The organism is Streptomyces sp. NPDC005485 (genome assembly GCF_040606085.1).
Lineage (GTDB): Bacteria > Actinomycetota > Actinomycetes > Streptomycetales > Streptomycetaceae > Streptomyces.
This window is the reverse complement of sequence record NZ_JBEXDZ010000029.1, coordinates 1-57018: the sequence shown is the minus strand read 5'-3', so window position 1 is coordinate 57018 and position 57018 is coordinate 1. Positions and strand designations below refer to the sequence as shown.

The 57018-nt window shown below is 70.3% G+C and carries 48 protein-coding genes (1 of these 48 only partly in view); 25 read left to right on the top strand and 23 right to left on the bottom strand.

The window, feature by feature from the left end; genetic code table 11:
• From ABZS97_RS12940 to ABZS97_RS12925, 4 genes are all read left to right on the top strand, one after another.
• Positions 1-641 carry the 3' portion of an ABC transporter permease gene (locus tag ABZS97_RS12940; RefSeq protein WP_356136823.1) on the top strand. Its footprint begins 340 nt before the window's first position, so 641 of the gene's 981 nt are visible here — the last part of the coding sequence; its start codon lies beyond the left edge, outside the window; its stop codon occupies positions 639-641.
• Between the two features lie 11 nt (positions 642-652).
• Complete coding sequence (locus ABZS97_RS12935; RefSeq protein ID WP_356136821.1) at positions 653-1678, top strand: ABC transporter ATP-binding protein; 1026 nt, start codon at positions 653-655, stop codon at positions 1676-1678.
• Between the two features lie 25 nt (positions 1679-1703).
• Positions 1704-2750, top strand: a complete 1047-nt coding sequence (locus tag ABZS97_RS12930; RefSeq protein WP_356136819.1) for a dipeptide ABC transporter ATP-binding protein — start codon at positions 1704-1706, stop codon at positions 2748-2750.
• Positions 2751-2915: 165 nt separating this feature from the next.
• Positions 2916-3500 carry a Uma2 family endonuclease gene (locus ABZS97_RS12925; protein WP_356136818.1) on the top strand — a complete coding sequence of 195 codons (585 nt, stop codon included), beginning with the start codon at positions 2916-2918 and terminating at the stop codon, positions 3498-3500.
• On the opposite strand, the gene ABZS97_RS12920 is transcribed toward ABZS97_RS12925, so the two are convergent.
• From ABZS97_RS12920 to ABZS97_RS12890, 7 genes are all read right to left on the bottom strand, one after another.
• Positions 3497-4546, bottom strand: coding sequence for a dipeptide ABC transporter ATP-binding protein (locus ABZS97_RS12920; RefSeq protein ID WP_356136855.1), 1050 nt, complete (start codon positions 4544-4546; stop codon positions 3497-3499). The genes ABZS97_RS12925 and ABZS97_RS12920 overlap by 4 nt on opposite strands.
• 98 nt (positions 4547-4644) lie before the next feature.
• Positions 4645-5709, bottom strand: a complete 1065-nt coding sequence (locus ABZS97_RS12915) for an ABC transporter ATP-binding protein (protein ID WP_356136816.1) — start codon at positions 5707-5709, stop codon at positions 4645-4647.
• Between the two features lie 59 nt (positions 5710-5768).
• Entirely contained in the window at positions 5769-6746 is a 978-nt protein-coding gene (locus ABZS97_RS12910) for an ABC transporter permease (RefSeq protein WP_356136814.1), read from the bottom strand.
• Positions 6747-6835: 89 nt separating this feature from the next.
• Positions 6836-8632 carry an ABC transporter substrate-binding protein gene (locus ABZS97_RS12905; RefSeq protein ID WP_356136812.1) on the bottom strand — a complete coding sequence of 599 codons (1797 nt, stop codon included), beginning with the start codon at positions 8630-8632 and terminating at the stop codon, positions 6836-6838.
• Between the two features lie 57 nt (positions 8633-8689).
• Complete coding sequence (locus ABZS97_RS12900; RefSeq protein WP_356136810.1) at positions 8690-9718, bottom strand: ABC transporter permease; 1029 nt, start codon at positions 9716-9718, stop codon at positions 8690-8692.
• A 639-nt stretch (positions 9719-10357) separates the two neighbouring features.
• Positions 10358-12265 carry a translational GTPase TypA gene (gene typA / locus ABZS97_RS12895; RefSeq protein ID WP_356136808.1) on the bottom strand — a complete coding sequence of 636 codons (1908 nt, stop codon included), beginning with the start codon at positions 12263-12265 and terminating at the stop codon, positions 10358-10360.
• A 233-nt stretch (positions 12266-12498) separates the two neighbouring features.
• A complete protein-coding gene (locus ABZS97_RS12890) occupies positions 12499-14769 on the bottom strand; it encodes an ABC transporter family substrate-binding protein (RefSeq protein WP_356136806.1) in 2271 nt (756 codons plus the stop codon).
• A gap of 481 nt (positions 14770-15250) precedes the next feature.
• Here ABZS97_RS12890 and ABZS97_RS12885 point away from each other — a divergent pair, with 481 nt between their 5' ends.
• From ABZS97_RS12885 to ABZS97_RS12870, 4 genes are read left to right on the top strand one after another with little or no spacing between them, the layout of a single operon-like run.
• Positions 15251-15538, top strand: coding sequence for a hypothetical protein (locus ABZS97_RS12885; RefSeq protein WP_356136804.1), 288 nt, complete (start codon positions 15251-15253; stop codon positions 15536-15538).
• Between the two features lie 19 nt (positions 15539-15557).
• Positions 15558-16379: a hypothetical protein gene (locus ABZS97_RS12880; protein ID WP_356136802.1), complete on the top strand. Its 822-nt coding sequence runs from the start codon at positions 15558-15560 to the stop codon at positions 16377-16379.
• Complete coding sequence (locus tag ABZS97_RS12875) at positions 16379-18325, top strand: fumarate reductase/succinate dehydrogenase flavoprotein subunit (RefSeq protein ID WP_356136800.1); 1947 nt, start codon at positions 16379-16381, stop codon at positions 18323-18325. The genes ABZS97_RS12880 and ABZS97_RS12875 overlap by 1 nt, the downstream gene beginning before the upstream one ends.
• A complete protein-coding gene (locus tag ABZS97_RS12870) occupies positions 18322-19089 on the top strand; it encodes a succinate dehydrogenase/fumarate reductase iron-sulfur subunit (RefSeq protein WP_356136798.1) in 768 nt (255 codons plus the stop codon). Before ABZS97_RS12875 ends, ABZS97_RS12870 begins: the two co-directional genes overlap by 4 nt.
• On the opposite strand, the gene ABZS97_RS12865 is transcribed toward ABZS97_RS12870, so the two are convergent.
• The gene (locus ABZS97_RS12865; RefSeq protein ID WP_356136796.1) at positions 19073-19393 is read right to left on the bottom strand and encodes a hypothetical protein; all 321 of its coding nucleotides are present in this window, start codon (positions 19391-19393) and stop codon (positions 19073-19075) included. The genes ABZS97_RS12870 and ABZS97_RS12865 overlap by 17 nt on opposite strands.
• Positions 19394-19481: 88 nt before the next feature.
• Entirely contained in the window at positions 19482-20507 is a 1026-nt protein-coding gene (locus tag ABZS97_RS12860) for a hypothetical protein (RefSeq protein ID WP_356136853.1), read from the bottom strand.
• Between the two features lie 541 nt (positions 20508-21048).
• Here ABZS97_RS12860 and ABZS97_RS12855 point away from each other — a divergent pair.
• Entirely contained in the window at positions 21049-22797 is a 1749-nt protein-coding gene (locus tag ABZS97_RS12855) for a TPM domain-containing protein (RefSeq protein WP_356136851.1), read from the top strand.
• A 71-nt stretch (positions 22798-22868) separates the two neighbouring features.
• Here the strand turns inward: ABZS97_RS12855 and ABZS97_RS12850 are convergent, their stop codons facing one another.
• From ABZS97_RS12850 to ABZS97_RS12825, 6 genes are all read right to left on the bottom strand, one after another.
• Positions 22869-25463 (bottom strand): SpoIIE family protein phosphatase, encoded by a 2595-nt coding sequence (locus ABZS97_RS12850; protein ID WP_356136794.1) that lies wholly within the window; start codon positions 25461-25463, stop codon positions 22869-22871.
• A 304-nt stretch (positions 25464-25767) separates the two neighbouring features.
• Complete coding sequence (locus ABZS97_RS12845) at positions 25768-26211, bottom strand: ATP-binding protein (protein WP_356136792.1); 444 nt, start codon at positions 26209-26211, stop codon at positions 25768-25770.
• A gap of 235 nt (positions 26212-26446) precedes the next feature.
• On the bottom strand, positions 26447-26848 hold the full coding sequence (locus tag ABZS97_RS12840; protein WP_356136789.1) for a (deoxy)nucleoside triphosphate pyrophosphohydrolase: 402 nt from the start codon (positions 26846-26848) through the stop codon (positions 26447-26449).
• Positions 26849-26893: 45 nt separating this feature from the next.
• Positions 26894-27085, bottom strand: coding sequence for an SPOR domain-containing protein (locus tag ABZS97_RS12835; RefSeq protein ID WP_356136787.1), 192 nt, complete (start codon positions 27083-27085; stop codon positions 26894-26896).
• A 373-nt stretch (positions 27086-27458) separates the two neighbouring features.
• Positions 27459-28211, bottom strand: coding sequence for a GntR family transcriptional regulator (locus ABZS97_RS12830; protein WP_356136785.1), 753 nt, complete (start codon positions 28209-28211; stop codon positions 27459-27461).
• 146 nt (positions 28212-28357) lie between these two features.
• A complete protein-coding gene (locus tag ABZS97_RS12825; protein ID WP_356136783.1) occupies positions 28358-29599 on the bottom strand; it encodes a DUF4190 domain-containing protein in 1242 nt (413 codons plus the stop codon).
• Between the two features lie 178 nt (positions 29600-29777).
• On the opposite strand from ABZS97_RS12825, the gene ABZS97_RS12820 reads away from it, so the two are divergent.
• The gene (locus ABZS97_RS12820) at positions 29778-30884 is read left to right on the top strand and encodes a pyridoxal-phosphate dependent enzyme (RefSeq protein ID WP_356136781.1); all 1107 of its coding nucleotides are present in this window, start codon (positions 29778-29780) and stop codon (positions 30882-30884) included.
• Positions 30885-30937: 53 nt separating this feature from the next.
• Here the strand turns inward: ABZS97_RS12820 and ABZS97_RS12815 are convergent, their stop codons facing one another.
• Entirely contained in the window at positions 30938-31666 is a 729-nt protein-coding gene (locus ABZS97_RS12815; protein ID WP_356136779.1) for a carbon-nitrogen hydrolase family protein, read from the bottom strand.
• 122 nt (positions 31667-31788) lie between these two features.
• Entirely contained in the window at positions 31789-32877 is a 1089-nt protein-coding gene (ychF, locus tag ABZS97_RS12810; protein ID WP_356136777.1) for a redox-regulated ATPase YchF, read from the bottom strand.
• A 361-nt stretch (positions 32878-33238) separates the two neighbouring features.
• On the opposite strand from ychF, the gene ABZS97_RS12805 reads away from it, so the two are divergent.
• On the top strand, positions 33239-33661 hold the full coding sequence (locus tag ABZS97_RS12805; protein WP_356136774.1) for a DUF6542 domain-containing protein: 423 nt from the start codon (positions 33239-33241) through the stop codon (positions 33659-33661).
• Positions 33662-33691: 30 nt separating this feature from the next.
• Here ABZS97_RS12805 and ppgK read toward each other — a convergent pair whose 3' ends face one another.
• Positions 33692-34438, bottom strand: a complete 747-nt coding sequence (gene ppgK, locus ABZS97_RS12800; RefSeq protein WP_356136772.1) for a polyphosphate--glucose phosphotransferase — start codon at positions 34436-34438, stop codon at positions 33692-33694.
• A 29-nt stretch (positions 34439-34467) separates the two neighbouring features.
• Positions 34468-35484 (bottom strand): 4-hydroxy-3-methylbut-2-enyl diphosphate reductase, encoded by a 1017-nt coding sequence (locus ABZS97_RS12795; RefSeq protein WP_356136770.1) that lies wholly within the window; start codon positions 35482-35484, stop codon positions 34468-34470.
• Positions 35485-35580: 96 nt separating this feature from the next.
• Between ABZS97_RS12795 and ABZS97_RS12790 the strand changes: the two genes are divergently transcribed.
• The 4 genes from ABZS97_RS12790 to ABZS97_RS12775 all read left to right on the top strand — a co-directional run bounded on the left by ABZS97_RS12790 (position 35581) and on the right by ABZS97_RS12775 (position 39278).
• Positions 35581-36966, top strand: a complete 1386-nt coding sequence (locus tag ABZS97_RS12790) for an APC family permease (protein ID WP_356136768.1) — start codon at positions 35581-35583, stop codon at positions 36964-36966.
• 70 nt (positions 36967-37036) lie between these two features.
• Entirely contained in the window at positions 37037-38245 is a 1209-nt protein-coding gene (gene xseA / locus ABZS97_RS12785) for an exodeoxyribonuclease VII large subunit (protein ID WP_356136766.1), read from the top strand.
• Positions 38246-38254: 9 nt separating this feature from the next.
• Entirely contained in the window at positions 38255-38488 is a 234-nt protein-coding gene (locus ABZS97_RS12780) for an exodeoxyribonuclease VII small subunit (protein WP_356136764.1), read from the top strand.
• A gap of 199 nt (positions 38489-38687) precedes the next feature.
• On the top strand, positions 38688-39278 hold the full coding sequence (locus ABZS97_RS12775; protein ID WP_356136762.1) for a malonic semialdehyde reductase: 591 nt from the start codon (positions 38688-38690) through the stop codon (positions 39276-39278).
• A 74-nt stretch (positions 39279-39352) separates the two neighbouring features.
• Here the strand turns inward: ABZS97_RS12775 and ABZS97_RS12770 are convergent, their stop codons facing one another.
• Positions 39353-39889: a DUF4245 domain-containing protein gene (locus ABZS97_RS12770; protein ID WP_356136760.1), complete on the bottom strand. Its 537-nt coding sequence runs from the start codon at positions 39887-39889 to the stop codon at positions 39353-39355.
• A 127-nt stretch (positions 39890-40016) separates the two neighbouring features.
• Here ABZS97_RS12770 and glpX point away from each other — a divergent pair, with 127 nt between their 5' ends.
• Complete coding sequence (glpX, locus tag ABZS97_RS12765; RefSeq protein ID WP_356136758.1) at positions 40017-41051, top strand: class II fructose-bisphosphatase; 1035 nt, start codon at positions 40017-40019, stop codon at positions 41049-41051.
• Between the two features lie 85 nt (positions 41052-41136).
• Here glpX and ABZS97_RS12760 read toward each other — a convergent pair whose 3' ends face one another.
• Positions 41137-41511: a WhiB family transcriptional regulator gene (locus ABZS97_RS12760; RefSeq protein WP_356136756.1), complete on the bottom strand. Its 375-nt coding sequence runs from the start codon at positions 41509-41511 to the stop codon at positions 41137-41139.
• Positions 41512-41754: 243 nt separating this feature from the next.
• Positions 41755-42423, bottom strand: coding sequence for a DUF1707 domain-containing protein (locus tag ABZS97_RS12755; RefSeq protein ID WP_356136849.1), 669 nt, complete (start codon positions 42421-42423; stop codon positions 41755-41757).
• Between the two features lie 302 nt (positions 42424-42725).
• On the opposite strand from ABZS97_RS12755, the gene ABZS97_RS12750 reads away from it, so the two are divergent.
• The 4 genes from ABZS97_RS12750 to ABZS97_RS12735 all read left to right on the top strand — a co-directional run bounded on the left by ABZS97_RS12750 (position 42726) and on the right by ABZS97_RS12735 (position 49246).
• Complete coding sequence (locus ABZS97_RS12750) at positions 42726-44393, top strand: fumarate hydratase (protein ID WP_356136754.1); 1668 nt, start codon at positions 42726-42728, stop codon at positions 44391-44393.
• Between the two features lie 75 nt (positions 44394-44468).
• On the top strand, positions 44469-45854 hold the full coding sequence (locus ABZS97_RS12745; RefSeq protein WP_356136752.1) for a class II fumarate hydratase: 1386 nt from the start codon (positions 44469-44471) through the stop codon (positions 45852-45854).
• A gap of 73 nt (positions 45855-45927) precedes the next feature.
• On the top strand, positions 45928-46620 hold the full coding sequence (locus ABZS97_RS12740; protein WP_356136750.1) for a DUF402 domain-containing protein: 693 nt from the start codon (positions 45928-45930) through the stop codon (positions 46618-46620).
• Between the two features lie 451 nt (positions 46621-47071).
• On the top strand, positions 47072-49246 hold the full coding sequence (locus ABZS97_RS12735; protein ID WP_356136748.1) for a SpoIIE family protein phosphatase: 2175 nt from the start codon (positions 47072-47074) through the stop codon (positions 49244-49246).
• A gap of 91 nt (positions 49247-49337) precedes the next feature.
• Here ABZS97_RS12735 and ABZS97_RS12730 read toward each other — a convergent pair whose 3' ends face one another.
• The gene (locus ABZS97_RS12730; protein ID WP_356136746.1) at positions 49338-51743 is read right to left on the bottom strand and encodes a transglycosylase domain-containing protein; all 2406 of its coding nucleotides are present in this window, start codon (positions 51741-51743) and stop codon (positions 49338-49340) included.
• 279 nt (positions 51744-52022) lie between these two features.
• Here ABZS97_RS12730 and ABZS97_RS12725 point away from each other — a divergent pair, with 279 nt between their 5' ends.
• The 5 genes from ABZS97_RS12725 to ABZS97_RS12705 all read left to right on the top strand — a co-directional run bounded on the left by ABZS97_RS12725 (position 52023) and on the right by ABZS97_RS12705 (position 56982).
• Positions 52023-52958, top strand: coding sequence for an SPFH domain-containing protein (locus ABZS97_RS12725; RefSeq protein WP_356136744.1), 936 nt, complete (start codon positions 52023-52025; stop codon positions 52956-52958).
• Entirely contained in the window at positions 52955-53209 is a 255-nt protein-coding gene (locus ABZS97_RS12720) for a hypothetical protein (protein ID WP_356136742.1), read from the top strand. The genes ABZS97_RS12725 and ABZS97_RS12720 overlap by 4 nt, the downstream gene beginning before the upstream one ends.
• A 232-nt stretch (positions 53210-53441) precedes the next feature.
• The gene (locus tag ABZS97_RS12715; RefSeq protein WP_356136740.1) at positions 53442-53966 is read left to right on the top strand and encodes a PadR family transcriptional regulator; all 525 of its coding nucleotides are present in this window, start codon (positions 53442-53444) and stop codon (positions 53964-53966) included.
• Positions 53963-54655 (top strand): ABC transporter ATP-binding protein, encoded by a 693-nt coding sequence (locus tag ABZS97_RS12710; protein ID WP_356136738.1) that lies wholly within the window; start codon positions 53963-53965, stop codon positions 54653-54655. The genes ABZS97_RS12715 and ABZS97_RS12710 overlap by 4 nt, the downstream gene beginning before the upstream one ends.
• Positions 54652-56982 (top strand): FtsX-like permease family protein, encoded by a 2331-nt coding sequence (locus ABZS97_RS12705; protein ID WP_356136736.1) that lies wholly within the window; start codon positions 54652-54654, stop codon positions 56980-56982. Before ABZS97_RS12710 ends, ABZS97_RS12705 begins: the two co-directional genes overlap by 4 nt.
• Positions 56983-57018: the final 36 nt, after the last annotated feature.

Genomic DNA, 57018 nt, shown 5'->3' with positions numbered 1-57018 from the left:
CGCTCGGCAGCTCGGCCATCTACCTGGTCTTCGGCATCGGCGCGGGCATGCTCGCCGCGGTCAAGCAGGGCAAGGCCGTGGACAAGATCGCCAGCTCCGCCTCGCTGATCGCGTCCTCGATGCAGATCTACGTCGTCGGTGTCCTCGCGACCTGGCTCCTGGTCGACCAGTGGCACCTGCTCGACCGTGCCAGCTACACCCCCTTCACGGAGAACCCTGCGGCCTGGGCCAAGGGCCTGCTGGTGCCGTGGATCGTGCTCTCCCTGATCTGGACGGCCAACTACACGCGTATGACGCGCTCCCAGATGGTCGAGGTCCTCAGCGAGGACTACGTCCGCACGGCGCGCGCCAAGGGCATGTCCCGCCGTACGGTCTTCTTCCGCTTCGCCTGGCGCGGCGCGATGGGTCCGATCGTCACGATCTTCGGTCTCGACCTCGGTGTGCTGCTCGGCGGCGCCATCATCACCGAGTCGACCTTCAGCCTCCAGGGCTTGGGCATGCTCTCGGTGAAGGCGGTCAGCACCAACGACCTGCCGATCCTGCTCGGTGTCGTCCTGGTCGCCGCGGGCGCGATCGTCGTCTTCAACATCATCGTCGACGCCTTGTACGCCCTCATCGACCCGCGCGTGCGCCTCGCTTAAGGAGAGACCTCATGAGCACCCCCTTCCTCTCCGTACGCGACCTGCGCGTCCACTTCTCCACCGAGGACGGTGTCGTCAAGGCCGTCGACGGGCTCTCCTTCGACGTGGAGAAGGGCAAGACCCTCGGCATCGTGGGCGAGTCCGGCTCCGGCAAGTCCGTCACCAACATGGCGGTCCTCGGCCTGCACGACCCCCGCAACACCGCTCTCGACGGTGAGATCCTGCTCGACGGCAAGGAGCTCATCACCGCCACGGAGAAGGAGCTGGAGCAGCTCCGCGGCAACAAGATGTCCATGATCTTCCAGGACGCGCTGGCCTCCCTGTCGCCGTACCACACGATCGGCGCACAGATCTCGGAGACGTACCGCAAGCACACGGGTGCCTCCAAGAAGGAGGCCCGGGCGCGCGCGATCGAGATGCTCACGCGCGTCGGGATCCCGCAGCCGGACGTCCGGGTGGACGACTACCCGCACCAGTTCTCCGGCGGTATGCGCCAGCGCGCGATGATCGCCATGGCCCTGGTCTGCGACCCCGAGCTGCTGATCGCCGACGAGCCGACCACCGCGCTCGACGTGACGGTCCAGGCCCAGATCATGGACCTGCTCAAGGACCTCCAGCAGGAGTTCGGCACCGCGATCATCTTCATCACCCACGACCTCGGCGTGATCGCCGACATCGCGGACGACGTGCTGGTGATGTACGGCGGCCGGTGCGTGGAGCGCGGCACCAAGAAGGAGGTGCTGCGCCGGCCGCAGCACCCCTACACGCTGGGTCTGCTGGGCTCGATGCCGAGCCTGGAGGGGCCGGTCGACGTGCCCCTGTCGCCCATTCCGGGTTCGCCGCCCTCGCTGCTGAACCCGCCCACGGGCTGCCGCTTCCACCCGCGGTGCACCTTCGCGGAGAAGGTCTCGGGCGGGCTGTGCTCATCGCAGCAGCCGACGCTGGAGATCGTGGACGGACGTGGCAGCGCCTGCCACCTCAGCGCGGCACAGAAGGGCGAGTTCTTCGCCGAGTTCGCCGCCACTCGGGCCAACTGACGTAAAGAGACGGGACTTCACCACCATGAGCAGCACCAATCCCCTCCTGGACGTCTCCGGCCTGACCAAGCACTTCCCGGTCAAGGGAGGCTTCCCGATCCGTCGTACGATCGGCGCCGTCCAGGCCGTGGACGGGCTCGACTTCCAGGTCGCCGAGGGCGAGAGCCTCGGCCTGGTCGGCGAGTCCGGCTGTGGCAAGTCGACGACGGGCCGCCTGATCACGCGTCTCTTGGAGCCGACCGCGGGCAAGATCTCGTATCGCGGTCAGGACATCACGCACGCGAACCGCCGCCAGCTCGCGCCGGTCCGCTCCGAGATCCAGATGATCTTCCAGGACCCGTACGCCTCGCTGAACCCGCGACAGACGGTCGGCAAGATCATCGCGGGTCCGATGGAGATCAACGGAATCGACCCGGCGGGCGGCCGCGAGAAGCGTGTCCGCGAACTGCTGGAGACCGTGGGCCTCAACCCGGAGCACTACAACCGCTTCCCGCACGAGTTCTCCGGCGGTCAGCGCCAGCGCATCGGCGTCGCCCGCGCGCTGGCCCTGGAGCCGAAGCTGATCGTGGCGGACGAGCCGGTCTCCGCGCTGGACGTCTCCATCCAGGCGCAGGTCGTCAACCTGCTCCAGGATCTCCAGCGAGACCTGGGCATCGCGTTCGTGTTCATCGCCCACGACCTCGCGATCGTCCGGCACTTCTCGCAGCGCGTCGCGGTCATGTACCTCGGCAAGATCGTCGAGGTCGCCGACCGGGCCGACCTGTACGAGAACCCGCGCCACCCGTACACGCGTGCGCTGCTGTCCGCCGTGCCCGAGGCGACGGCGGACGACGTGCCGGCCCGCGACCGCATCCGGCTCGTCGGTGACGTGCCCTCGCCGCTCAACCCGCCGTCGGGCTGCCGCTTCCGCACCCGCTGCTGGAAGGCGACGGAGAAGTGCGCCACGGACGCGCCGCCGCTCGTCCAGGTCGAGGGCAACCGTGAGGGCCACCTGACGGCGTGCCACTACCCTGAGACCGCGGAGACCATCCCGGCACCCCGCCTCTCCAAGGACCCCGAGGCAGCGGCCTGACACACCCCGTTCCACCGTCAGCCGCGGCCGACGGAACTGGCTTTCGCCGGCCCATTGACCCGAGCCCGAACCCAGTTCCTGGGGACGAAGGCCCGCACCCCTCGCAGGGGCGCGGGCCTTCGCTGCGCACCGCAGCAGGGGCCATCCGCCTGATTACCCTCAACCATGGACTACTCGAAGATGCGCGCGATCGCCGAGGAGCTCACGGCGTACGCCGAACACCTTGAAGGGGCCTGGACCGTGGAGATCGGCCCCTCTGGTCCCTTCCTCGCAATGACGAGCCCCTCGAAGCGCCATCAAGGTGCGGTCCGGCGCATCCGGAACCAGCTCGACGAACAGCTTCCGGCCACGCACCCCGGCTACATCTGCGCGAACGGCCCCGAGATCGAGCACCCGGAGATCGGCCGCATGCGCCGCCCTGATGCCGTGGTGATCCCCGAGGCCGTACTGGACGAAGAAGGCCTCGCCGTCGACGCCACACAGGTCCTGGCCGTCATCGAGATCGTCTCGCCGTCGAACCCGGAGAACGACTACGGCGAGAAGCTCGCCGATTACCCCGCCATGGGCATCGCCCACTACATGATCGTCGACCCCCGTACCGGCACGATCGAAGTGCACTCCGCCCCCTGCAAGGACCGCTACCAGGACAAGGTGCCCTATATCTTCGGCGACGCCGTCCCGTTCGGGCCGTGGACGGTGGAAACCGGAGCCTTCCGGCGATACGGGAAGGCAGGGGACGACCCCCGCTAGCCCTCTTCGCTCTCCCCCTCCAGAGCCGCAAGCGCCGGGTCCAGCACGATGTCCTCCGCCCTTGCCTCGATCGTCGGGTCCTCCGGGAAGTGGCAGGCGGTCAGGTGGCCTTCGTGGTTGCCGGAGAGACGGATGAGCGGGGGTTCCTCGGCCGCGCACCTGTCCTGGGCCTTCCAGCAGCGGGTGCGGAAGCGGCAGCCCGACGGCGGGGCGATGGGTGAGGGGACGTCGCCCTCCAGGCGGATGCGTTCCTTCTTTTCGGCGTCGATGTCCGCGTCGGGGACGGCGGACATCAGGGCGTGGGTGTAGGGGTGGCGGGGGCGGGTGTACAGCGATGTGCGGTCCGCGACCTCCACGATCTTGCCGAGGTACATGACGGCGACGCGGTGCGAGAAGTGCCGTACGACGGCGAGGTCGTGGGCGATGAACACGAACGCGATGCCCATCTCGCGCTGGACCTCCTGGAGGAGGTTGACGACCTGCGCCTGGATCGAGACGTCGAGGGCGGAGACCGGCTCGTCCGCCACGATCAGCTTGGGTGACAGTGCCAACGCCCTTGCCACACCGATGCGTTGACGCTGGCCGCCGGAGAACTCGTGCGGGAAGCGGTTGTAGTGCTCGGGGTTGAGGCCGACGGTCTCCAGCAGTTCACGTACGCGGGCCTCGCGGCCTCCGGGCGGCTGGATGCCGTTGATCTCCATCGGGCCGGAGATGATCGTGCCGACCGTCTGCCGAGGGTTCAGCGACGCGTACGGATCCTGGAAGATCATCTGGATCTCGGAGCGGATCGGGGCCAGTTGGCGGCGGGTCGCCCGGCTGATGTCCTTCCCGCGGTACGAGATGGTGCCCTCGGTGGGCTCCAGGAGACGGGTCAGCAGCCGTCCCGTCGTGGACTTCCCGCAGCCCGACTCCCCGACCAGGCCCAGGCTTTCGCCGGGCAGGACGTCGAAGGAGATGCCGTCCACGGCCTGTACCTGGCCGACCGTGCGGCGGATGGGGAAGCCGCCCTTCACCGGGAAGTACTTCCTCAGGTCGCGCACGCTCATGAGGGGTTCGTCCGGATCGACGTCCCGCTGTCCGGGGATCACGTCGGCCACCGCCACGGCCTCTGCCTCGCTCTTCTCCTCGTGCACAGTCAGTCTCCTCAGCCCAGCCGGGGCTTGATCGTCTCGGTGAAGATCCGGTTCTTCTGTTCCGGGGTGAGATGGCAGGCGGAGCCGCGCCCCGGCGGAAGTTCCGGGCGCACGTCCACGCAGCGGTCGGGGCCCTCGACCTCCAGCCGGAAGGCGCAGCGCGGATGGAACGGGCACCCCGAGGGCGGGTTCAGCAGCGACGGCGGCGCGCCCGGAATCGGTGTCAGCGGTTCGTCGACGTCCGCCGAAAGGCGCGGCATGGAGCCGAGCAGCCCCCAGGTGTAGGGGTGTCGGGGCGACTTGAGCACTTCGCGGACGGTGCCGCGCTCGACCGCCCGGCCCGCGTACATCACGAGCAGGTCGTCCGCCATGTCGGCGACCACCCCGAGGTCATGGGTGATCATGATGATGGCCGAACCGAACTCCTGCTGAAGGTCCTTGAGCAGATCGAGGATCTGCGCCTGGACGGTCACGTCGAGGGCGGTGGTCGGCTCGTCGGCGATCAGCAGGTCCGGGTTGCAGACCAGTGCCATCGCGATCATCGCGCGCTGGCGCATACCGCCGCTGAACTGGTGCGGGTAGTCGTCCACGCGCTGTGCGGGGTGCGGGATGCCGACCTTCTCCAGCATCTCCACCGCCCGCTGCCGCGCCTCCTTCCTGGAGGCCCCGGTGTGCTTGCGGAACGGCTCCCCGATCTGCCGTCCCACCGTGTGGTAGGGCGACAGCGCGGTCAGCGCGTCCTGGAAGATCATCGCCATCTTGTTGCCGCGGAGCTTCTCGAACTCGCTCTCCGTGGCGGTGATCAGCTCCTTGCCGTCGAGGACGATCTCGCCCTCGACGGTGGTCGACACCGGGTTGTGCAGGCCCAGCACGGTCAGGTTGGTCACCGACTTGCCCGAACCCGACTCGCCGACGATGCCGAGCGTCGAGCCGCGTTCCACCTCGAAGGAGAGCCCGTCGACCGCCTTGACGACACCGTCCTCGGTGGAGAACCGCACATGCAGGTCGCGGACCGCGAGGAACGCGCGGGAACCGTCGGGGGCCGAGGCGTCCTCCGGCTTGGTGAGTGTGGTCACGGCGCCTTCTTCTCCAGTGGGGCCACGTGGTCACTTCCACGGTGGCCTTCTTCGCGCGTCTACGACAGACGTACGCGTGGATCGATCACCGCGTACAGGGCGTCCACGATGACGTTGAGCAGGAGGATGAACGCGGCGCTGAAGAGCATCACGCCCATCAGCTTGGGCAGGTCCTTGCCTACGACGGACTCCACGGCGAGCCGTCCGATGCCCGCGAGCCCGAACGTGTACTCGGTGACGACGGCTCCGCCGAGCAGCGCGGACAGGTCCATGCCGAGGATGGTGGCGATGGGGATGAGCGAGCCGCGCCAGGCGTACCGGAAGAAGACGTACCGGCCGGTCATGCCCTTCGCGCGGGCGGCGCGCACATGTTCCTCCTGGAGCTGCTCGATCATCGCCGAGCGCGCCATGCGCGTGTAGTTGGCCGTGAAGATCACGGACATCACCAGCCAGGGGATCAGCAGGCCCGCGAACCACTGGGCCGGATTCTCCGTGAGCGGCACGTACTTGGGCTTGTCCAGCAGGCCGGTGCTGTACACGAAGATGCCGAGGACGACCGGGCCGAGGAAGTAGATCTGCATCGAGCTGAGGACGAGCGAGATGCTGCTGAAGGTCTTGTCGAGCCAGGTGCCGCGGAAGCGGGCGGCGATGAGACCGGTGCCGAGGCCGACGACGAGGAAGACGATCAGGCCGCCAACGGTGAGGGACAGGGTGAGCGGGAAGCGGTCCATGATCGTGGACCAGACCATCTGCTGGTCGCGGAAGGACACCCCGAAGCAGGGCGCCGGACAGTGCCCCACCGCGAAGTCGCGCCCGGCGAAGATCCCGACGAGGAACTTCCAGTACTGCACCGGGACCGGCTGGTCCAGCCCCAGGTTGCGGTGGATGATCGCCAGCGCGTCCGGTGTGCAGTTCTTGCCGCACGCGAGCGTCGCCGGGTCCTGCGGGATGGCGTAGTACATGAAGAAGGTGAAGGCGCTGATCAGCAGGAGGATGAGCATCGCGCCGAACGTCCGGCGCAGAAGGAATCGAAGCATGGCGAACGCTGCTCCCAGAACGGCGGCCGGGGACGGGGGTCCGGATCCCGGGGGCGCGCCCGCGAAGGCGTGCCCCCGGGATGGCCGGCTCAGCTCTTCAGGAAGACGCGGGTGGGGTCGGTGTAGCTGATGACCGTGGAGTAGCGCAGGCCGCCGACGTTGGAGCCGGCGAGCTGGAACACCTTGGTGTAGTAGATCGGCGACGCGGGGTTGACCTTGGTGCTGATGTACTGGTTGAGCGCGGTCCAGGCCTTGGTGGCCTCCGCGGTGTCCGTGATCTTCAGGATGCGGGCGATCTCGGAGTTCACGTGGTCGTCGTTGATGTGCGAGTAGTTCGACGAACCGTCCTGGATCTGTGTGCCGTCGTACACCGGCGGGATGACGGTGGAGGCTGACGGCCAGTCCTGGCCCCAGCCGGTCATGTAGATGTCGAGGCCGTTCTTGACCTTGCCGACCTCCTCGTACCAGGTGGCGGCGTCGATCTCCTTCTTCTGGACGTCCAGGCCGATCTTCGACAGGGCGTTCTCGACGAGCACGGCCTGCTGCTGGCGGACGGGGATGTTGGCATAGCCGTAGACGATCTTCCTGCCCTTGGCGCCGGCCTCGTCGATCAGCTTCTTGGCCCGGGCGATGTCGCCGTTGGGGTGCTTGGCGCGGTCGAAGGGGTCGAAGTCCTTCTGGTAGCCCGGGGTGGTGGGCGACATCAGGTTGTCGGCGACCTCGCCGCCGTACGCGCCGCCGTCGGCCTTGTACACGGCGGTGGCCGGCATGGCGTAGGTGATCGCGTCGCGGATCCGCTTGTCCTTGACGCGGTCGAGGTTGAAGTTCATCTGCCACACGTACGGCGCGTAGCCCTGGACCGTGCGCTTCATCGCGGCGGCGTCGCTGACGACCTTCTGCACCTGGGTCGTGGCGACCTGGCCGGTGAACATGACGGCGTTCTTGGCGTCGCCGCGGTCGGCGAGGAGCGTCTTGGTCTGGTCCTCGTCGTCGTGGTTGATGTCGATGTCGAAGCCGTCGACGTACTGGTGGCGCATCGGGTCGGTCTTCGCGTCCCAGTTGGTGTTCCTGACCAGCTTCACGTTCTTGCCGGCCTTGAACTCCGAGATCCGGTACGGCCCGACGGCGACCGGCCTGGTGTCGTACTTGGCCTTGGTGTCGGTCTTCTCGGGGACCACGCAGTAGCCGGCCATGGTGAGGGCCTGCGGCAGGTCGGGCTGCGGGACGCCGAAGTGGAAGACGACCGTCTTGTCGTCGGGGGTCGCGAGCACGGTGTCCGGCAGGTGCTTGCCCTTGAAGGGTCCTGCGTACGCCTTGCGGTAGGTGGTGCCCGCGCCCGACAGCCACTGCTGGATGTAGGTGGGGCCGTCGGTGATGAACGGGTCGTAGAGCCGCTCGAAGGTGTGCCGGATGTCGTTGGCGTCGATCACATGGCCGGTCTCGTCCTTGATCCCGCTCTTCAGGGTGTACGTCCAGGTCCTGCCGCCGTCCGACATCCTGCCGGGGTCGGTGGCGAGGTCGCCCACGACGGTGAGATGGCCCTTGGCGTCCTCCTTGTAGGTGGTCAGGCCGCGGAAGATCAGCTTGGCGAGCAGTCCGGCGTCGCTGACGTACATCTGTCCCGGGTCGAGGTGCGAGAAGTCGTCCTCCTCGTAGACCTGGACCGTTCCTCCGGACTTGGCACCCGTGACCTCCTCGGCGGGACCGGTGGAATCCTGTGCGGTGCCCATCTTCACCGCCGTCGCCTGCGAGGCGGCTTCCTTCTTGTTCTTGCTCTTGCCGGTGTCGCCGCCGCTGTCGCTCTTGCTGCAGCCGGCCAGCGCCAGGGCGCCGGCCGCCACGGCGACGACGGCCGTCCGCGTGGTGCGGGAACTGAGGATGCTCATGGAGTCGAGTCACCTGCCTGTGAGTAGTGACCGTGCTTAGTGATCCATTTCGAGCGATCAGCGGCCCGTCTTGGGATCGAAGGCGTCCCGGACGGAGTCGCCGAGGAGGTTGAACGCCACGACGAAGACGACCATGGCGATGCCCGGGAAGAACATGTAGACGGGGTCCTGCTCGTAGATGTTCGAACCGATGGCGAACATCCGTCCCCAGTCCGGGGTGGGCTCGGAGTAGCCGACGCCCACGAAGGAGAGGAACGCGACCGAGAGGATGGTGTTGGGCAGCATGTACGTGCCCTGCACCAGGATCGGTGTGACCAGGTTGGGCAGCAGTTCCTTGCGGATGATCCGCCAGGGCGAGGCGCCCGCGACCCGCGCGGCCTCGACGAACTCCCGCTCGCGCAGCGAGAGCGTCACCGCCCGGACCAGCCTGGCCAGCCCCATCCAGCCGAGGAACCACAGCACGCTGATGATCGCGACCGCGTGGATGTAGGTGGGGGTCTCCTCGTCGGGGGCGACGAACACCGCGGTGATCACCGGCATCGCCGCGATCAGGAACAGCTGCTGCGGGAAGGCGAGCAGGAAGTCCGTGAGCCGGCCCAGCCAGTAGTCGACCCTGCCGCCGAAGTAGCCGCCGACCAGGCCGATCACGACGCCCATGAGCACCATCGCGACGGTCGCCGCGAGCGCCGTGTACAGCGAGGTGCGCATGCCGTACAGGAGCTGCGTGAACACATCGCGCCCCAGGGTGGGTTCGATCCCGAACCAGTACTCCGTGGTGATGCCGCCGTTGGGGCCCGAGGGCATGTTGAAGTCGTTCAGGAGCGTGGGGTCGTCCTGGCCGTAGAGGGTGTACGGGTTCTTGCCGTACAGCTTCGAGATCAGCGGAGCGAGGGCCGCCACCAGGAAGAAGAAGAACACCACGTACGCGGCGACCACACCGCTGCGGTCCCGTTTGAACCGGCGCCACATCAGCCGGCCGGGCGAGCGCCCCTCCGGCGTCTTGGGCGGCTCGGGGGCTTTCGCCTCGGCCTTCCGGTCCGCCTCTGCCGGGTTTTCCGCGCCCTCGATCTCGATCGGACTCGTCATGATGCGTCCATTCATGGGTACGCCGAGCCGACGGCCGCCACAGGAGGTGGACGGTCGCGGACCGGGCCATGCGGATCAGGAGAGACGGATGCCTATCGGTCGCCGAGCGGCGGCGCGTTGAGTGCGACAACTCGCATACGGACACGCGTAGTAGGCATGTGATGCCTCCTCATGACTCAGCCGGTGCACGGACACCGGTGCACGGACAGGAGGGGTTTCCGGCGAACCTCCGACACCCCTGACGGAGGGCCGGACACCCCACTGTGCTCGTGAGTCGGCGCTGTCCCCACAGCGCGTGACCCATTGACCCGAGCGTTACGCGGCTAACTATCGGACATGCGCCAGTGACCGACCAGCGTCGTGAGGTCTCGGTTCAGTCACAGCTGAGCCGTACATCTTCCAAGATCTGGACAGCGAGATCCTCGCAAGATGCCCGCGAAACGGACGTATTGCATATCTACCGGGCGAGGCACTCCGGATTCCGGACACCAGGGGTCGGAAAACCGGTTGCAAAAAGCCCGGGCCTCCCCATCGCGGGGAGGCCCGGGCTCTGCAGACGTCGCGTCAGCTGACTGTGGATCAACTGACGGTCGATCAGTGGATCGGCCTACGGCGACAAGCCGGGCCGGCCGGCGGTGATCAGCCGTGCTTGGCGCGGCTCGCGGTGCGGCCGCGCTCCTTCTGGTCCAGGACGACCTTGCGGATGCGCACGGCCTCCGGGGTCACCTCGACGCACTCGTCGTCGCGGCAGAACTCCAGGGACTGCTCCAGGGAGAGCTTGCGCGGCGGGACGATCGCCTCGAACGAGTCGGCGGCGGCGGAGCGCATGTTGGTGAGCTTCTTCTCCTTGGTGATGTTCACGTCCATGTCGTCGGCGCGCGAGTTCTCGCCGACGATCATGCCCTCGTACACCTCGGTGCCGGGGTCGGTGAACAGCACACCGCGCTCCTGGAGGTTCGTCATCGCGAACGCGGTGACGGCACCGGCGCGGTCGGCGACCAGGGAGCCGTTGTTACGGGTCTTCAGCTCGCCGAACCACGGCTCGTGGCCCTCGTGGATGGAGTGCGCGATGCCCGTACCGCGGGTACCCGTCAGGAACTCCGTACGGAAGCCGATGAGGCCGCGGGAGGGGACGACGAACTCCAGACGGACCCAGCCGGAGCCGTGGTTCGACATGTTGTCCATGCGGCCCTTGCGGACGCCCATGAGCTGCGTGACCGCGCCCATGTGCTCCTCGGGGACGTCGATCGTCATGCGCTCGACCGGCTCGTGCGTCTTGCCGCCGATCTCCTGGGTGACCACCTGCGGCTTGCCGATGGTCAGCTCGAAGCCCTCGCGGCGCATCTGCTCGACCAGGATGGCGAGCGCGAGCTCACCACGGCCCTGGACCTCCCAGGCGTCCGGGCGCTCGGTGTCGAGCACACGGAGGGAGACGTTACCGATCAGCTCGCGGTCCAGGCGGTCCTTGACCTGGCGCGCGGTGACCTTGCGGTCCTTGACCGCGGCCTTGGCGGAGGCGCCCTTGCCGGTGCCACCGCGGCCGACCAGCGGCGAGGTGTTGGTACCGATGGTCATGGAGATCGCGGGCTCGTCGACCGTGATGAGCGGCAGCGCGATCGGGTTCTCGGTGTCGGCGAGGGTCTCACCGATCATGATGTCCGGGATACCCGCGACGGCGCAGATGTCACCGGGGCCCGCCATCTCGGCGGGCTTGCGGGTGAGCGCCTCGGTCATCAGCAGCTCGGTGATGCGCACGTTGGACATCGTGCCGTCGCGCTTGATCCACGTGACGGTCTGACCCTTGCGCAGCTCGCCCTGCTCGACGCGCAGCAGCGCGATACGGCCGAGGAAGTTGTCGGCGTCCAGGTTGGTGACGTGCGCCTGGAGGGGGGCCGCCTCGTCGTAGGACGGGGCCGGGACGTGCTGGAGGATCGTGGAGAAGAACGGCTCCAGGCTGTCGCTGTCCGCCGGGACCGTGCCGTTCTCCGGCTTGGTCAGCGAGGCGACACCGTCACGCGCACACGCGTAGACGATGGGGAACTCGATCTGCTCCTCGTCCGCGTCCAGGTCCAGGAAGAGGTCGTACGTCTCGTTGACGACCTCGTCGATCCGGGAGTCCGGGCGGTCGGTCTTGTTGATGCACAGGATGACCGGCAGACGCTGCTGAAGCGCCTTGCGCAGCACGAAGCGAGTCTGCGGCAGCGGGCCCTCGGAGGCGTCGACAAGGAGCACGACGGCGTCCACCATCGACAGGCCGCGCTCGACCTCACCACCGAAGTCGGCGTGGCCGGGGGTGTCGATGATGTTGATCGTGATGACGTCGCCGCCATCCTTCGGGTGGTACTTGACCGCCGTGTTCTTCGCCAGGATCGTGATGCCCTTCTCACGCTCCAGGTCGTTCGAGTCCATCATGCGGTCGTCGAGCGACTCGGCGGCGTGCGCGGCGAAGGCACCGGCCTGCTTGAGCATGGCGTCGACGAGAGTCGTCTTGCCGTGGTCGACGTGGGCGACGATGGCGACGTTGCGGATGTCGTGGCGCGTGGCCATATTGAGGCGCTTCTCCCGGAGTGAGTGGACGGCCTCCGCTGCGCGGGGCCTGCCGGGCTGAACACGCCACGGCCTTACCCCATCGTACGTGGCGTTGACAGACCCGGCCTCCGCAGGGCCCTCCGGGCGGTCCGGAGAGGGACGGCGAAGCCGCGTCACTCCAGGCAATCGTGCCGCTGTGACTGTGCCCACTCGTCGCCCAGCGGGACGAGTGGGCACAGTGGCGGGGCCTCCTACTTGGGCGAAGCGCTCGCCGACGGCTTCGTCGTCTTCTTCAGGAAGCCCATGTCCTCGTACACCGGGGTCTGGAAGCCGAAGGCGCCGGCGTTGGCGAGGTCGGGGCGGGCGGCGGTGAGCTGAGGGCGCTGGTAGAGGGGGATCGAGCCGGCGGCGGCCCAGATGCGGGCGTCGGCCTTGCGGACCAGGTCCCGCGCCTTGTCCTCGTCCAGCGTTGCCACCGCCTGATCGAACAACTGATCGACCCGATCCGTGCCGACGCGCGTGTAGTTCTGCTCCACGCTCAGCGAACCGTCGGCGGCGGGCACCGGCTTCGCGAAGATCGGCCGCGCGTCGGTCGCCGGGAAGGCGGACGCCGGCCAGGAGTACAGCGCCAGGTCGTACTGCCCGGACGCGATGTGGTCCTTGAAGTAGCTGTCGTCGGAGACCTTGGAGATCTCCGTACGGATGCCGATCCGCTGCAGCATGCCCGCGATGCGGTCGGCGACGGCCCGCAGGGACTCCGACCCGGGCCCGGAGGGCAGCACGAACCGCAGGGTCAGCGGCTTGCCGTCCTTGGCGAGCACCTTGGCCGCCGAACCCCCGGGCGCCGCCGTGCCCTTGGGGGCGTACGCCCCGGGCGCGCCCCCCTGCTTGGCGGGCTTGTGCGCGTACTGCTTGCCGTCCAGCTGCTTGCCCGCCTGCTCCTCGGCATGCTGCCCCGAGTGCTTCGAGCCGTGCTTCCCGCTGTGCTTCTTCGTGTGGTCCTTGGGGTCCTTCTTCTTCTCCTGGCCGGCTTCGGACGGCTTGTTGTCCTCGCCGACGATGTACGTGCCGTCATCGCCCGAGGAGTCGTCCGAGGAATCGCCGGAGCCCTTGCTGCCGGAGGCCTTGGACCCGGCCGCCTTCTTGGTCTTCGCCGCGTCCTTCTCCTTGACGGGCCCGCCGGGCACCCACCCGGCGTCGGAGAGCAGCGCCTGCGCCTCCGCGGTGTCCTGCCCGCCGAGGGCCCCGCTGCTGTCGGCGTACGCCTGCTGCCCCGCGAGCGCGAGATGGCTGCCCACGGGAACGGCGGGCAGTCCCAGCGGCTTCAGCACGACCGCGGCGAGCGCCTTGCGGTCGAGCGCGCGGGCCACGGCCCGCCGGACGCGCTCGTCGGCCAGCGGCCCTTCGCCGCCGTTGAGAGCGAGCTGCGTGTAGGCGGGTTCGAGGGACTTGCGGATCACGAAGCCGCGCAGCGCCGACTGCTGGTCGGCGTACTTCGTGATGGCCTTCTGCCGCTTCCCGCGCGCGCTCTTCTCGTCGGCGGCGGCCTCCTCGTCGGAGCCGTGGGCGAGTGCCCAGGACCGCAGCGCCTTGGCGGGCGGTCCTGCGGCGCCGGGCCCCTGCAAGGGGGTGCTGCCCTTGTCGCGGGCGGCTCGGGTGATCCGCTCGGCCTCGCCGGGGTCGATCTCGGCGAGGTCCAGCTTCCCGGCTGCGAGCGCGGCGGCCCGCTTCTCGCGCGGTACGGCACGCAGCACCAGCTCGGAGAGCTTGGCGGGGCGGCCCCACCAGCGGTCGTTGCGGGTGAGGGTGACCTCGCCGTCCTTGCGGTCGACCTTCTTCACCGTGAAGGGGCCGGCGGTGGCCTTCAGCTTCCGGCGCGCGCCGTCGTTGAAGGCGTCCGGGGAGCCCATGACGTCCTTCGGGTACAGCGGCGAGAACAGCGCCTTCCAGTCGGCGTACGGCTTGCTGAAGGTGACCTTGACCTCCAGGTTGTTCGCCCCGCGCTCGATCTTCTCGATGCGTTCGTAGCCGGCGTTGCGGGCGGTCCAGTACGCGGTGTCCTTGCCGGACAGGGCACGCCACTGGGCGGCGAAGTCGGCGGCGCCGATCTCCCGGCCGTCGCTCCACACTGCCTGCTGGTTGAGCTTGTAGAGCACGACCTGCTTGGGCTCGCGATCGACCACCTTCGCGGACTCCAGGTAGTCGGCGTCACGCTGCGGGCGGCCCATCGCGTCGAGCCGGTACATGGAGGGCAGGACGGCGCCCGCGACCCGGGAGGTGCCCGCGTCGGCGTCCGACTGGAAGGTGTTGAGGGTCTCCGGGACGGCGTCGACGGCCCAGTGGAGGGTGCCGCCGTCCGCGATCAGGTCGCGTGCGGCGGGCGCGATGTCCTGCCCGGCGAGGGGCTTGCCCGCCTTGTCCTCGGCGCTGCACGCGGCGAGGGCGGGTACCGCGAGCGCGCCCGCGGTGAGGAAGGCGACCGAGCGCATCACCGCGCGCAGTCCGACGCCGTCGTGGGACATCACTGCAACCTCCGGGGCTGGGCCGGTTCTGATCACGATTGGCGGTATATGGAGCTGATCAGATGTATGGGGCCACTGAAGGGGAGGGACAGCCCTCCGGAGCGACGACACGGCGGTGACGGCACCGAACCCCACCCGTGCGGCGCAACACGGGGGCAGTTTCCGGCCCGTCCGGCGCCGTGGAGGGTTTCAGCCCGTCCGGCGCCGTGGAGGGTTTCAGCCCGTCCGGCGCCGTGGAGGGTTTCAGCCCGTCCGGCGCCGTGGAGGGTTTCAGCCCGGCCGGCGTTTGAGGACGAGGCCGTTCAGGCCGAAAGGGGGATCTGGGGGCGCAGCCCCCAGGGTCAGGGGCCGGGGCGCGCACCAGCGCACCCCGGCCAATCCGTGCACACCGCTTCCCACCGGCAGGTGTGACGCGCGACACTCGCAGGCGCATGAACGTTGCCGCCTTGGACCGAGGGGTCCGCGGAAGTGAGGGCAAGTCATGTCCGTGCACGACGAATTGACATCAGTCCAGCGCTGTCTCGACGACCTGGCGAGGTCGGTGGGGCGCCTGGAACAGCAGTTGGGCGCGAGCCTGGAGATGCGGCGGGTGCGCGCAGACGCCGATCACCTGCGGGAGAGCGTCGCGCTGCTGCGCGAGGGCGCCCCGGTGCCGGCCCAGCCCCGGCGCCCCGACCTCCTGTCCATCCCCGACACCCCGTACGACAACAGCCTGTGGACGGACTCGGACGACGAGGGACTCGGCGCCCGAGACCGGCACGCCCCCTGAACCCGACCGGAGTCTCCCGTTGGCCACTGGTACGGAACCCCATCTGAACAGCGGCGGCGTACGGTCCGGTACGCGTGCCGCGATCGCCGCCCCGCATCTGCGGACGGACCGCTGGTGGCTGGCGCCCGCCGTCACCGCGGCCGGGCTGCTGGCCTTCGTCGTGTACTCGACGTGGCGGGCCTTCGCGAACACGGACTACTACGCGGCGCCCTACGTCTCACCGTTCTACTCGCCCTGTCTGGCCGAGCGCTGCCGGACCATGCACGCCGGGCCCAACGCGGACCTCTTCGGGAGCTGGTGGGGCATCTCCCCAGCGATCATCATCCTGATCTTCCCGCTCGGCTTCCGGCTGACCTGCTACTACTACCGCAAGGCCTACTACCGGGGCTTCTGGGCGTCCCCGCCCGCCTGCGCGGTGGCCGAGCCGCACAAGAAGTACAGCGGCGAGACCCGCTTCCCGCTGATCCTGCAGAACATCCACCGGTACTTCTTCTACGCGGCGATCCTGGTCGCCTGCGTGCTGTCGTACGACACCGTGCTCTCCTTCCGCGACGAGAACTACCGCTGGGGGCACATGGGTCTGGGCACCCTGGTGTTCCTGGTCAACATCACGCTGATCTGGGCGTACACCCTCTCCTGCCACTCCTGCCGGCACATCGTCGGCGGCAAGCTGAAGCATTTCTCCAAGCACCCTGTGCGCTACCGGATGTGGCAGTGGGTCGGGAAGCTGAACGCCCGTCACATGCTGCTGGCCTGGGCGTCGTTGGTGAGCGTGGCGCTCGCCGACTTCTACGTGTACCTGGTCGCGTCCGGCGCCTTTGACGATCCGAGGTTGTTCTGATGTCCGTGGTCGACCGTCAGGAGTGGGATGTCGTCGTGGTCGGCGCCGGGGGCGCCGGACTGCGCGCGGCCATCGAGGCGCGGGAGCGCGGCGCCCGTACGGCGGTGATCTGCAAGTCGCTGTTCGGCAAGGCGCACACGGTGATGGCCGAGGGCGGCATCGCGGCCGCCATGGCCAATGTGCACTCCGGGGACAACTGGCAGGTCCACTTCCGCGACACCATGCGGGGCGGCAAGTTCCTCAACCAGTGGCGGATGGCCGAGCTGCACGCGCAGGAGGCCCCGGACCGGGTCTGGGAGCTGGAGACCTGGGGCGCGCTCTTCGACCGTACGAAGGACGGGCGGATCTCGCAGCGCAACTTCGGCGGCCATGAGTTCCCCCGGCTGGCGCACGTCGGCGACCGCACCGGACTCGAACTCATCCGCACGCTCCAGCAGAAGATCGTCTCGCTGCAGCAGGAGGACCACCGGGAGACGGGCGACTACGAGAGCCGTCTGAAGGTGTTCCAGGAGTGCACCGTCACACGGATCCTGAAGGACGGGCGACAGGTCTCGGGCGCCTTCTGCTACGAGCGGGAATCCGGCCGGTTCTTCGTCCTCGAAGCGCCCTCGGTCGTGATCGCCACCGGCGGCATCGGCAAGTCGTTCAAGGTGACGTCGAACTCGTGGGAGTACACGGGCGACGGGCACGCGCTGGCGCTGCTCGCCGGGGCGCCGCTGCTGAACATGGAGTTCGTGCAGTTCCACCCGACGGGCATGGTCTGGCCGCCGTCGGTGAAGGGCATCCTCGTCACCGAGTCGGTGCGCGGCGACGGCGGGGTGCTGCGCAACTCCGAGGGCAAGCGGTTCATGTTCGACTACATCCCCGATGTCTTCAAGGAGAAGTACGCGCAGTCCGAGGAGGAGGGCGACCGCTGGTACGAGGACCCGGACCACAACCGGCGCCCTCCGGAACTGCTCCCCCGCGACGAGGTCGCCCGCGCCATCAACTCCGAGGTCAAGGCGGGCCGCGGCACCCCGCACGGCGGCGTCTTCCTGGACGTGTCGACGCGGATGCCCGCCGAGGTCATCCGGCGCCGACTGCCGTCCATGTACCACCAGTTCAAGGAGCTGGCGGACGTCGACATCACCGCGGAGGCGATGGAGGTCGGGCCGACCTGCCACTACGTGATGGGCGGCATCGCGGTCGACTCGGACACGGCGGCCGCGCGCGGCGTGCCCGGCCTGTTCGCGGCCGGTGAGGTCGCGGGCGGCATGCACGGCTCCAACCGGCTCGGCGGCAACTCGCTCTCCGACCTGCTGGTGTTCGGGCGGCGGGCCGGGTGGCACGCGGCCGAGTACGCGGCGGGGGTCGCCGCCACGGACCGCCCCGGTGTGGACGAAACCCAGGTCGACACGGCGGCGGCGGAGGCGCTGCGGCCCTTCTCGGCCGAGGGTCCGGAACCCGGCGCCGAGAACGGACGCCCGCCCGAGAACCCGTACACCCTCCACCAGGAACTCCAGCAGACCATGAACGACCTGGTCGGCATCATCCGCCGCGAGGCGGAGGTGGCGCAGGCCCTGGAGAAACTCGCCGACCTGCGCGTGCGGGCGCGCCGGGCGGGGGTGGAGGGCCACCGCCAGTTCAACCCGGGCTGGCATCTGGCCCTCGACCTGCGCAACATGCTGCTCGTGAGCGAGTGCGTGGCGCGCGCCGCGCTGGAGCGCACCGAGTCGCGGGGCGGCCACACCCGCGAGGACCATCCGGTGATGGACCGCGCCTGGCGCCGCGTCAACCTGCTGTGCCAACTGACCGACCCGACCGGCGGGTTGGCGGCCACCGACCCGGTACGCGGGCAGATCGACCTCGTACGGGAGACCACCGACCCCATCCGCCCCGACCTGCTTGCCCTCTTCGAGAAGGAGGAGCTGGTCAAGTACCTCGCCGAAGAGGAGCTCTACGAGTGAGCAGCTACGAGGCCCGCTTCAAGGTGTGGCGGGGCGACGTCAAGGGCGGTGGCCTGGAGGACTTCGCGGTCGAGGTGAACGACGGGGAGGTCGTCCTCGACATCATCCACCGCCTCCAGGCGACCCAGGCCCCCGACCTCGCGGTGCGCTGGAACTGCAAGGCGGGCAAGTGCGGTTCGTGCTCGGCGGAGATCAACGGGCGGCCGCGGCTGATGTGCATGACGCGCATGTCGGTGTTCACCCAAGCGGAGACGATCACCGTCACACCGCTGCGCGCCTTCCCGGTCGTACGCGATCTCGTGACGGACGTCGGCTTCAACTACACGAAGGCGCGCGAGGTCCCGGCCTTCGTGCCGCCCGCCGATCTGGGGCCCGGCGAGTACCGGATGATGCAGGAGGACGTGGACCGCTCCCAGGAGTTCCGCAAGTGCATCGAGTGCTTCCTGTGCCAGGACACCTGCCATGTCGTACGTGACCACGAGGAGAACAAGGGCGCGTTCGCGGGGCCACGCTTCCTGATGCGGGTGGCCGAACTGGACATGCACCCCCTGGACGCGGCGGCCGAGGACGGCCTCGACCGCAAGAAGACCGCCCAGGACGAACACGGCCTCGGCTACTGCAACATCACCAAGTGCTGCACGGAGGTCTGCCCCGAGAACATCAAGATCACGGACAACGCCCTGATCCCCTTGAAGGAACGGGCGGTCGACCGCAAGTACGACCCACTGGTGTGGCTGGGGACGAAGATCAGGAGGCGGTCCTAGCGGGTCGCGGGGTGCGGCGGCCGGGGCGCTGGGCGAGGTACTGGAGTGTCAGGCCCGCCATGAACACGGCCCAGCCGCCCCATGCGACGGCGCCGCGCACGCCGTGCGGCGGTCCCGAGAGCGGACCGAGGAACAGGAACAGCGCGCCGCCGACCGCGGCGACCAGCGAACCGTAACCCCACAGCCTCGGACGCACGACCCGGCCGCGCCCCCATGGCGCCACCCGGCCCGTCGTGAGGGTCACCACGCCCAGTGCCCCCAGCGCCGTGAAGACCAATGCCCCTGCCACCGCGAGCCAGTTCATCAGGCCCTCCGTTCCCCCGCGCGCCGAAAGGGCACGCTCGTGGGACGGATGATGACACGCGAAGCTGTCCGTCGCGCCCGAGGCCCGGTCAGGACACCCAGCCCGCCCGGTACGCCGCCCAGTCCGACTCCCTGGCCGCGAAGTCGACGTAGAGCGCGAGGCCGAAGTGTTCGCGGGTGCGGTCCGTGCGGGAGAGGCCGAGGCGGGCGCCGCGGACGGCTGCGCCGACCGTCTCCGCGTTCCCGTGGTGGCTCAGGTTGTCCTCGTAGTAGAAGGGCAGGCCCATCAGCAGGTCCGTCGACTTCGGGGTGACTTCGAGGGCGAGGGAGGTCTGCTGAGCGACGTATCCGCCGTACAGGCTCTCCAGTGGCATCGCGGTGTCGTACGACATCACGGCTATCTGGTCGACACGGCGCGCGACCTGGCCGAAGTACGACTGGGACCACCACTTGGGGTGTCCGCTGAGCGCGCCACGAATCGAGTTCGCGGCCGGGAGGGGGTCGATCTGGTGGGCGGCGACGGAGAGTTGGGCTCCGGCGGCCCGGGTGAGGCGGCGCAGGTCGTCGAGGAGGGACAGGTAGTCGCGGTTGCCCGAGTGCAGGGGCTCCAGGTCGAAGTGGGCGCCGGCGAAGCCCGCGGCCAGGATCTGCCGGGTGGAGCGGACGACGGCCGCCCGGGTCGCCGCCCGCTCCAGGCGCAGCCCGGTCGGCCCCTCGCTCGCGAGTTCGTCCCCGAGCCAGGCCTGCACCCTTACCCCGGGCAGCTCCGTGCGCAGGGCTTCGATCAGCCAACGCGCCTTCGGATAGGCCGACTCGGGCAGCGTGCCGTTGTGCTCCAGCGGGCCCGCGTGCACGTAGAGGTCGCGTATCCCGGTGCTCCGCAGCCGCGTGCCGAGCGCCTTCACGTCCGCGTCCCTTTTGCGCCCGTCGACCCAGGCGTGCCCGAGCCAGAGGGCGTCACGGTTCCTGGTGTGGGTGCCGGGGGCCGGGTCCCCCGCGTAGTTCACGCGCAGGGCGATCCCGGCGGCGAGCAGCGGGACGACCAGGATCAGGACGAGAACGAGCGCGATACGCCGAGGCCAGCGGAGGCGGGGGTCCCGCCAGACACGGGCCAGGGGGCGGAGCCAGGCGGGGGTGCGGGTGGGGCGCGGCGGTGCCTGCGTGTCCGTGAGGGGTTCGGTGGCTTTTGTCGCCGCGGTGGCTTCGGCGGATTCCGTGGCAGCCGTGGCCTTGGCTGTCTCCGTAGCCGCCGTGGCCTCGATGATCTCTGTTGTTACAGCGGTCTCGGTGGCCTCTGTGGGCACAGCAGTGTCTGTGGGCACAGCAGTCTCTGCGGTCGCAGCGGCCCGATCGGTCTCGCTGGTCCCAACGGCCCCCGTGACGTCGGGGGCGTCGGGGGCGTCAGAGGCCACCGTGGCCGCTGACGGTTCTTCCGTCCCCTCCCCCGTCGCGCGCGTCCCCGTGCCCGCCCCGGCGTCCATCCGCTCCACGTCCATCCCCCGTACGTCCTCCCGCGTCCCCCGTTCCCCTCGTACATTAGGCGTCCCCACCGACAGCGCACCCGGCTCGCGCGGCCGCGCATGCGGTCATACGCTCCCAAATGTGACGTCGCCCCTGAGCCGAAGCCGGTCACGCCGAGCCCCGTCGCACATAGCCGTGCGGGTGGCGCATGCCGTGCTCGGGGGGCTCGTGGCCGTGGGCTGGCTGGTGCTGCCCGTCGCGGAAGCCGGAGCCGACGACCCGGTGGCGCCCGCGCGCAACGGCCAGGTCTCCGGCAAGGTCGGGGCGCTCGGCGACCGGAAACCCGTCGGCACCGACGCCGTCGCCGCCGGACAGCCCGTGCCGACGCAGTCGATCACACCGGCCGAGGCCGACCCCGGCGAGGACGAGACCGCCGCCTCCGACCTCGTTCTGCCCGTGGGTGTGGTGGCCGCCGCAGGGGCCGTCGCGGCGTTCACGTATCTGCGGCGCAGGCGGCGTGCGCGCACGCGGACGACGCCGGGCGGGGACCTCGGCATCCCACCGGTCGCCTCGCTTCCCGAACTCGACCGGCAGGCCGGAATGGCGCTGGTCGAGACCGACGACGCGATCCGCACCAGCGCCGAGGAACTCGGTTTCGCCACGGATCAGTTCGGTGAGGAAGCCGTCACGCCGTACGCGGAGGCCCTCGCGTACGCGAAGTCCGAGCTGTCAGCCGCCTTCCGGCTGCGGCAGCGGCTCGACGACGCCCTCCCCGAGGACGACGCGGACAGGCGGCGGATGCTGGAGGAGATCGTCGCGCGCTGCGCGCAGGCGCAGCGGCGGCTGGACGCGGAGGCCCCCGGCTTCGACCAACTGCGCGCCCTGGAGCGGGACATGCCACAGGCGCTGGAGCAGGCGGAGACCCGGTTCCGTGAGCTGGCGACGCGCGCCGGAGCCATCGCCGCGACGCCGGCCGCCCTGGGCAAGCGGTACTCCCCTTCCGCGGCACTGCCCGTCGCGGGCCACGTCGAACAGGCCAAGGACCGGCTTGTGTTCGCCACCACGCACCTTAACCAGGCCCGGCAGTCGCTCGACCTGGACGACCACGGACAGGCCGCCGTTCATCTGCGCGCCGCGGAGGGCGCCGTCGACCAGGCGGGCACCTTCCTGGACGCCGTCGACCGGCTGGCCGCCGACCTCGCGACGGCCGCGGCGAAACTCCCCGCCGCGCTCACCGGGACGGAGACCGACCTCGCGGACGCCCGCGGTTTGCTCCAGGGCACGGCAGCGGCCGTACCCACGGGCGATCTCCAGGGTCGTATCGCCCGCGCCGAGTCCGTCAGCGCCGAGGTACGCCGGGAGATGGACTCGGGCCCCTACGACCCCATCGACGCCCTTCGCCGCGTCGAGCAGGCCGACATCGCGCTCGACGAGGCCCTCGCCGGTGCCCGCGCCCGCGAGGACGCCGACCGGCGCGCGCTCGCCCTCCTCGGCCATTCCCTCGTCACCACCGGCAGTGCGGTCGCCACCGCGTCGGACTTCGTCACGACGCACCGGGGGGCGGTGGGGAGCGAGGCCCGAACCCGGCTGGCGGAGGCGGAACGGCGGCTGGCCCGGGCGGAAACCGCTGCGACCGTCCCCGAGACCCCCGACGCCTCTGCCGCCCTCGCCGACGCCCGGCAGGCCGGCGGTCTGGCCCGGGAAGCGCTGCGGCTCGCCGAGCGGGATGTGCGGGCGTACGGGAATCCGTACGACGGCGGGACGGTGGCCGGAGGGCACGGCGGCGGGGGCATGAGCGGAGCCGTCCTCGGCGGAATCATTCTCGGCGAAGCCGGATCCGGAGCCGGAGCCAGAGCCGCAGGTCACGCCCGGCAGGGAGGCGGGCCCGGAAGCTTCGGCGGGGCCGGGACCCGTGGACGCAGGGGCGGCGGCGGACGCTTCTGATCCGCGCAGCCTCTGAGCACCCTCGCCCCTCGCCCCTCGCCCCTCGCCCCTCGCCCTCAAGGCAAGGCCTCCTAGAACAGACTCAGCAACGCCTCCGCCGGGTCCGTCAGCCCCGTCCCCCCGTCAGGGAGCGGGAGTTCGAACCAGACCGTCTTGCCGCGGGGCGTACGCCGTGAGCCCCAGCCCGCGGAGAGCAGCCCGACGAGCTGGAGGCCGCGACCGCCCTCGTCGGTGTCGCGCGCCCGGCGCCGGCGCGGCTGGACGAGCCCCGCGTCCCAGACCTCGCACACCAGCGTGCGGTCCAGGAGCAGCCGGAGTCTGATCTCGCCCTCGCCGTAGCGCAGCGCGTTGGTGACCAGCTCGCTGACGAGCAACTCCGTGGTGTCGATGAGTGGTTCGAGGTCCCAGGACTGCAGCCGCGTTCGCGCGTACTCGCGGGCCCGGCCCACGCTGCGCGGCTCGCGCGGGAGCGTCCAGTCGCCGACCGAGTCGACGGGCAGCCCCTGTACACGTGCCATCAGCAGCGCGATGTCGTCCTCGCCGTGGTGTGTGTCGAGGGTGCTCAGGATGTGGTCGCAGACGTCCTCCAGCGGCTGGGAGGGGTCGGTCAGGGCGCCGACGAACGCTTGCAGGCCCTCGTCCAGCGGGTGGTCGCGGGATTCGACGAGGCCGTCCGTGTAGAGGGCGAGGAGCGCACCCTCCGGCAGCTCCACCTCCACCTCCTCGAACGGCTCACCGCCGACGCCGAGCGGCATGCCCGGCGGCACGTCGAGCATCAGCGCGCTCTCGCCGGGCTCGACGAGGACGGGCGGCAGATGGCCGGCGTTGGCGAAGGTGCACCGCCGGGTCACCGAGTCGTAGACCGCGTACACGCACGTCGCGAGGTACACCTCGGAGAGGTCGGCGTCGCGGGGCTGGCGGGCGGTGCGGGTGGCCTGCTGGACGCCGCCGGGGGTGCCGAGGCCGCGGGCGATCTCGTCCAACGCGGAGAGGACTTCCGCCGGTTCGAGGTCCAGCAGGGCCAGGGTGCGCACCGCCGTGCGCAGTTCGCCCATGGCGACGGCGGCGCGCAGGCCGCGGCCCATCACGTCGCCGACGACCAACGCCGTACGGTGGCCGGGCAGTTCGATGACGTCGAACCAGTCGCCGCCGACCTCGGTGGCCGCGTTGCCGGGGAGGTAGCGGCAGGCGATGTCCAGGCCGGAGGCCTCCGGGTCGCCCGGGGGCAGCAGGGAGCGCTGGAGGATCAGCGCGCGCTCGTGCTCACGGCGGTAGAGGCGGGCGTTGTCGATACAGACCGCTGCGCGCGCCGCCAGCTCCACCGCGAGGGCGCGGTCGCGGTCGCCGAACGGCTCGCTGCCCTTCGTACGGGAGAACTGGGCGAGGCCCACGACGGTGTCGTGCGCGACCATGGGCACGGCGAGAGTGGACTGGATGAGGCCGCCTTCTTCGGCGGGCAGATGCTGGGGGCGGGCGGTGCGCAGCGCGTCCGCGCAGGGGGAGTTGAACGGGAAGTGGTGGACGGCGCCCGGGGCGACGGGCGCGGGCCCGCCGACGAAGGGCGCGTCGGAGACGGCGCTGGCGAACGCGACACGGCGCAGTTCGGCGCTGCCGTCGGCGAGCCCGGGCGGTGCCTCGTCGCCGGCCAGGAGTCCCTGGTAGAGGTCGACGGTGGCGAGGTCGCAGAAGTTGGGGACGACCACGTCGAGGAGTTCGCGGGCGGTGGTCTCCAGGTCGAGGGAGTTGCCTATGCGGGCGCCCGCCTCGTTCAGGAGGGCGAGATTGCGCCGGGCGGAGGCGGCTTCGCGGGCGGCGGTGCGGCGGGCGGTGATGTCGGTGCCGAGCCAGGCGATCCCGATGGGGCGGCCGGTGCCGCTGTGCACGCGGTAGAGGTTGACGGACCAGTGGCGGCGCTCCTCGGAGCCCGGCACGAAGCCCGTGACGTGCATGTCCGTGATGGAGTCGCCGGTCTCCAGGACGCGGCGGAGCGTGGCGCGGACGCGCTCGGCCTCGGGGCGCGGCAGATAGTCGTGAACGGAGTGGCCGCGGTGGTCCTCGACGGTCCCTCCGAAGACCGAGGCGAACCGTTCGTTGGCGCGGCGGATCCGCAGGTCGGCGTCGATCAGCAGGAAACCGAAAGGAGATTGACCGAAAATCGCCTGCGAGGCGGCCAGGTCGGTCTCGATCGAGCGCAGCGTGCGGACGTCGACGACGATGCACACAGCACCCCGTTCACCGTCCGCCGTTGTGGTCGGCATCACATAGACCTCGGCGAGCCCTTCCCCCCTTTCGGGGGTGGGCCGGCGGAAGGGGACCACACCGGTCCACTCCCGGCCGTCGAGGATCTCCGCCATCTTGCGCTGTCCGCGCTCGCGCAGATCCGGAGCGACGAACGCCTCGATGGGGTCCATGCCGACGGCGCGCTCGGCAGAAATGCCGAAGACCTGCGCGGCCCGCAGGCTCCACTGGTCGACGAGGCCGTCCGCGCCGATGGAGAAGGACGCGACCTTGATGTAGTCGTAGATCGAGCCGGGCGGGCTGCTCTGCCACACCGCCTCGCCCACGGCATCCCCGGAGCCGTCCGCGGTGGAATCCACCACGGCGTCAGCCCTCGCGCCGTCCGACGGGTCCTCGGACTCCGTGGCCTTCGCTGGTATCTCGCTCACGCGAACCGTCCCCTCCAGCTCACCGCGTCCGGCACCGGTCACCGGGGGCGGCTGCCCGCAGTATCCAGCACTACGGTGCCGCACAACACGGTGTTCACGATCACAGCACGGTCCCGATCATTTTTGGACCGGCCGCGACATACTCCCAGTCTTCTAACCAGGTGACGCCCAGTCGAACCAAAGACTCCGGCTGCCCCTGCTGGCTTGAAACCGCTCGGTCGCCGCCCGCCCCGGACCGACGCCCCCTGCGCTCCTCGCGCCCCCGCCGTGACGCCCGCGCGGCTGCCCTGCCTGCGGGGGTCGTTCAGCCGGGCAGGGCCAGCTCGAACCAGACCGTCTTCCCGGTGTCGCCGGGCCGGGTGCCCCAGCGCCGTGACGAGCACGCCACGAGCTGGAGGCCGCGGCCGCTCTCGTCGTCGGGGTGGGCGGCGCGTTCGCGCGGCGGGTCGGGCAGCGGGTCGGAGACCTCCACCAGCAGGGCGTCCGGCACTGCCGCGGGCCGAATCAGCCGTACGCCGATGGGGCCTGAGGCATGCCGCAGGGAGTTGGTCACCAACTCACTGACCAGCAGCGCGGTGACGTCACCGAGGCCATCAAGGCCCCAGGCGCGCAGTTGCCCCCGGACGACGGCACGGGCGGTGCGGACGGCACCGGGCTCCGCGGGAAAGGTCCACTCGGCGCGATCGCCTTCGGTGTAGGGCACGCCGATCACTTCCCAGGCCAGAAGCACACCCACGCCCGGTTTCATGGGGTTAATGGGCACATACCCGATATGCACGACGCTTTACCGCGCGTGAGGGCGCACTGTGGCACGAACGGCGTACGAGATGCCCTCGCCTGCCCGCATACGACAGCGCCACGCGTCGCACGCCTGCGCGCACCCCACCTGCCCGCGTTCCCGCGCAGGACCTGCCCGCGTTCCCGCGCAGGACCTGCCCGCGTTCCCTCGCAGGCCTCTGCCCCTGCCGCCCCGAACCCGGCTCCTACGCCTGCGCACCCAGCGCCGACAGCACGCTCTTCACCGCCGGCACGTCCTGGTCGAGCCAGTCCACGTCCCAGATCTCACCGGGGGTCAGCCAGCGGAGTTCGTCGTGGTCCTCAAGAGGGCGGGGCTCGCCGGCGAGCAGCCGGGCGGTCCACACCCGCAGGACGTACCCGGGCCTGAGGGGCCATTCGCCCTCGACGCGCTCCATCGGCGCCGCCTCGATGCCCAGTTCCTCGCGCAGCTCGCGCACGAGGGCGTCCTCGGGGGCCTCGCCGGGTTCGACCTTGCCGCCCGGCAGTTCCCAACGTCCGGCCAGTTCGGGAGGTGCGCTGCGGCGGGCCGCCAGCAGGCGTCCGCCGTGGAGCAGGGCGGCCGCGACCACCACGATCGGTTCCGTCATGCGCCGGAGCCTACGGGAGCGCCGCCCGGCTCCGGACTCGGTCGATCACCGGGCCGCGCCGTTGCCGTTCTGGGCGATCCTCTCGACCCAGTAGAGCTGCTTGTGTCCGCGGTCGTCGAGGCTGTCCGCGATCTTCTGGGCCTCGGCCCTGGTCGCGTACCTGCCGACGCGGTAGCGATTGCCGTTGTCGTCCTGCCGTATGACGAGCCAGGGAAGAGTGATCGTGCCGTCGTTCATCGCGCCCCTCCACTTCCCGTCCCCGGCCCGCTGCCCCGTGCTCCGCGCGGGGTTCGAGCAGGAGGGACCCCCAGTGCCCCGCCTTCTAAGGAAACCGCAATCCGCATATGCCCGAGCCTACGCCTAACCTTCACGCAGCGAATACGACTTTTCACAAAGAGGTACGCAACAAGCCAAGGCGTGCCGTCGATTTCGAACAGCGGGCACGGGAAAGGGAGTTCAGGCGCGGGCGAACTGCTTCACCCGCACAGCTGGGCTGCTTCACCCGCACAGCTGGGCTGCTTCACCGGCAGGTTGGCCCGGATACGGGCTGCTTACCGGCAGGTTGGCCCGGATACAGGCTGCTTACCGGGTAGATGAGCCCGGAGACGGGTCACTTCACCGGCAGGTGGTACGCGATCCGGTAGCGGTCCGCCGGGACGACGATGTCGGCCGTCTCGACCGGTCGCCCGGACGCGAAGAACGTCCGCTGGATGACGACGACCACATGCCCGGGTACGCCGCCCAGCGCGAGGAGTTCCTCGGCGAGGCCCGGGCGGGCGCCGACCTCCTCCGTGACGTTGTCCACGACGACGTCGATGGCGGCCATGCGCTCGACCACTCCCATGCCGCCGAGCGGACCCTCCTCGGGGAGCATCACCGGCGTGCGCCCCGTGACCGCGAGCGGCTCCCAGGAGGTGGAGAGCATCATCACCTCGCCGCCGTCCCGGAAGACGTACTGCGTGCACATCACCCGGTCGCCGGGCTGGATGCCGAGCCTCTCGGCGATGGCGCCGCTCGCCTCGGCCTGCCTGCTGTGCGACTCCCAGGTGCCGCGCGCGGCGACGTCCGCCTGTTCCTGCCGGAACGGGGTGGCCCCGCTGTCCGGCCGGAACCCGGAACGGGCGACGCTGCGTGGCACGGGCCGCTCCCGCACATACGTCCCCGAGCCGGAGCGCCCCTCGACCAGCCCCTCGGCCATCAAGACCTTGCGCGCCTCCAGGGCGACCGTGTCCGAGACGTTGTACTCCTCGCGGATGCGGGCCTGCGAAGGCAGCCGCGTATGCGGTGGCAGCGAGCCGTCGACGATCTTCTTGCGGAGATCACCCGCGACACGCAGGTACGCCGGCTGCTCACCGAAAGTCACTGGCCGCTCCCATCAGGTTGTACAGACAGCAACAGCCTGGCAACCGTGGGTTGTGCCATGCAAGCAAAGGCCAGAGAATCACTCGATGTGATGACTTGTGCCCACGGGGGGCTTACGCAGGCACTTTCTCCCCGGTATAGCCGCCGTCACACCTCAATCCCGGTGTCGCCTCCACCACCGCTCTGGTCACCACCGTCCTCGTCGTAGGCCGGCGGGGTGGTGGCGAGGCCCAGAGCCTTGCGTGTGGTGACCGTCTTGCGGGGGTCGATGTACTTCATGGCCTTCTCGTAGTGGGCGTAGAAGGCGTCGGGGTTCTTCGCCTCGGCCGCCTTCGCCCACTCCCCCTGCGAGAGGCCGATGTTCTTCACCAGGGCGGCCATCGGCCCGGCCACGGCGTCCGGCCAGGCGTGGCCGCGCAGGGTGCCCGTCTGCTCGGTGAGCGCGTGCGACATCCGGTCGGCCCACTCCTTGTGACCGGGCAGGTCGTCCTCGACGTACTCCTCGTCGGGGGCCGAGTTCATCGCCGAGTTGAGGAGATGGGCGGCCTGCAGATAGGCGACCTGGTCCGCGTCGAGCGTCGTGGCGTCGTTGCGCAGGGAGCCGGTGAGCGTGCCCGCCTCGTCCGTGTTGCCGAACATGCAGGTGACCTCGCGGTCGCCGAGGCGCCAGCTCTGCCGGGTGGGCGTGAAGTAGTAGACGTCGACGTCGCCGGGGAGGGCCCAGACGTCCATCGCGTACGTGTCCTGGAGCGTGTAGCACTTGTCGTCGGCGGCGTCGGTGACCTCGTTGTCGCCGGGGTAACTCCCGTCGTCCATCTCGAAGTTCGCGAAAACCTCGGCGTCGTGCCGCCCGCTGCACGGCACCGTGTCGACGTCGTACGCCATGCCCTCCAGGGCGTCGCCCGGTGCGTCGATGCAGTCGCCCTTGTCGAGCGAGAAGGCGGAGCCGCCGCTGCCGCGCGAGTCGTCCGCCGCGTCCCGGAAGCCGTCCCAGAAGTCGCGCGCGCCACCGGTGACGAGCGCGACGACGAGCAGCACGACGCCGACGGACGACATCACCATGCCGCCCACCGCCATCCCCTTGCCCCGCTCGCCCCGCTTCTTGATCTGCCACAGCGCGACGGCCCCGAGGACCAGCCCGACGGCGGGCAGGAAGCAGAGGATGCCGAGCACGAGCGCGGAGATCGCGAGGCCGTTGACGGGCACGGGCCGGTTGAACGGGGAGTAGCCCTGCCCCCAGGGGGCGTAAGGAGTGCCTCCGTACGGCTGCTGGTACGGGCCGCCCTGGTCGTAGGGGCCGCCGCCCTGGGGGTACTGCGGGTAGTGCGGGTACGGCGGCGGGTACGAGCCTTCGGGCTGCTGCTGCCCGGGCGGCGGCGGTATGGCCACGGGTACCTTGCTCCTAGTCCGGGTGGTGCAGAACTGGCGTACGACTGCCGTACTGCTGGGCAGATCGTAAGCGCGCGGCCGGCAGGGACGGTATGCGGGCGGCAAACGGGACCTTTCCCCGCAGCGAGCCGGGTCGCCGATCCGGAGCCGCGGCGCGCGGCGCATCTACCCTGCGCTCATGACTCCCTTGCCGGATTGCTTCTGCCCCACGGATGGCACGCGCGTCCCCGCCGGCTCGCTCGCCTGGTGCTGCCCGGCCTGCCGTGGTCCGCTCGACCTGGACTTCTCGCCGACGCCCGCCTCCCTCAAGTCCCTTGCGGGACGGGTCAATTCCCTGTGGCGCTACGCGGAGTGCCTGCCGCTCGCCGCCCCCACGGTCAGCCTCGGCGAGGGCCGCACCCCGCTCGTCCCGCTCAGGGACGGCATCTCGGCCAAGCTCGACTTCCTGATGCCGACGCTGTCGTTCAAGGACCGGGGCGCGGTGCTGCTCGCCGAGCTGGCGCTGCGGCTGGGCCCCCGCCGGGTGATCGCCGACAGCAGCGGCAACGCGGGCACGGCGATCGCCGCGTACTGCGCACGGGCCGCACTGCCCTGCACGGTCTACGTCCCCGACGGCACGTCACCGAAGAAGCTGGAGCAGATCGGGGCGCACGGGGCCCAGCAGCACATCGTGGACGGCGACCGCGAGGCGACGGCGACCGCGGCGCGGGAAGCGGCGGACGAGGAGGGCACGTTCTACGCCTCGCACGTCTTCAACCCGTACTTCCTGCACGGCACGAAGACGTACGTCCACGAACTGTGGGAGGACCTCGGCGGACGGCTCCCCGACGTGATCGTCGTGCCGGTCGGCAACGGCACGCTGCTGCTGGGCGCGGCACTGGCGGTCGCCGAGCTGCACACGGCGGGGCTCATCGACCGGCGGCCCGCCCTGTACGCCGTCCAGGCCGCGGCGGTCGCCCCGCTGGCACGGGCCTGGGACGCGGGAGCGGGCGACCTGGTCGGCGTCACCCCCATGGCGCCCACCTTCGCGGAGGGCATCGCGATTCCGCGTCCCCCGCGGGCCCGGCAGATCCTGCGCGCGGTACGCGAGTCCGGCGGCACCTTCCTGACTGTGACGGAGGATCAGATCCGGCACGCCCAGCGGGACTTGGCCTCGCGCGGGCTGTACGTCGAGTCGACGGGGGTCGCCTGCTGGGCGGCCGTACGGGAGGGCTCCCTCGGCGAACGCAGCGCCGTCGTACCGCTGTGCGGGGCGGGGTTGAAGACGGGGCTGGCGCGGGCGTAGGCCCGTCACGCACCGCGATCTCGGGCTCGGCAGTACCGCAGTACCCGTGACGTTCATCCTTGAGGCCCAGGGGCCGGTCCGACTTCGGCGGTCACCACCGTCGGGGTCTCCGCGTCGCCCTGAGCGAGAACGGCGCCTCCCGGAGCCCACAGCGCGGCGCGGCCGCAGCCCGTCCACGCGCCGGCCGGGCCGACGTGGTTGGCCAGGACGACATGCAGGGGGAAGTCCTTGGCGATGCCCGGATACACCGACTCCAGTTCGCTCACTCCGCCGCCGACGCCGTACAGCGAGCTCGCCAGATGCACATGGCACCCGTCAGCGGCGCCCCGGGAGACCAGATCCGGGAAGTGGTTGTCGAAGCATGTCGCCAGGGCGAAGCGCAGCCCGCCGAGCTCGAACCGCCCGTCGTTCCGGCCTGCCAGGAACACGCCCTGCTCGTGCTCGAACAGATGCTGCTTGCGGTACGCGGTGATCGGTTCGCCGTCGGCTGCGAAGACCAGCGTCTCGATGGCGGGCCGGTTCCCGCCCGTCGCGGTGGCGCAGTTGATGACGGTGGCGATGCCGCCCGTCCTGAGCGGGTCCAGGCGGGGATCGTCCGGCTGCACCCAGAGATCTCTGTCGGCGCGCAGTGCCTCGAGTTCGTACCCGGTCGGCGCCAGCTCGGGAAACACCACCATTTCGGCGCCCTGCGCACCCGCCTCGGCGGCAAGAGCAGCCATCTGCCGCGCATTGGCCCCGATGTCCGCGGGCGCACAGGTGAACTGGGTTGTCGCGATCCTCATGGCGCTCAGCCTGCCGGCCCGGGCGGCGGTACTCGCAGACAGGGGGCGGATCCGAAGATCCGGCCCCTGACCTGGAGTTCTATTGTCTGCCCGACACCTCGGCCGATCAGGTCCTCAGCCCGTCACACGTTGAAGCGGAACTCCACCACATCGCCGTCCTGCATCACGTACTCCTTGCCCTCCATGCGGGCCTTGCCCTTCGCGCGGGCCTCGGCGACCGAGCCGGTCTCGACGAGGTCGGCGAAGGAGATGACCTCGGCCTTGATGAAGCCCTTCTGGAAGTCGGTGTGGATGACTCCGGCGGCCTCGGGGGCGGTCGCGCCCTTCTTGATCGTCCAGGCGCGGGATTCCTTGGGGCCGGCCGTCAGGTACGTCTGGAGGCCGAGGGTGTTGAAGCCGACGCGGGCGAGGGTGGCGAGGCCCGGCTCCTCGGCGCCGACCGACTCCAGGAGCTCCATGGCGTCCTCCTCGTCGAGCTCGGCGAGGTCCTGCTCCAGCTTGGCGTTGAGGAAGATCGCCTCACCGGGGGCGACCAGCGCGCGCTGCTCGGCCTTGAACTCCTCGTCGGTCAGCTCGTCCTCGTCCACGTTGAAGACGTAGAGGAACGGCTTGGTGGTGAGGAGGTGCAGGTCGTGGAGGAGCTCCTCCTTGCCGGAGCCCTGGGCGATGCCCATCGAGAAGAGCGTGTCGCCCTTCTCCAGGATCTCCTTGGCCGCCTCGACCGCCGCGACCTTCGGGACCACGTCCTTCTTGATGCGCGACTCCTTCTGGAGGCGCGGCAGGACCTTCTCGATGGTCTGGAGGTCGGCGAGGATCAGCTCGGTGTTGATCGTCTCGATGTCGTCCTTGGGCGAGACCTTGCCGTCGACGTGCACGACGTTCTCGTCCTTGAAGGCGCGGATGACCTGGCAGATCGCGTCGGACTCGCGGATGTTCGCGAGGAACTTGTTGCCCAGGCCCTCGCCCTCGCTGGCGCCGCGCACGATGCCCGCGATGTCGACGAAGTCGACGGTGGCCGGAAGGATCTTCTGCGAAGCGAAGATTTCGGCCAACTTCGTGAGGCGGGCGTCCGGGACGCCGACCACGCCGACGTTCGGCTCGATCGTGGCGAACGGGTAGTTGGCCGCCAGCACGTCGTTCTTGGTCAGGGCGTTGAACAGGGTCGACTTGCCGACGTTGGGCAGGCCGACGATTCCGATCGTGAGCGACACGTTGCGACTTCCCGTACGAGAGGATGGGGGCTGGGCTGGGACTGCGTGGGCCCGGATCCATGTTCTTTGTACGGGCCGATCCCCCAGTCTACGGCGTGCGCGGCCCCGCCCCGGCGGGGTATCGAACGCTTGGCCAAGGTTGACCAAGGTCCGCCCAACCGCGTGTCTGAAGGGCTATTCCACACATAAACCGACCTAAGTTGGTCCAGTGGAGCAACACAGGACGCGTCCCCCCCAGCAGAGACCTCGACGCGGCACGCCTTTTCCGGCACAGGCCGGGCGAGGGGCGGCCGTCGGCGTACGGCGGGGTGCGTCCGCTGCCCGGCGGTCCGCGCCGCCGCTGGTCCAGGCCGTACGGCGGATGCCGAACCCCCGGCTGACCGGGCTCGGCAGCGGGCTGTTCGCCGGTGCGGCGATGTTCGCGCTCGGCTGCCTCGACCAGCTGCTGTTCGGGGCCTCGCTCACGGTGTACGGGTTGCTGTTCCTGCCGGTCTGCGCGCTGACCGGCCTGTGGGTGCGGCGCGGCGACCTCGTGACGGCGCCCGTCGTCGTCCCGATCGCCTTCGCCTTCGGACTGCTGCCCGTCGCCGACGGGGGCGGCGGGCTCGGGGGCCGCGCCATGGGGCTGGCCACCGCGCTCGCCACACAGGCGGGCTGGCTGTACGGCGGGACGCTGGTCACCGGGCTCATCGCGACCGTGCGCAAGGTGCGGCTGATGAGCCGCCGGGCGGCCCAGCGGCGGGCCCAGCAGGCCGCCGGGCAACCGCGGCGGCGCCCGGTGTGACACAGGGCCGCCGGCAGCACTCCCTGCCGGCTACGCCTTCTGCGCCGCCCGCATCGCCGCTCCCACGATCCCCGCGTTGTTCTGCAGCTGGGCCGGGACGATCTCCGCCTTGATGCCCTCGATCAGGGGCAGGAACTTCTGGGCCTTGCGGCTGACGCCGCCGCCGACGATGAACAGCTCCGGGGAGAAGAGCATCTCGACGTGGGCGAGGTACTTCTGGACGCGGCGCGCCCAGTGCTCCCACGTCAGCTCGTGGTCGTCCTTGGCCTTGGTGGAGGCGCGGGTCTCCGCGTCGTGGCCGTTGAGCTCCAGGTGGCCCAGCTCGGTGTTGGGGACCAGCTCGCCGTCGACGAAGAGGGCGCTGCCGATGCCCGTGCCGAAGGTGAGCAGCAGGACCGTGCCGCGGCGGCCCTGTCCGGCGCCGAACTGCACCTCGGCGACGCCCGCCGCGTCCGCGTCGTTGAGCACCGTTACCGGGAGCCCGCCGATCCGCTCGCTCAGCAGGGCACGCGCGTCGGTGTCGATCCAGCCCTTGTCGACATTGGCGGCGGTGCGGATGGTGGAGCCGCCGGTGACCACTCCGGGGAACGTGATGCCCACCGGGCCGGCCCAGCCGAAGTGGCCGACGACCTCCCGCACGCCGTCGGCCACCGCGTCCGGGGTCGCCGGGTGCGGGGTGAGCACCTTGAAGCGCTCCTGGGCCAGGTCGCCGCGGTCCAGGTCCACAGGGGCGCCCTTGATCCCGGATCCGCCGATGTCCACGCCGAAGATCTGCATGGCACCACGTTACGACGTACGACTGACAGTCACTCCGCGGAGGGTGCCGTCCCCGTGCGCTCCGCCACCAGGGCCGCCGCCTCCGCGCGCAGATCGCGGCGCAGTTCCTTGGGCAGCGAGAAGGTGATGGACTCCTCGGCCGTCTTCACCGTCTCGACGTCGCCGTAACCGCGCTCGGCCAGCCATTCCAGTACGCCCTCCACGAGGACGTCCGGGACGGAGGCGCCGGAGGTCAGGCCGACCGTGGTGACGCCCTCCAGCCAGGCCTCGTCGATCTCGGCCGCGAAGTCCACCAGGTGGGCGGCGGGGGCGCCCGCGTCCAGGGCGACCTCGACCATGCGGATCGAGTTCGAGGAGTTCTTGGAGCCGACCACGATGACCAGCTCGGCGTCCTCGGCGAGCTTCTTCACGGCGAGCTGACGGTTCTGCGTGGCGTAGCAGATGTCGTCGCTCGGCGGGGAGATGAGCTGGGGGAACTTCTCCTTCAGCGCGTCGACCGTCTCCATGGTCTCGTCGACCGAGAGGGTGGTCTGGGAGAGCCAGACGACCTTGGAGGGGTCGCGGACCTCGACCTTGGCGACGTCCTCGGGGCCGTCGACCAGGGTGATGTGGTCGGGCGCCTCGCCGGAGGTGCCGATGACCTCCTCGTGGCCCTCGTGGCCGATGAGGAGGATGTCGAAGTCCTCGTTCGCGAAGCGCACGGCTTCCTTGTGGACCTTGGTGACCAGCGGGCAGGTCGCGTCGATGGTGGCGAGCTTGCCTGCGGCGGCCTCGTCGTGGACGACCGGGGCGACACCGTGCGCCGAGAACATCACGATGGCCCCCTCGGGGACCTCCGCCGTCCGCTCGACGAAGATGGCGCCCTTCTTCTCCAGGGTCTGCACGACGTACTTGTTGTGCACGATCTCGTGGCGGACGTAGATCGGAGCCCCGTACTGCTCGAGGGCTTTCTCGACGGCGATCACGGCGCGGTCCACACCCGCGCAGTAGCCACGGGGAGCGGCGAGCAGGACACGGCGGCCAGGCGAAGCAGTCATGCGAACCATCGTAAGGCCGCGCCCGGCAGGTCAAAGATCGCCTCCTTGGGGAGACTGGGCAGGAGCTGGGAGGGGTGGGGCCAGGCACGACTCTCGGGAGGCAGGATGTCCGACACGCAGACCACCCCCGGCACCGCGGACGCCACCGGGGCCGCAGGCGGGCTGCGGCGCAGTCTGGGCTTCCGGGACCTGGTCGTCTACGGGCTGCTGTTCATCGCGCCGATGGCTCCGGTCGGGGTCTTCGGGACGCTCGACGCCAAGTCGCACGGCGCGGTGGCGCTGGTCTACGTCGTCGCCACGGTGGCGATGGCGTTCACCGCATTCAGCTACGCGCAGATGGTTCGTGTGGTCCCCCAGGCCGGCTCGGTGTTCGCCTACGCGCGCGTGGCGCTCGGCAGGGAGGCCGGGTTCGTCGCGGGATGGATGGCGATGCTGGACTACCTCCTCATCCCGGCGGTGGCCTACCTCTTCTCCGGGATCGCGATGAACTCCCTGGTCCCGGGCGTCTCGCGGTGGGTGTGGACCGCGCTCGCCGTGCTCGTCACGACGGCCCTGAACCTGTGGGGCGTGCGGATGGCCGCCCGGGTGGGCTTTCTGGTGCTCGCCATGGAGATCGTCGTCCTGGTGGTCTTCGTCGTGTCGGCGGTCGTCGTGCTCGCGCGCGACGGGGCCGAGCGCGGCTGGCTGTCGCCGCTGTCGGGGGACGGCTCGCAGGGGGCGTTCGCGCTGTCGGCGGTCTTCGGCGCGGTGTCGGTCGCCGTTCTGTCGTATCTCGGCTTCGACGCGATCGCCTCGTTCGCCGAGGAGGTCACCGGCGGTTCGCGGAAGGTGGCGCGGGCGGTGCTGTTCTGCCTGGCGCTGGCCGGTGTGCTGTTCGTGGCGCAGACGTATCTGATCGCGCTTCTGGAGCCCGTGTCGTCGGCGCGGCTCGCCGCCGAGCCGGTCCGGCAGGGCTCCGCGTTCTACGACACCGTGAACACGTCCGTCGGCTCGTGGCTGCACGACCTGGTGGCCGTGAGCAAGGCGATCGGCGCGGCCTTCGCGGCGCTCGCCGGACAGGCCGCGGCCGGGCGCCTCGTCTTCGCGATGGCCCGCGACCGACGGCTGCCGCGCGCCCTGTCGAGGACCGACTCCGGGGTGCCGCGGGCCGCCCTGCTGACGGCGGCGGTCATCACGCTGGTCGCCGCGGTGTGGGCGGCTCGGCGCGACGACGGCATGGACCACCTGGTGTCGGTGGTCGACATCGGCGCGCTGACGGCCTTCACGCTGCTGCACGCGAGCGTGGTGGGGTGGTTCGCGGTACGGCGCCGGGGTGGGCCGGTGGTGTGGTGGCGGCACGTGCTGATGCCTGTGGTCGGCGCCGCGATCACCGTCGCCGTGATCGTGGAGGCGTCGGGCACCGCGCAGGTGGTGGGGGCGGTCTGGCTCGCGGTGGGGCTGACGGTGCTGGTCGTTCAGCGGGGGCGGCCGGCACCCCCCGTATCGGCCTGAACGCTCTCGTGCCCGAACGCCGGACGGGCTGTGGCCCCCTCCTGTCGGTGGCGGCCACTACGCTCGGCGCATGGCTCTCAACACGTCCGCGGACGCCCCGCTGCCCGTCGGTGAGGTGTCGCGGCTCATCGGGGGATGGATCGACCGGCTCGGCGCGGTGTGGGTCGAGGGGCAGATCACCCAGTTGTCGCGGCGCCCCGGCGCGGGCGTCGTCTTCCTGACGCTGCGCGACCCGTCGTACGACATCTCCGTGAGCGTGACCTGCTACCGCCAGGTGTTCGACGCGGTGGCCGACGTGGTGAGCGAGGGCGCGCGGGTCGTCGTCCACGCGAAGCCGGAGTGGTACGCGCCGCGGGGGCAGCTGTCGCTGCGGGCCGTCGAGATAAAGCCGGTGGGTGTGGGTGAACTGCTCGCCCGGCTGGAGCAGTTGAAGAAGTCATTGGCCGCTGAGGGGCTCTTCGCGCCGGAGCGCAAGAAGCCGCTGCCGTTCCTGCCGCAGCTGATCGGGCTCGTCTGCGGGCGGGCGTCCGCGGCCGAGCGGGACGTGCTGGAGAACGCGCGGCACCGTTGGCCCGCCGTCCGCTTCGAGGTGCGCAACGTCGCCGTGCAGGGTGTGCACGCGGTGCCGCAGGTCGTGCAGGCGGTGAAGGAGCTGGACGCGCTCGACGAGGTCGACGTGATCGTCGTGGCGCGCGGCGGCGGCAGCGTGGAGGACCTGCTGCCGTTCTCCGACGAGCAGCTCGTCCGGGCGGTCGCGTCCTGCCGTACGCCGGTCGTCTCGGCGATCGGGCACGAGCCGGACAACCCGCTGCTCGACCATGTGGCGGACCTGCGGGCGTCCACGCCGACCGACGCCGCCAAGAAGGTCGTGCCGGACGTCGGCGAGGAGTCCGAGCGGGTGCGGTTCCTGCGGGACCGGGCGCGGCGCTGCGTCCAGTCGTACATCGACCGCGAGGAGCGTGGTCTCGCGCACGCGCTGGCCCGCCCCTCGATAGAGGATCCGCACCGGATGGTGGACGAGCGGGCCGACCATGTCGCCTCGCTGATCGACCGCGGGCGGCGCACCCTCGGGCATCTCCTCGACCGCGCCGACTCCGAGCTGACGCACACCCGCGCGCGCGTGGTGGCCCTCTCCCCCGCGGCGACCCTCCAGCGGGGGTACGCGGTGCTCCAGAAGGCCGACGGGCACGTGGTCCGGGACCCGGCCGAGGTGGCTCCGGACGAGACGCTCAGGGCGCGGGTCGCCGAAGGTGAATTCACTGTACGAGCAGATGCATAGGGTGGGCGGATGACCAGCAAGGTGGACGAGACGCTCGGGTACGAGCAGGCGCGGGACGAGCTGATCGAGGTCGTACGCCGCCTGGAGGCGGGCGGCACGACCCTTGAGGAGTCCCTCGCCCTCTGGGAGCGCGGCGAGGAGCTGGCCAAGGTGTGCCGGCACTGGCTGGAGGGCGCGCGGGCGCGGCTCGACGCGGCGCTGGCGGAGGAGGAGCCGGACGGCGCGGACGACGACTCCGAGTGACCCTCTGAGTCGCCTTCGCCCGGACGAACGCCTAGGAAGGGGCCCTACGGGGTCCCTTTCGTCGTTCCCGCCACCTCCGTCGCCTGTGAAGAGGATCACCATCGGCTGATTTTGGTTGAACCTTAAACCTCATCGCCGTAATGTCGGTACTGCCAGCCGATCCCCCCGGATCCGACGCACATCTGGAGAAGGTTCCTTCATGTCTCTCGTTCTTGACCCCGCCGCCCAGGACCTGCTGTTCCGCGAGGCCCGCACCGCGAACACGTTCACCGACGAGCCGGTGACCGACGCGCAGGTGCAGGCGATCTACGACCTGGTCAAGTACGGCCCGACCGCCTTCAACCAGTCGCCGCTGCGCATCACCCTGGTCCGCTCCGCCGAGGCCCGCGAGCGCCTGGTGAAGCACATGGCCGAGGGCAACCAGCCGAAGACCGCCACCGCCCCGCTGGTCGCGATCCTCTCCGCGGACAACGAGTTCCACGAGGAGCTCCCCGCGCTGTTCCCGCACTTCCCGCAGGCCAAGGACATGTTCTTCGCCGAGCGCCCGGCCCGTGAGGGCGCCGCTTCGCTGAACGCCGCGCTGCAGGCCGCCTACTTCATCGTCGGCGTCCGCGCCGCCGGCCTCGCCGCCGGCCCGATGACCGGCCTCGACTTCGCCGGTGTCCAGAAGGAGTTCCTGGACGACGACCACACCCCGCTGATGGTCATCAACATCGGCAAGCCGGGCGAGGACGCCTGGTTCCCGCGCTCCCCGCGCCTGGACTTCGACCAGGTCGTCACCACGGTCTGAGTCACCGCGTAGACACATGAGGAGGGCCCCCGGCGCGCTGCCGGGGGCCCTCCTCATTGCGTCCACGCGGTGTGTCACGTCGTCTTGGCGGACTCCGCCTTCAGGGACTCGGCCATCTTCGCCAGCTGCGCGAACGAGCCCGTGCCCGCCACCACCGTGGTGGAACCCTTGGCCTTCAGGACGAGGGCGTCGTACCGGCCGCCCGCGTAGCGCTGCCATGTCCGGTCGCCGATCCGCTCGGTGGCCTTCGTCTCCTTGGCGCCCCCGCTGGCCGTGTCGATGAACACGGTCGGCTTCTGCGTGGACTGCTCGATCGCCACGTACTCGCCGTCGGGAGCGTGGAAGCCGAGGTGCCAGGCGTCGAACGCGGAGCCGTCGAACCGCACGGACGTGGCCTTCCACGTCCCGGGCAGGCCTTCGGGCGCCGCCACGGGATAGGACGCGGCGCGGCGTGCCGTGAGCAGTTCGACGCGGTAGTCGACGCGCTTGACGTCGGGGGTACCGCCCTCGTCGTGCGGAATGAAGACGTAGATGACGCTCGCCATGAGCGTGATGACGCCCAGCGAGAGAATCATGTTCCGGACGCTCTGCTTGCCTTTCGTACCTGCCACGTGCCTATCGTCGCAGGTGCAGTGGTCTGCTCATCCGTGGGGCCCCCTGCTCATTTTGTCTGCCTGACGATAGAGTCGGGGCCATCACCCTCATCCGGCCGTCGCCGTATCAGAAAGGTGCGTCTCGATGACCGAGCATCATCAGCTGCCGTCCGAACTCGAGGTCTCCCCGGAGGCCCCCGACCGCAACCTCGCCCTGGAACTCGTCCGCGTCACCGAGGCCGCCGCCATGGCCGCGGGCCGCTGGGTGGGCCGCGGGGACAAGAACGGCGCCGACGGCGCCGCAGTGCGGGCCATGCGGACCCTCGTCTCCACCGTCTCGATGAACGGCGTCGTCGTCATCGGCGAGGGTGAGAAGGACGAGGCCCCGATGCTCTTCAACGGGGAGCGCGTCGGTGACGGGACCGGTGCCGAGTGCGACATCGCCGTCGACCCGATCGACGGCACCACGCTCACCGCGAAGGGCATGACGAACGCGATCGCCGTGCTCGCGGCCGCCGACCGCAGCACCATGTTCGACCCGTCCGCCGTGTTCTACATGGACAAGCTGGTCACCGGCCCCGAGGCCGCGGACTTCGTCGACATCAACGCGCCCGTCGCGGTGAACATCCGCCGGGTCGCCAAGGCCAAGAACTCCTCCCCCGAGGACGTCACCGTCGTCATCCTCGACCGGCCGCGCCACGACGGGATCATCAAGGAGATCCGCGAGACGGGCGCCCGCATCAAACTGATCTCCGACGGCGATGTCGCGGGCTCGATCCTGGCGCTGCGCGAGGGCACGGGCATCGACCTGCTGCTCGGCATCGGCGGTACGCCCGAGGGCATCATCTCGGCGTGCGCCGTGAAGTGCCTGGGCGGCACCATCCAGGGCAAGCTGTGGCCCAAGGACGACGAGGAGCGCCGGCGCGCCGTCGACGCGGGCCATGACCTCGACCGGGTCCTGTTCACGGACGACCTGGTCTCCGGCGAGAACGTGTTCTTCGTCGCGACCGGCATCACGGACGGCGAGCTGCTGCGCGGCGTGCGCTACCGCGCCGAGACCGCCACGACCGACTCGATCGTGATGCGCTCCAAGTCGGGCACGGTGCGCCAGATCACCTCGGAGCACCGGCTGAGCAAGCTGCGCGCGTACAGCGCGATCGACTTCGACCGCGCCAAGTAGGCGCGGGCACGGCCGGGTTCGAGGCCGTGGTCGTACACGAGTGGGGCGCCCCCTGTGCGGAGGGGGCGCCCCACTCGCGTACGGACTATCCGGCGGCTGCTATCTGGCCCGAGGTGCGGGCCTTCTGCATTTCCAGTTCGCGGCGGCGGCGCCTGGCGAGCACGACGCGGCGCTCGGCGGCGGTGAGGCCGCCCCACACGCCGTAGGGCTCAGGTTGCAGCAGCGCGTGTTCGCGGCACTCGACCATCACCGGGCAGCGGGCGCAGACGCGCTTCGCCGCCTCCTCGCGGGACAGACGGGCCGCGGTGGGCTCCTTCGAAGGGGCGAAGAACAGGCCGGCCTCATCACGCCGGCACACGGCCTCCGTGTGCCATGGCGCTTCCTGATCCCTGTCCCGCACTGGCGCCCGCTGGGCCGGAACGGCAGCTACCTGCAGGGACTGATGCGGCGGTTGCAGCACGGTCTACTCCTGACGACGGCTTAGCGAGCGTGCCGGGCGCCGCGGGAAGTCCACAGCGCCCTCCAAGAGACGATGCAGCAAGCCCTACCCGCTGTGCGCGCGCCTATGCACTGAGTTCCGAAGAGCGGAGCGACTCATTCGAATCCGGGCCCGTTGGACCGGACCTGAGCCGGCTCCGCGCGCCGCTTCGGCCGCCGGGACGACGTCAGGATGCCGTCCGAACACCGTTCGGATTCACAAGCGTCAACGGTCGAGGTGTTTGCGCAAACTCCGGTCCACCCGGTCCGCGACCCGGTCGAGGATGTCCGCGACGAGCTTGCCCCGCTTGGGCTTCGCCTCCACGTTGCCGAGGACGGCCAGCCCGTCCACGTACACCACGGGGGCCTCGGGGTCGCCCGAGTCCAGCGTGTCCACCTCGAAGTTGCCGAGGACGCCGCCGCCGCTGCCGCGCAGCGAGACGTTCTCCGGGACGCGCACGTCGATGTTGCCGAAGACCGAGATCGCCTTGATGACGACCTGCTGGTACTCGAAGATCGCCTCGCTGAGGTCTATCTCGACATTGCCGAAGACGGCGTACGCGTGGATACGGCGTCCGGCGCGATAGCGGCCCTTGCGCATCGCCGTGCTGAAGACCGCCACCACGTTCTCGTCGGCCTCCACCGGGATCGCGCCCGGGCTGGGGCGGTTGGGCACAGCTCCGTAGGCGGGTGTCGCGCGGCCCGCGTGGGCGGCGGGCAGGTCCCGTACGAACGGCTCCAGCTCGCCCACGGTCTTGGCCGCCAGCACGCCCTCGACCCGCTCGGCGTGCTCCTCCGCGGTGAGCCTGCCCTCCGCGAGGGCGTCGCGCAGGATGTCCGCGACGCGGTCGCGGTCGGCGTCGGAGCAGCGCCAGTCGGCGGGCTCGGCCGGCACGGCGGGCCGGCCGCCGGTCGACGGGTCGGTCCGGCTGTCGGTCGGGGCGGGGCTCTTGTGAAGGTCCACGGCAGCAGCGTACCCAAACGCGATAGATCGCGACCAGGGGTGTGGACGACGAAACCGCGCAGGCCCCGGACGGCGAACTGAGCCTTACCTCACAAGCTCCCCGTCCGTCGCAGGTTCTACGCTGGTGAGCGCTGCCAATGGGTGCCGGCCACCGGTGAGAGAGCACAGGCTTCTGCGCTCCGGAGGCGAACCGAGCCCGAAAAAGCTGTCTGTCAGAGTGAGGAATGGGCGAGATGCCTGAGTTCGCGTACACCGATCTGCTCCCCCAGGGAGAGGACACCACCCCTTACCGGCTGGTGACCTCCGAGGGTGTCTCCACCTTCGAGGCCGACGGGCGGACGTTCCTCAAGGTCGACCCGGAGGCGCTGCGCAAGCTCGCCGCCGAGGCCATCCACGACATCCAGCACTACCTGCGCCCGGCGCACCTCGCCCAGCTGCGCCGCATCATCGACGACCCCGAGGCGTCCGGCAACGACAAGTTCGTCGCCCTGGACCTGCTGAAGAACGCGAACATCGCGGCGGCGGGCGTGCTCCCCATGTGCCAGGACACCGGCACGGCGATCGTCATGGGCAAGCGCGGACAGAACGTCCTCACCGAAGGTGAGGACGAGAAGGCCCTGTCCCAGGGCATCCACGACGCGTACAAGAACCTGAACCTGCGCTACTCGCAGATGGCTCCCCTCACCATGTGGGACGAGAAGAACACCGGCTCCAACCTTCCGGCGCAGATCGAGCTGTACGCGACCGACGGCGGCGCCTACAAGTTCCTCTTCATGGCCAAGGGCGGCGGCTCCGCCAACAAGTCCTTCCTCTACCAGGAGACGAAGGCGGTGCTCAACGAGTCCTCCATGATGAAGTTCCTGGAGGAGAAGATCCGTTCGCTGGGCACGGCCGCCTGCCCGCCGTACCACCTGGCCATCGTCGTCGGCGGTACCAGCGCCGAGTACGCCCTGAAGACCGCGAAGTACGCCTCCGCGCACTACCTGGACGAGATCCCGTCCGAGGGCTCGGAGCTGGGCCACGGCTTCCGGGACAAGGACCTGGAGGAGAAGGTCTTCGAGCTGACGCAGAAGATCGGCATCGGCGCGCAGTTCGGCGGCAAGTACTTCTGCCACGACGTACGTGTCGTCCGTCTTCCGCGGCACGGCGCGTCCTGCCCGGTGGCGATCGCGGTGTCGTGCTCCGCCGACCGCCAGGCCGTCGCGAAGATCACCGCCGAGGGCGTCTTCCTGGAGCAGCTGGAGACGGACCCCGCGCACTTCCTCCCCGAGACCACGGACGAGCACCTCGACGAGGCGGGTGACGTCGTCAGGATCGACCTCAACCAGCCGATGGACGACATCCTCGCCGAGCTGACCAAGTACCCGGTCAAGACGCGGCTGTCGCTGAACGGGCCGCTGGTGGTGGCCCGCGACATCGCCCACGCCAAGATCAAGGAACGCCTTGACGCGGGCGAGGAGATGCCGCAGTACCTGAAGGACCACCCGGTGTACTACGCGGGCCCCGCCAAGACGCCCGCGGGCTACGCTTCCGGCTCCTTCGGCCCCACGACCGCCGGCCGCATGGACTCCTACGTCGAGCAGTTCCAGGCGGCGGGCGGCTCCAAGGTGATGCTGGCCAAGGGCAACCGCAGCAAGCAGGTCACGGACGCCTGCGACACGCACGGCGGCTTCTACCTGGGCTCCATCGGCGGACCCGCCGCCCGGCTCGCCCAGGACTGCATCAAGAAGGTCGAGGTCGTCGAGTACGAGGAGCTCGGCATGGAGGCCGTCTGGAAGATCGAGGTCGAGGACTTCCCGGCGTTCGTCGTCGTCGACGACAAGGGCAACGACTTCTTCCAGAACCCGGCCCCCGAGCCGACGTTCACGCACATCCCGGTGCGCGGACCCGGACTGGCCTAGTCGGGCTGCTCCGGTCGCGTCACAGCCGCTCCCCCGGGTTGAAATACATCAGCCCGGGGGTGTGCTGTATCCGTCATGAGCGACTACCGCATCGAGCACGACTCCATGGGCGAGGTCCGCGTCCCCGCCGACGCCAAGTGGCGGGCGCAGACGCAGCGGGCCGTGGAGAACTTTCCCATTTCCGGTCAGCACCTGGAACGGGCGCACATCGAGGCGCTCGCGCGGATCAAGGGCGCCGCCGCCAGGGTGAACGCCGAACTGGGGGTGCTCGACAAGGACGTCGCCGAGGCCGTGCAGGAGGCGGCCGGAGAGGTCGCCGAGGGACGGTGGGACACGCAGTTCCCCGTGGACGTGTTCCAGACCGGCTCCGGGACCTCGTCCAACATGAACACGAACGAGGTCATCGCCACGCTCGCCACCGAGCGGCTCGGCAGGGACGTACACCCCAACGACCATGTGAACGCCTCTCAGTCGAGCAATGACGTGTTCCCGTCCTCGCTGCACATCGCGGCCACCGCGGCCGTCACCCGGGACCTCATTCCCGCGCTGGAGCACCTCGCGGCCTCCCTGGAGCGCAAGGCGGAGGAATTCGCGGACGTCGTGAAGTCGGGGCGTACGCATCTGATGGATGCCACGCCCGTGACGCTGGGGCAGGAGTTCGGCGGATACGCGGCGCAGGTGCGGTACGGGGTGGAGCGGCTGAACGCCTCGCTGCCGCGGCTGGCCGAACTGCCGCTCGGGGGGACGGCGGTCGGGACCGGGATCAACACCCCGGTCGGATTCTCCGCGGCCGTCATCGCCGAGGTCGCCCGGGCCACCGGGCTGCCGCTCACCGAGGCCCGCGACCACTTCGAGGCGCAGGGGGCCCGGGACGGGATCGTGGAGACCAGCGGGCAGCTGCGGACCATCGGGGTCGGGCTGACCAAGATCGCCAACGATCTGCGCTGGATGGCCTCCGGGCCGCGGACCGGCCTCGCGGAGATCTCCCTGCCCGACCTCCAGCCGGGTTCGTCGATCATGCCCGGCAAGGTGAACCCCGTCATCCCGGAGGCCGTGCTGATGGTCGCGGCCCAGGTGACCGGGAACGACGCGACCGTGGCCGCCGCCGGAGCCGCCGGGAACTTCGAGCTCAACGTGATGCTGCCGGTCATCGCGAAGAACGTGCTGGAGAGCATCCGGCTGCTCGCCAACGTCTCGCGGCTGCTCGCCGACCGGACCGTCGACGGGATCGTCGCGCACCGCGAACGGGCGCGCGAGTACGCCGAGTCGTCGCCTTCCGTGGTCACGCCGCTCAACAAGTACATCGGGTACGAGGAGGCCGCCAAGGTCGCCAAGAAGGCGCTCGCGGAGCGGAAGACCATCCGTCAAGTCGTCCTGGAGGGCGGGTACGTGGACCGCGGCGACCTGACGTCGGAGCAACTGGACGAGGCTCTTGATGTCCTGCGGATGACGCACCCGTAACGTCATTCGTCCCCGGGTGCGAACCATGACGCGCACTGCAGCGTCGTATGCCTGTGGCACCTAATATCTGGCCATGACAGACGGTGGAGCGGTGAGTCGAGTGGAAGCGGGCGGGTCGGCGGCGTACTGGGCCCCCGGAAGCCAGATCCTGTGGCGGTACCGGGAGAACGCCGGTGCGCGCTTCCATATCTGCCGCCCCGTGACCGTGGTCCGGGACGACGACGAACTGCTCGCGGTGTGGATGGCCCCCGGCACCGAGTGCGTCAAGCCGGTGCTCGCCGACGGTACACCGGTGCACGGGGAGCCGCTGGAGTCCCGCTACACGAAGGCTCGCACCGTGCAGCGGGGCCGCTGGTTCGGCACCGGCGTACTGAAGTTGGCGCGGCCCGGTGAGCCGTGGTCGGTGTGGCTGTTCTGGGAGCCGGGCTGGCGTTTCAAGAACTGGTACGTGAACCTTGAGGCGCCGCGCCTGCGTTGGGAGGGCGGCGTCGACTCCGAGGATCACTTTCTGGACATCGCCGTGGCCCCCGACCGGAGTTGGCACTGGCTCGACGAGGACGAGTTCGCGCAGGCGCAGCGGGCCGGACTGATGGATACTCAACTGGCCCGGCGGGTAAAGGAGGCGGGGCAGTCGGCCGTGGAGGTGATCCGCGCCTGGGGCCCGCCGTTCTCGGAGGGCTGGCAGCACTGGCGCCCGGATCCCGCTTGGCCTGTACCGTCCCTGCCGGACGACTGGGACCGTACGCCCGCGCACGTGTCCTCATGAGACCCTTGATGCGCCCCCGTGGGACAACCGTAGGATCGTCCTCCGCAAGGGCGCACAGGAGTAACTCCCGCAGCATGCGCTGAGCTTGACCATATGTCACCGAGGGGCGGCAGGACGTGAGCGAGGGGTACGAGGGCCACGGCGGTGCGGCCCGCACACGGCCGGGCGGGCCGCACCGGCCCGCGCCGGTGTCCGGTCCGAAGCCGGGGACGGCGACCGGCCCGGCATCGGGCAGGGCGACCGGTCCCGAGTCGGGCCCGCAGTCGGGCCCGCAGTCGGGCCCGACGGCCCGCCGGGCGACCGGTCCGACGACGGCGTCCGCGCTGCCGAGAGCCGGCCGCGGACCTGTCGAGGCGCAGATTCCGTTCCTGGGGCACACATTCCGGGTATCGGGGCTGCGGGACGAACTGCGCGCCCGGCGCGCAGCCCCGGACGGACGGATTCGACACGCGTGACGGAGCACCCCACAGCGCATGAGCGCCCGCAACCCGGCGCCGGCCGACCCGCTGCCCCCGCGGACCCCCGCGGGGCGCTCCTGCGTCCCCCCGAACAGCCGCCTCGGGTCACCGGGGCCGCCGCGTTACCCCATCAGGCCCGCACCGGTGACGGCGTGACGCCCCCGGCCCCGGCGGCCCGTACCGGCGACGCACCCAACGGCCCGGGCACCGCCATGCCCTGCGGCAAGCGCTCCTCCGACACCGGCGCGGCCACGCCCGCTCCCGCCGCGGGCGCGGAGCACTCCCAGCCCTCGGCGACCGAGCCCGACCCGCACCGTCCGCGTCCGGCGCCGGAGAGCATCCCGCTCCAGCAGGGCGCCGAGAAGGAGCGGCCGACGGCCACGCCCGCCGGCACGGACCGGCGCACGGGTCAGGGGCTGCCGCCCGCCGGCCCGATGCCGATGCGCCGCGACGGGGACCGGCTGCGCTTCGTGGGCGCGGCGACCCGGCGGATCGCCCGCGGCATCGACCTCGACGAGATCGTGATGGGTCTGTGCCGGGCCACCGTGCCGACGTTCTCGGACGCGATCCTCGTCTATCTGCGGGACCCGCTGCCGGTCGGCGACGAGCGGCCCACCGGCCCCGTCGTGCTGCGGCTGCGGCGTACCGACCGGATCCCCGAGGAGCGGGACACCGAGGGCGGCTTCATGCCCGCGCTCCAGGTCCAGCCCGAGCACTCCGAGCTGTCCGCGCTCACCGCCGAGCTGTGCGAGGTGCGGCCCGGCGGGGCGCTCAACGAGGTGCTGCGCGGCGTACGGCCGGTGTTCGCGGACGCGCCCGCCGCCCGGGCCGCGCTGCCCGAGCTGCTCGGCGACCGGATGCCGGTGCCGGACGGCCAGCGCGCCATCCTCGCGCCGCTGCGCGGCCGCCGCCGGGTGATCGGCGCTGCGCTCTTCCTGCGCCGCCCGGAGCGGCCCGCCTTCGAGACCGACGACCTGCTGGTCGCCGCCCAGCTCGCCACGCACAGCGCGCTCGGCATCGACAAGGCGGTGCTGTACGGCCGCGAGGCGTACATCGCCGACGAGCTCCAGCGCACGATGCTGCCCGAGACGCTGCCGCGCCCGACCGGCGTGCGGCTCGCCTCGCGCTACCTTCCGGCCGCCGAGACGGCCCGGGTGGGCGGCGACTGGTACGACGCGATCCCGCTGCCCGGCAGCCGTGTCGCCCTCGTCGTCGGCGATGTCATGGGCCACTCCATGACCTCGGCCGCGATCATGGGTCAGCTGCGCACCACCGCGCAGACCCTCGCCGGTCTCGACCTGCCGCCGCAGGAGGTGCTGCACCACCTCGACGAGCAGGCCCAGCGCCTCGGCACCGACCGCATGGCCACCTGCCTGTACGCCGTCTACGACCCGGTCTCGCACCGCATCACCATCGCCAACGCCGGCCATCCACCGCCGGTCCTGCTCCACCTGGGCGGCCGCGCCGAGGTGCTGCGGGTGCCGCCGGGCGCCCCCATCGGGGTCGGCGGCGTCGACTTCGAGGCGGTGGAGCTGGACGCCCCCGCCGGTGCGACCCTGCTCCTCTACACCGACGGTCTGGTCGAGTCCCGGCTGCGCGACGTGTGGACCGGCATAGAGCAGCTGCGCGAACGGCTCGCCGCCACCGCCCAGTTGACCGGACCCGACCATCCGCCGCCGCTGGAGGCGCTGTGCGACGAGGTGCTCGACATGCTCGGCCCGGGCGACCGGGACGACGACATCGCGCTGCTCGCCGCCCGCTTCGACGGGATCGCGCCGAGCGATGTCGCGTACTGGTTCCTGGAGCCGGAGGACGCGGCCCCCGGCCGGGCCCGGAAGCTGGCCCGGCGTGCCCTGTCCCGCTGGGGCCTCGAGGAGATGAGTGACTCCGTGGAGCTGCTCGTCAGCGAGGTCGTGACCAACGCCGTGCGCTACGCGACCCGGCCGGTCACGCTGCGGCTGCTGCGCACCGACGTGCTGCGCTGCGAGGTCGGCGACGACGTCCCGCAGCTGCCGCGGCTGCGCCAGGCGCGTGCGACGGACGAGGGCGGGCGCGGGCTGTACCTGGTGAACAAGTTGGCCAGACGGTGGGGCGCGACCCGGCTGAGCACCGGCAAGGTGGTCTGGTTCGAGCTGAACCGGATCCCGGCGGTGAACGAACGCCCCTAGCAAGGGGCTGGGGCCCGGAACGGCTCGGGCCCCAGCAACCGCACACACGAAGAGGGCGCCCGGTGACGCACCGGGCGCCCTCTTCACGCGCTCACTGATCGTTCGGCTCGACCGGATCCTCCGGCAGCCCGTCGGTCAGGGTGGGCGTCGGTGTTCTCGTCGGCGTCCTGGTGGGCGTCGGCGTTCTGGACGGCGTCTCGGACGGCGACGGTGCCTCGGACGTCGACGGTGCCTGAGTCGTCGGTTCCTCCGAGGTCGGCGTCGACGACGGCGTCTCGCTCGGCTTGCGGGTGAACGTCGGCGTCTCGGTGGGCTCGACGGCCGCGCCCTGCGTGGTGTCCAGCGTGAACTTGGTGGTCCTGGTGTCCGCGCTGAAGGTGTACGCCGCCCAGATCTGGGCGGGGTAGCCACCACCGTTGATACGGCCCACACCCGGGATCAGACCTGTCGCGCCCTGCAGCGAGACCTGGGCGTGCGACTTGGGGTTCTCGCCGAACAGGCCGACCGAGGTGACAAGGTTCGGCGTGTAGCCGGTGAACCAGGCCGACTTGTTGTTGTCGGACGTACCCGTCTTGCCCGCGACGTGCTGGCCGTCACGGTTGGCGGCCTGCGACACCGACACCCGGGCCGTACCGTCGTCGACCACACCGGTCAGCACGGAGGTGACCGTGTCGGCGGCCTCCTCGCTGATGACCTGCTCACCGACCGCGGACGGGAAGGTCACCGTGTGGTCCTTGTGCTCCGCCGACGCGACGACGGCCGGGGTGACCTTCCTGCCGTGGTTGTCGAGGGTCGCGTAGACGCCCGCCATCTCCAGGGGGCTCGCGCCCATGGTGCCCAGGGTCTGCGCGGGCACCGCCTGCAGTCCGTCGACGTCCATACCGAGCTCGCCCGCGGTCTTCAGCACGTTGTCCATGCCCACGTCGACGCCCATCTGCGCGAAGACGGAGTTGATGGACGCGTTCATCGCCCGCTGGACGGTGACGTTGCCGTAGTCCGTGTCGTCCTCGTTGGGCGGCGAGAAGGCGATGTCGCTGCCCTTGACCGGGCGGCCGCTCGTGCCGTCGTAGATCGTGTTCGCCGTGATCGCCCGGTCGTCCTGCGTCTTGGCTCCCTGGTCCAGCGCCGCCGCGAAGATCAGCGGCTTGAAGGTGGACGCGGGCTGGTAGTCCCGCCGGGTCGCGTTGTTCGTGAAGTGCTTCAGGTAGTCCACGCCGCCGTACAACGCCACGACCTTGCCGGTCTTCGGGTCCACCGAGGCGGCTCCGGCCTGCACCGCGTCGTCGACCTTGCGCTTCTTGCCGTTCAGCTTGCTCGTCAGCTTCGCCTTGACGGACTTCTCGAGCTGCGCCTGCTTCTTCTTGTCGATGTTCAGGGTGATGGTCCAGCCACCCTGGTCGACGAGCGCCTTGGCGTCGTTGATGTTGGCGGCCGTGCCCTGGGTGACGAGCCGCTTCGCCAGCGCGTTGTTGGCCGCCTCGACCATGTAGCCGATCTGACCGCCCATACCGGCGGAGCCCTTGGGGTCCTTGGGCTTCGGGAACGTCATGGCCTGGCGCTTGGCCGAGTCCAGCCAGCCCTCCTCGACCATGTTGTTCAGTACGTAGTTCCAGCGGTTCTTCACCAGCCGCTTGCCGGTAGGAGTGGCGGAGGAATAGTCGTACTGGCTGGGGGCCTGGAGGAGCGCCGCGAGGTAGGCGCCCTGCGAGACGCTGAGCTTCTTCGCGTCGACCTGGTAGTACGCCTGCGCGGCTGCCTGGATGCCGTACGCGCCGCGGCCGTAGTAGCTGGTGTTGATGTAGCCCGCGAGGATGTAGTCCTTGGACTTCTGGCGGTCCACCTTGAGCGAGATGACCAGTTCCTTCAGCTTGCGCGTGACGGTCTGGTTCTGGGTCAGGTAGTAGTTCTTGACGTACTGCTGAGTGATCGTCGAGCCACCCTGCTTGCCCTTGCCGGACAGGGTGTTGAGCAGACCGCGGGCCGTGCCCCTGAAGTCGATGCCGGCGTCCTTGTAGAAGGACTTGTTCTCGGCGGCGACGAAGGTCAGCTGGACCTTCTTCGGGACCTTGTCCAGGTCGACGATCTCGCGGTTGACGTCGCCCTCGCGGGTGAGGGTGGAGCCGTCGCTGTACTTGTAGACGTTGCTCTGCAGCTGCGCGGCCGCGTTGCCGGGGGGTATGTCGATCCACAGGTACAGCGCGACGAAGGCGCCCATGCCGAGCAGGAGCATGCCGAAGAACGTGCCGAGGATCTTCTTCCAGGTGAAGAACCGGCGTATGCCCTTCTTCGCCCCAGCCTTGCCGCCGGCCGCCGCCGCACGGGACTCGGCCCGGGTTCCGGCTCGCGTTCCGCTGCCGGCGGCGGTTCCGGTTCCCGTCGCGGTCCCGGTTCCGGTTGCGGTCGTGCTTCCGGCTGCGGTTCCGGCTCCGGACGAGCGCTTGGGCGCCGCGCGGCGGCCACCGCGCTGCCGCGCTCGTCTCTCTTCCGCTCGTCCCATGGGTCCGATCCGCTCCGCTTCGTCCTCGTGTCGCGATCACGTGTCGCGTTCGTACTTGTGCGTCGCTCAGGTCAGCTCAGAAAACTAACACCGCGCGATATGACAAAGGGCCGCCGATCCGGTCTTTTGCGGACGTGAGAATCAGCACCTGTCGTCAGGGCAACCCACTCCTGCCCCCTACGAAACCGACGATCGAAAGGCATCGAAGGTTGCCGAGGCGGGTAAAGTGATATCACTAAGATAGATGCTTGATAGCCGACGAACCGGGGGATCATCACCATGACCACGCACGACTCCGCACCCGCCGCCGACGTACCCGAGATGCCCGCCCCACGTGTGCGGGAGTTCGCCGCGCACAGCATCGGCGGCGGGCTCGCGCTCTTCCTCGGCCTGCTCGGGCTGCTGGCCACCGTCGGACTGCTCGCGACCGCCTCCGCGGTCACGGCACCCGGCGCCAAGGCCGCGCTGATCGTCGGCGGCATCCTGGTCTTCCTCGCCGCCGTCATCGCCATGCGCGGGCTCAACACCGTGGCCCCGGGCGAGGCCCGCGTCGTCCAGCTCTTCGGTCGCTACCGGGGGACGATCCGGCAGGACGGCCTGCGCTGGGTGAACCCCTTCACCTCGCGCACCAAGGTCTCGACCCGCGTCCGCAACCACGAGACCGCCGTCCTCAAGGTCAACGACGCCTACGGCAACCCGATCGAGCTCGCCGCGGTCGTGGTGTGGAAGGTCGAGGACACCGCGCAGGCCACCTTCGAGGTCGATGACTTCCTGGAGTTCGTCGCCACGCAGACGGAGGCGGCCGTAAGGCACATCGCCATCGAGTACCCCTACGACGCCCACGACGAGGGCGGTCTCTCGCTGCGCGGCAACGCCGAGGAGATCACCGAGAAGCTCGCCCTCGAACTGCACGCGCGCGTGGAGGCCGCCGGTGTGCAGATCATCGAGTCGCGCTTCACGCATCTCGCGTACGCTCCCGAGATCGCCTCCGCGATGCTCCAGCGGCAGCAGGCCGGGGCGGTCGTGGCGGCACGGCGGCAGATCGTGGACGGCGCGGTCGGGATGGTCGAGGCGGCGCTCGCCCGGATCACCGAGCAGGACATCGTGGAGCTGGACAACGAGCGGAAGGCGGCCATGGTGTCGAACCTGATGGTGGTGCTGTGCGGGGACCGCGCGCCGCAGCCCGTCCTGAACACGGGCTCCCTCTACCAGTGACGGCTCCCTCCGAGGGGCCGGACTCCCGGCCCCAGCGGCGGCCGCAGCAGCGCAAGCAGGTGTTGTTGCGGCTGGACCCGCTCGTCTACGACGCGTTGGCCCGCTGGGCGGGGGACGAGCTGCGGTCCGCCAACGCGCAGATCGAGTTCCTGCTGCGGCGGGCCCTCGGCGACGCCGGGCGCCTTCCCGGCGGGGCCGGGCCGATTCCCCGGCGGGGGCGGCCGCCGGCTTCCGAGGAACCCGGGGAGTAGGGGGCCGGCAGGTATTTCGCCCCCTCCGCCCCTGCCCTTCCCGTTGTCCTGGGGGCTGCGCCCCCTTTCCCCCGCTTTCGGCCTGGACGGCCTCGTCCTCAAACGCCGGACGGGCTGAACGGCTGTTGCTCACCTGTGACAAAGGGGTCTGACCTGCGGGCCCGCACTCCCCGTTCCCGTCTATCCGCGCTGTGTATACGCCAGGTGTATACGCCGTATGTACAGTGCTCCCATGTCCATCGGTCACACTCTTCTCGGGCTCCTGGAGTCCGGGCCCCGGCACGGTTACGACCTGAAGCGGGCCTTCGACGAAAAGTTCGGTCACGACCGGCCGCTGCACTACGGCCAGGTCTACTCGACCATGTCCCGGCTGCTGAAGAACGGTCTCGTCGAGGTCGACGGGATCGAGGCAGGGGGCGGGCCCGAGCGCAAGCGGTACGCCATCACCGAGGCCGGCATCACCGACGTACAGCGGTGGCTGGCCACCCCGGAGAAGCCCGAGCCCTACCTGCAGTCGACGCTCTACACCAAGGTCGTCCTCGCGCTGCTCACGCACCGCGACGCGTCCGGGATCCTCGACACGCAGCGCTCCGAGCACCTGCGCATGATGCGCATCCTCACCGACCGCAAGCGCAAGGGCGATCTCGCGGACCAACTGATCTGCGACCACGCCCTGTTCCACCTGGAGGCCGACCTGCGCTGGCTCGAACTGACCGCCGCCCGTCTCGACAAGCTCGCCGAGGTGGTGGTCCGATGACGACACATCCCGCTGGTTCCCTGCTCGCCGCCTCGGGTCTGCGCAAGGTCTACGGACCGACGGTCGCGCTCGACGGTGCCGAGTTCTCCATCCACCCCGGCGAGGTCGTCGCGGTGATGGGTCCCTCGGGCTCCGGGAAGTCGACCCTGCTGCACTGTCTCGCCGGGATCGTGCCGCCCGACTCGGGCTCGATCACGTACGACGACCGGGAGATGGCCGGGATGAGCGACCGGGAGCGCAGTGCCCTGCGACGCAGCGACTTCGGGTTCGTCTTCCAGTTCGGCCAGCTGGTACCGGAGTTGACCTGCGTCGAGAACGTCGCGCTGCCGCTGCGGCTGAACGGGACCGGGCGCAAGGAGGCCGAGCGCACCGCCCTGTCGTGGATGGAGCGCCTGGAGGTCGACGACCTCAAGGGCAAGCGGCCCGGTGAGGTCTCCGGCGGTCAGGGGCAGCGCGTGGCCGTGGCCCGCTCGCTGGTCACCGCGCCGCGGGTGCTGTTCGCCGACGAGCCCACCGGCGCCCTCGACTCGCTCAACGGCGAGCGGGTGATGGAACTGCTCACGGAGGCCGCCCGGTCCACCAACGCCGCTGTTGTGCTCGTCACGCACGAGGCGCGGGTGGCCGCGTACTCCGACCGCGAGATCGTCGTACGCGACGGGAAGTCCCGGGACATGGAGCGCGTCGTATGAGGGTTCCTCAGGGGGCTCGCGATCTGGCCATGGGCGTGCGGTTCGCGTTCACCGGCGGCCGCGAGGGCTGGGTGCGGGCCGTACTCACGGCGGTCGGCGTCGGTCTCGGCGTGGCGCTGCTGCTGCTCACCACGGCGATACCGAGCGCGCTGCAGTCACGGCACGACCGCGAGACCGGCCGCAACGACTTCACGTACGGCACGAAGCACGAGCAGAAGTCGGACCGCACACTGCTCGTCGCCGACGCCCAGACCACCTTCCGCGACAAGGACGTCCGCGGGCGTCTGCTGCAGGCCGAGGGAAGCCGGCCGCCGCTGCCGCCCGGCGTGGCGAAGCTCCCGGCGCCCGGCGAGATGGTCGTCTCCCCCGCGCTCGACCGGCTGCTGAAGTCCGACGACGGCAAGCTGCTGCGTGACCGGCTGCCCTACCGCGTGACCGGCACCATCGCCGACGCCGGTCTGGTGGGCCCGCACGAACTCGCCTACTACGCGGGCAACCAGGATCTCCAGGCAACCGCGGACAGCACCGGTCGGATCGAACGCATCGGCTCCTTCGGCGTCAAGCGCGAGTCCGAGGCGATGGACCCGATCCTGGTGCTGCTGATCCTCATCGTCTTCGTGGTGCTGCTGATGCCGGTCGGCGTCTACATCGCCGCGGCCGTCCGCTTCGGCGGCGAGCGTCGCGACCGCAGGCTCGCCGCGCTGCGGCTGGTCGGGGCCGACGGGGGGATGGCGCGACGGATCGCGGCCGGCGAGGCGATGGCAGGAGCGGTGCTGGGCCTTGTGCTGGGCGCCGGATTCTTCCTGCTGGGGCGTCAACTCGCCGGGCAGATCACGCTGTTCCAGATCAGCGTGTTCCCCAGCGACCTCAACCCGACGCCCGCGCTGGCCGCGCTGATCGTCCTCGCCGTGCCCGCCGCCGCCGTCGCGGTGACGCTCTTCGCGCTGCGCGGAGTCGTCATCGAACCGCTCGGCGTGGTGCGCACCGCCAAGCCCTCGCGGCGCCGGCTGTGGTGGCGGCTGCTGCTGCCGCTCGGCGGGCTGGGACTGCTGTACCCGATGATCGGCATGGGCCGGGACAACGGGGACTTCAACCAGTACATGGTCACCGGTGGTGTCATCCTGCTGCTGATCGGCGTCACCGCACTGCTGCCGTGGGTGGTCGAAGCGGTGGTCGCCCGGCTGAACCCCGGTGGCGTCGCCGGCCAACTTGCCATCCGCAGACTCCAGTTGAGCAGCGGCTCGGCTGCCCGCATGGTCAACGGCATCGCGGTCGCGGTGGCCGGCGCCATCGCCCTGCAGATGCTGTTCGCCGGGGTCGAGGGCGACTACTCCAAGGATTCGGCGAACGACCTCACACGCGCCCAGATGGAGGTCTACGTACCGCAGGGCATGTCCCCGACCGATGCCGGAGTGCAGTTCAGCCGCACCAAGGGCGTGCGCAGCGCGACCACGGTCTCCTACGGCGAGCTGAGCAACCGGCGCAAGGACCCCGGATCCACCGCGCACGTCTCCGTCGGCACCTGCGAGGCGCTGCTGGAGGTGGCGAAGCTGCCCGCCTGCCACGACGGCGACGTCTTCGCCGTACAGGCACTCGACGACACCGATACCCCGAAGATCTTCCGGGCGGGCCGGACGGTCTACTTCGACCCGTCCTACAAGGACCAGCCCAAGGGCGCGGAAGTCGCCTGGACGGTGCCGCACGGCGTGAAGCAGGCGCAGACCCGCACCTCACCCACGGGCGGCGAGACCTGGGGCGTCCTCGTCACACCGAGCGCGCTGCCGGCGAAGGTGAAGCCGACCCTGTACGGGCAGGTCTATCTCCGGCTCGACGACTCGGTGCCGGACGCGAGCGAGTACGTACGCAACACGGCGGCCCGCATCAATCCCATGGTCGATCCCATGACCTGGACGCCGAGCGAGGAGTCCCAGCGGTTCACCTCCATCCGCACCGGCCTGTTCGTCGGCGCCACCTGCGTCCTCGTACTGATCGGGGCGAGCCTGCTGGTCTCCCAGCTGGAGCAGCTGCGCGAGCGCCGCAAGCTCCTGTCGGCCCTGGTCGCCTTCGGCACCCGGCGCAGCACGCTGGGGTTGTCGGTGTTCTGGCAGACCGCGATCCCCGTCGCACTCGGCCTCGCTCTGGCGTTGGCAGTGGGGCTGACCCTTGGTTCGGTCCTGTTGAAGATGACGAGCACACCCGTGCGGGTGGACTGGTCGAGCGTGCTGGCGATGACCGGCATCGGCGCCGGCGTCGTCCTGCTGGTGACGGCCCTCAGCCTGCCGCCGCTGCTGCGGCTGATGCGGCCGGAAGGGCTGCGCACGGAGTAGCAGGGCCGGTCGGCCTCTCCCCGTCCGGGAGAGGCC

What these genes read in the sequence shown, in the direction of transcription:
- ABZS97_RS12935 (WP_356136821.1), top strand. Translation starts at nt 653, where the DNA reads ATGAGCACCCCCTTCCTCTCCGTACGCGACCTGCGCGTCCACTTCTCC.
- ABZS97_RS12930 (WP_356136819.1), top strand. Translation starts at nt 1,704, where the DNA reads ATGAGCAGCACCAATCCCCTCCTGGACGTCTCCGGCCTGACCAAGCAC.
- ABZS97_RS12925 (WP_356136818.1), top strand. Translation starts at nt 2,916, where the DNA reads ATGGACTACTCGAAGATGCGCGCGATCGCCGAGGAGCTCACGGCGTAC.
- ABZS97_RS12920 (WP_356136855.1), bottom strand. Translation starts at nt 4,546, where the DNA reads ATGAGCGTGCGCGACCTGAGGAAGTACTTCCCGGTGAAGGGCGGCTTC.
- ABZS97_RS12910 (WP_356136814.1), bottom strand. Translation starts at nt 6,746, where the DNA reads ATGCTTCGATTCCTTCTGCGCCGGACGTTCGGCGCGATGCTCATCCTC.
- ABZS97_RS12905 (WP_356136812.1), bottom strand. Translation starts at nt 8,632, where the DNA reads ATGAGCATCCTCAGTTCCCGCACCACGCGGACGGCCGTCGTCGCCGTG.
- ABZS97_RS12900 (WP_356136810.1), bottom strand. Translation starts at nt 9,718, where the DNA reads ATGACGAGTCCGATCGAGATCGAGGGCGCGGAAAACCCGGCAGAGGCG.
- typA (WP_356136808.1), bottom strand. Translation starts at nt 12,265, where the DNA reads ATGGCCACGCGCCACGACATCCGCAACGTCGCCATCGTCGCCCACGTC.
- ABZS97_RS12890 (WP_356136806.1), bottom strand. Translation starts at nt 14,769, where the DNA reads ATGTCCCACGACGGCGTCGGACTGCGCGCGGTGATGCGCTCGGTCGCC.
- ABZS97_RS12885 (WP_356136804.1), top strand. Translation starts at nt 15,251, where the DNA reads ATGTCCGTGCACGACGAATTGACATCAGTCCAGCGCTGTCTCGACGAC.
- ABZS97_RS12875 (WP_356136800.1), top strand. Translation starts at nt 16,379, where the DNA reads ATGTCCGTGGTCGACCGTCAGGAGTGGGATGTCGTCGTGGTCGGCGCC.
- ABZS97_RS12865 (WP_356136796.1), bottom strand. Translation starts at nt 19,393, where the DNA reads ATGAACTGGCTCGCGGTGGCAGGGGCATTGGTCTTCACGGCGCTGGGG.
- ABZS97_RS12845 (WP_356136792.1), bottom strand. Translation starts at nt 26,211, where the DNA reads ATGAAACCGGGCGTGGGTGTGCTTCTGGCCTGGGAAGTGATCGGCGTG.
- ABZS97_RS12840 (WP_356136789.1), bottom strand. Translation starts at nt 26,848, where the DNA reads ATGACGGAACCGATCGTGGTGGTCGCGGCCGCCCTGCTCCACGGCGGA.
- ABZS97_RS12835 (WP_356136787.1), bottom strand. Translation starts at nt 27,085, where the DNA reads ATGAACGACGGCACGATCACTCTTCCCTGGCTCGTCATACGGCAGGAC.
- ABZS97_RS12820 (WP_356136781.1), top strand. Translation starts at nt 29,778, where the DNA reads ATGACTCCCTTGCCGGATTGCTTCTGCCCCACGGATGGCACGCGCGTC.
- ABZS97_RS12815 (WP_356136779.1), bottom strand. Translation starts at nt 31,666, where the DNA reads ATGAGGATCGCGACAACCCAGTTCACCTGTGCGCCCGCGGACATCGGG.
- ABZS97_RS12805 (WP_356136774.1), top strand. Translation starts at nt 33,239, where the DNA reads ATGCCGAACCCCCGGCTGACCGGGCTCGGCAGCGGGCTGTTCGCCGGT.
- ppgK (WP_356136772.1), bottom strand. Translation starts at nt 34,438, where the DNA reads ATGCAGATCTTCGGCGTGGACATCGGCGGATCCGGGATCAAGGGCGCC.
- ABZS97_RS12795 (WP_356136770.1), bottom strand. Translation starts at nt 35,484, where the DNA reads ATGGTTCGCATGACTGCTTCGCCTGGCCGCCGTGTCCTGCTCGCCGCT.
- ABZS97_RS12790 (WP_356136768.1), top strand. Translation starts at nt 35,581, where the DNA reads ATGTCCGACACGCAGACCACCCCCGGCACCGCGGACGCCACCGGGGCC.
- xseA (WP_356136766.1), top strand. Translation starts at nt 37,037, where the DNA reads ATGGCTCTCAACACGTCCGCGGACGCCCCGCTGCCCGTCGGTGAGGTG.
- ABZS97_RS12780 (WP_356136764.1), top strand. Translation starts at nt 38,255, where the DNA reads ATGACCAGCAAGGTGGACGAGACGCTCGGGTACGAGCAGGCGCGGGAC.
- ABZS97_RS12775 (WP_356136762.1), top strand. Translation starts at nt 38,688, where the DNA reads ATGTCTCTCGTTCTTGACCCCGCCGCCCAGGACCTGCTGTTCCGCGAG.
- glpX (WP_356136758.1), top strand. Translation starts at nt 40,017, where the DNA reads ATGACCGAGCATCATCAGCTGCCGTCCGAACTCGAGGTCTCCCCGGAG.
- ABZS97_RS12750 (WP_356136754.1), top strand. Translation starts at nt 42,726, where the DNA reads ATGCCTGAGTTCGCGTACACCGATCTGCTCCCCCAGGGAGAGGACACC.
- ABZS97_RS12745 (WP_356136752.1), top strand. Translation starts at nt 44,469, where the DNA reads ATGAGCGACTACCGCATCGAGCACGACTCCATGGGCGAGGTCCGCGTC.
- ABZS97_RS12740 (WP_356136750.1), top strand. Translation starts at nt 45,928, where the DNA reads ATGACAGACGGTGGAGCGGTGAGTCGAGTGGAAGCGGGCGGGTCGGCG.
- ABZS97_RS12730 (WP_356136746.1), bottom strand. Translation starts at nt 51,743, where the DNA reads ATGGGACGAGCGGAAGAGAGACGAGCGCGGCAGCGCGGTGGCCGCCGC.
- ABZS97_RS12725 (WP_356136744.1), top strand. Translation starts at nt 52,023, where the DNA reads ATGACCACGCACGACTCCGCACCCGCCGCCGACGTACCCGAGATGCCC.
- ABZS97_RS12715 (WP_356136740.1), top strand. Translation starts at nt 53,442, where the DNA reads ATGTCCATCGGTCACACTCTTCTCGGGCTCCTGGAGTCCGGGCCCCGG.
- ABZS97_RS12710 (WP_356136738.1), top strand. Translation starts at nt 53,963, where the DNA reads ATGACGACACATCCCGCTGGTTCCCTGCTCGCCGCCTCGGGTCTGCGC.
- ABZS97_RS12705 (WP_356136736.1), top strand. Translation starts at nt 54,652, where the DNA reads ATGAGGGTTCCTCAGGGGGCTCGCGATCTGGCCATGGGCGTGCGGTTC.